This window comes from Aliagarivorans marinus DSM 23064 (assembly GCF_000429485.1).
Taxonomy (GTDB): domain Bacteria; phylum Pseudomonadota; class Gammaproteobacteria; order Enterobacterales; family Celerinatantimonadaceae; genus Aliagarivorans; species Aliagarivorans marinus.
This window is the reverse complement of the sequence record NZ_AUBY01000010.1, coordinates 1-56,074: the sequence shown is the minus strand read 5'-3', so window position 1 is coordinate 56,074 and position 56,074 is coordinate 1. Positions and strand designations below refer to the sequence as shown.

The 56,074-nt window shown below is 53.1% G+C and carries 55 protein-coding genes (1 of these 55 cut by a window edge); 23 read left to right on the top strand and 32 right to left on the bottom strand.

Annotation, left to right across the window (positions count from 1 at the left end; genetic code table 11):
• A protein-coding gene (locus tag G461_RS23155; protein ID WP_051333330.1) for a hypothetical protein crosses the window boundary here: on the bottom strand, positions 1-826 show its 5' portion. It extends 257 nt beyond the left edge of the window; only the first 826 of its 1,083 coding nucleotides appear in the window; its start codon is at positions 824-826; the stop codon falls past the left edge of the window.
• A gap of 384 nt (positions 827-1,210) precedes the next feature.
• Between G461_RS23155 and yghU the strand changes: the two genes are divergently transcribed.
• On the top strand, positions 1,211-2,059 hold the full coding sequence (yghU, locus tag G461_RS0103425) for a glutathione-dependent disulfide-bond oxidoreductase (protein WP_026970790.1): 849 nt from the start codon (positions 1,211-1,213) through the stop codon (positions 2,057-2,059).
• Positions 2,060-2,175: 116 nt separating this feature from the next.
• On the top strand, positions 2,176-2,334 hold the full coding sequence (locus G461_RS25780; RefSeq protein WP_026970789.1) for a YqaE/Pmp3 family membrane protein: 159 nt from the start codon (positions 2,176-2,178) through the stop codon (positions 2,332-2,334).
• 93 nt (positions 2,335-2,427) lie between these two features.
• On the opposite strand, the gene G461_RS0103415 is transcribed toward G461_RS25780, so the two are convergent.
• Entirely contained in the window at positions 2,428-2,886 is a 459-nt protein-coding gene (locus tag G461_RS0103415; protein WP_157360234.1) for a fasciclin domain-containing protein, read from the bottom strand.
• Between the two features lie 396 nt (positions 2,887-3,282).
• Between G461_RS0103415 and G461_RS0103410 the strand changes: the two genes are divergently transcribed.
• Positions 3,283-3,573, top strand: a complete 291-nt coding sequence (locus G461_RS0103410) for a putative quinol monooxygenase (RefSeq protein ID WP_026970787.1) — start codon at positions 3,283-3,285, stop codon at positions 3,571-3,573.
• A 223-nt stretch (positions 3,574-3,796) separates the two neighbouring features.
• A complete protein-coding gene (locus G461_RS0103405; RefSeq protein ID WP_245587142.1) occupies positions 3,797-6,514 on the top strand; it encodes a DEAD/DEAH box helicase family protein in 2,718 nt (905 codons plus the stop codon).
• Between the two features lie 51 nt (positions 6,515-6,565).
• Here the strand turns inward: G461_RS0103405 and G461_RS0103400 are convergent, their stop codons facing one another.
• The 5 genes from G461_RS0103400 to G461_RS0103380 form a co-directional block, all read right to left on the bottom strand.
• On the bottom strand, positions 6,566-7,624 hold the full coding sequence (locus G461_RS0103400; protein WP_026970785.1) for an alcohol dehydrogenase family protein: 1,059 nt from the start codon (positions 7,622-7,624) through the stop codon (positions 6,566-6,568).
• 8 nt (positions 7,625-7,632) lie between these two features.
• Positions 7,633-8,211, bottom strand: a complete 579-nt coding sequence (locus G461_RS0103395) for a TetR/AcrR family transcriptional regulator (RefSeq protein WP_051333328.1) — start codon at positions 8,209-8,211, stop codon at positions 7,633-7,635.
• Between the two features lie 157 nt (positions 8,212-8,368).
• Positions 8,369-9,250 carry an aromatic amino acid exporter YddG gene (gene yddG, locus G461_RS0103390; protein ID WP_026970783.1) on the bottom strand — a complete coding sequence of 294 codons (882 nt, stop codon included), beginning with the start codon at positions 9,248-9,250 and terminating at the stop codon, positions 8,369-8,371.
• 297 nt (positions 9,251-9,547) lie between these two features.
• Positions 9,548-10,570, bottom strand: a complete 1,023-nt coding sequence (gene arsB / locus G461_RS0103385; protein ID WP_026970782.1) for an ACR3 family arsenite efflux transporter — start codon at positions 10,568-10,570, stop codon at positions 9,548-9,550.
• Positions 10,571-10,680: 110 nt separating this feature from the next.
• Positions 10,681-10,992, bottom strand: coding sequence for an ArsR/SmtB family transcription factor (locus tag G461_RS0103380; RefSeq protein ID WP_026970781.1), 312 nt, complete (start codon positions 10,990-10,992; stop codon positions 10,681-10,683).
• Between the two features lie 207 nt (positions 10,993-11,199).
• Between G461_RS0103380 and G461_RS0103375 the strand changes: the two genes are divergently transcribed.
• From G461_RS0103375 to G461_RS0103355, 5 genes are all read left to right on the top strand, one after another.
• Positions 11,200-11,667, top strand: a complete 468-nt coding sequence (locus tag G461_RS0103375) for a DUF4234 domain-containing protein (RefSeq protein ID WP_026970780.1) — start codon at positions 11,200-11,202, stop codon at positions 11,665-11,667.
• Positions 11,639-12,121, top strand: coding sequence for a GNAT family N-acetyltransferase (locus G461_RS0103370; protein WP_169727223.1), 483 nt, complete (start codon positions 11,639-11,641; stop codon positions 12,119-12,121). The genes G461_RS0103375 and G461_RS0103370 overlap by 29 nt, the downstream gene beginning before the upstream one ends.
• 77 nt (positions 12,122-12,198) lie before the next feature.
• Positions 12,199-13,086 (top strand): AraC family transcriptional regulator, encoded by an 888-nt coding sequence (locus G461_RS0103365; protein WP_245587141.1) that lies wholly within the window; start codon positions 12,199-12,201, stop codon positions 13,084-13,086.
• Positions 13,087-13,196: 110 nt separating this feature from the next.
• A complete protein-coding gene (locus G461_RS0103360; protein ID WP_026970777.1) occupies positions 13,197-14,060 on the top strand; it encodes a nuclear transport factor 2 family protein in 864 nt (287 codons plus the stop codon).
• Positions 14,061-14,087: 27 nt separating this feature from the next.
• Positions 14,088-14,447, top strand: a complete 360-nt coding sequence (locus G461_RS0103355; protein WP_026970776.1) for an antibiotic biosynthesis monooxygenase family protein — start codon at positions 14,088-14,090, stop codon at positions 14,445-14,447.
• A 74-nt stretch (positions 14,448-14,521) separates the two neighbouring features.
• Here G461_RS0103355 and G461_RS0103350 read toward each other — a convergent pair whose 3' ends face one another.
• The 4 genes from G461_RS0103350 to G461_RS23150 all read right to left on the bottom strand — a co-directional run bounded on the left by G461_RS0103350 (position 14,522) and on the right by G461_RS23150 (position 18,873).
• Complete coding sequence (locus tag G461_RS0103350) at positions 14,522-16,126, bottom strand: M48 family metalloprotease (RefSeq protein WP_026970775.1); 1,605 nt, start codon at positions 16,124-16,126, stop codon at positions 14,522-14,524.
• A 2-nt stretch (positions 16,127-16,128) separates the two neighbouring features.
• Positions 16,129-16,461: a hypothetical protein gene (locus G461_RS0103345; RefSeq protein WP_026970774.1), complete on the bottom strand. Its 333-nt coding sequence runs from the start codon at positions 16,459-16,461 to the stop codon at positions 16,129-16,131.
• Positions 16,458-17,963: a CHASE2 domain-containing protein gene (locus G461_RS0103340; RefSeq protein WP_026970773.1), complete on the bottom strand. Its 1,506-nt coding sequence runs from the start codon at positions 17,961-17,963 to the stop codon at positions 16,458-16,460. Before G461_RS0103340 ends, G461_RS0103345 begins: the two co-directional genes overlap by 4 nt.
• Positions 17,964-18,126: 163 nt before the next feature.
• The gene (locus tag G461_RS23150) at positions 18,127-18,873 is read right to left on the bottom strand and encodes a sugar nucleotide-binding protein (RefSeq protein WP_035479193.1); all 747 of its coding nucleotides are present in this window, start codon (positions 18,871-18,873) and stop codon (positions 18,127-18,129) included.
• A 224-nt stretch (positions 18,874-19,097) separates the two neighbouring features.
• Here G461_RS23150 and G461_RS0103330 point away from each other — a divergent pair, with 224 nt between their 5' ends.
• The gene (locus G461_RS0103330) at positions 19,098-19,451 is read left to right on the top strand and encodes a MaoP family protein (protein ID WP_026970772.1); all 354 of its coding nucleotides are present in this window, start codon (positions 19,098-19,100) and stop codon (positions 19,449-19,451) included.
• Positions 19,452-19,612: 161 nt separating this feature from the next.
• Here G461_RS0103330 and G461_RS0103325 read toward each other — a convergent pair whose 3' ends face one another.
• Complete coding sequence (locus G461_RS0103325; RefSeq protein WP_026970771.1) at positions 19,613-20,488, bottom strand: LysR family transcriptional regulator; 876 nt, start codon at positions 20,486-20,488, stop codon at positions 19,613-19,615.
• Positions 20,489-20,758: 270 nt separating this feature from the next.
• On the opposite strand from G461_RS0103325, the gene rimK reads away from it, so the two are divergent.
• The 4 genes from rimK to G461_RS0103305 all read left to right on the top strand — a co-directional run bounded on the left by rimK (position 20,759) and on the right by G461_RS0103305 (position 24,007).
• A complete protein-coding gene (rimK, locus tag G461_RS0103320) occupies positions 20,759-21,664 on the top strand; it encodes a 30S ribosomal protein S6--L-glutamate ligase (protein ID WP_026970770.1) in 906 nt (301 codons plus the stop codon).
• A complete protein-coding gene (locus G461_RS0103315) occupies positions 21,661-22,671 on the top strand; it encodes a succinylglutamate desuccinylase/aspartoacylase family protein (RefSeq protein ID WP_026970769.1) in 1,011 nt (336 codons plus the stop codon). Before rimK ends, G461_RS0103315 begins: the two co-directional genes overlap by 4 nt.
• Positions 22,671-23,135, top strand: a complete 465-nt coding sequence (locus G461_RS0103310) for an ATP-dependent zinc protease family protein (protein ID WP_051333327.1) — start codon at positions 22,671-22,673, stop codon at positions 23,133-23,135. Before G461_RS0103315 ends, G461_RS0103310 begins: the two co-directional genes overlap by 1 nt.
• Positions 23,136-23,308: 173 nt before the next feature.
• On the top strand, positions 23,309-24,007 hold the full coding sequence (locus tag G461_RS0103305) for a class I SAM-dependent methyltransferase (RefSeq protein WP_026970767.1): 699 nt from the start codon (positions 23,309-23,311) through the stop codon (positions 24,005-24,007).
• A gap of 159 nt (positions 24,008-24,166) precedes the next feature.
• Here the strand turns inward: G461_RS0103305 and G461_RS25355 are convergent, their stop codons facing one another.
• The 11 genes from G461_RS25355 to G461_RS0103250 form a co-directional block, all read right to left on the bottom strand.
• Entirely contained in the window at positions 24,167-24,676 is a 510-nt protein-coding gene (locus G461_RS25355; RefSeq protein ID WP_051333326.1) for an SMI1/KNR4 family protein, read from the bottom strand.
• Between the two features lie 267 nt (positions 24,677-24,943).
• Entirely contained in the window at positions 24,944-26,152 is a 1,209-nt protein-coding gene (locus tag G461_RS0103295; RefSeq protein WP_026970766.1) for a deoxyguanosinetriphosphate triphosphohydrolase family protein, read from the bottom strand.
• Positions 26,153-26,269: 117 nt separating this feature from the next.
• Positions 26,270-27,100 carry a hypothetical protein gene (locus tag G461_RS0103290; protein WP_026970765.1) on the bottom strand — a complete coding sequence of 277 codons (831 nt, stop codon included), beginning with the start codon at positions 27,098-27,100 and terminating at the stop codon, positions 26,270-26,272.
• 298 nt (positions 27,101-27,398) lie between these two features.
• A complete protein-coding gene (locus tag G461_RS0103285) occupies positions 27,399-28,853 on the bottom strand; it encodes a hypothetical protein (RefSeq protein WP_026970764.1) in 1,455 nt (484 codons plus the stop codon).
• A gap of 55 nt (positions 28,854-28,908) precedes the next feature.
• Complete coding sequence (locus G461_RS0103280; RefSeq protein ID WP_026970763.1) at positions 28,909-29,286, bottom strand: hypothetical protein; 378 nt, start codon at positions 29,284-29,286, stop codon at positions 28,909-28,911.
• A gap of 325 nt (positions 29,287-29,611) precedes the next feature.
• Positions 29,612-30,109, bottom strand: a complete 498-nt coding sequence (locus G461_RS0103275; protein ID WP_026970762.1) for an ureidoglycolate lyase — start codon at positions 30,107-30,109, stop codon at positions 29,612-29,614.
• 265 nt (positions 30,110-30,374) lie between these two features.
• Complete coding sequence (locus G461_RS0103270; protein ID WP_026970761.1) at positions 30,375-31,388, bottom strand: M48 family metallopeptidase; 1,014 nt, start codon at positions 31,386-31,388, stop codon at positions 30,375-30,377.
• A complete protein-coding gene (locus G461_RS0103265; protein WP_026970760.1) occupies positions 31,388-32,563 on the bottom strand; it encodes a YjgN family protein in 1,176 nt (391 codons plus the stop codon). Before G461_RS0103265 ends, G461_RS0103270 begins: the two co-directional genes overlap by 1 nt.
• Positions 32,564-32,593: 30 nt before the next feature.
• Positions 32,594-33,949 carry a hypothetical protein gene (locus tag G461_RS0103260; RefSeq protein WP_026970759.1) on the bottom strand — a complete coding sequence of 452 codons (1,356 nt, stop codon included), beginning with the start codon at positions 33,947-33,949 and terminating at the stop codon, positions 32,594-32,596.
• Positions 33,950-33,957: 8 nt separating this feature from the next.
• The gene (locus G461_RS0103255) at positions 33,958-34,416 is read right to left on the bottom strand and encodes an SET domain-containing protein (RefSeq protein WP_026970758.1); all 459 of its coding nucleotides are present in this window, start codon (positions 34,414-34,416) and stop codon (positions 33,958-33,960) included.
• Positions 34,417-34,535: 119 nt separating this feature from the next.
• Positions 34,536-35,420 (bottom strand): LysR family transcriptional regulator, encoded by an 885-nt coding sequence (locus tag G461_RS0103250; RefSeq protein WP_026970757.1) that lies wholly within the window; start codon positions 35,418-35,420, stop codon positions 34,536-34,538.
• A 127-nt stretch (positions 35,421-35,547) separates the two neighbouring features.
• Between G461_RS0103250 and G461_RS0103245 the strand changes: the two genes are divergently transcribed.
• Positions 35,548-36,528, top strand: coding sequence for an aldo/keto reductase (locus tag G461_RS0103245; protein ID WP_026970756.1), 981 nt, complete (start codon positions 35,548-35,550; stop codon positions 36,526-36,528).
• Between the two features lie 97 nt (positions 36,529-36,625).
• The gene (locus G461_RS0103240; RefSeq protein ID WP_026970755.1) at positions 36,626-37,471 is read left to right on the top strand and encodes a histidinol-phosphatase; all 846 of its coding nucleotides are present in this window, start codon (positions 36,626-36,628) and stop codon (positions 37,469-37,471) included.
• 3 nt (positions 37,472-37,474) lie between these two features.
• On the opposite strand, the gene G461_RS0103235 is transcribed toward G461_RS0103240, so the two are convergent.
• Positions 37,475-38,353: an AraC family transcriptional regulator gene (locus G461_RS0103235; protein WP_026970754.1), complete on the bottom strand. Its 879-nt coding sequence runs from the start codon at positions 38,351-38,353 to the stop codon at positions 37,475-37,477.
• Positions 38,354-38,535: 182 nt separating this feature from the next.
• On the opposite strand from G461_RS0103235, the gene G461_RS0103230 reads away from it, so the two are divergent.
• Positions 38,536-39,552 carry an aldo/keto reductase gene (locus tag G461_RS0103230; RefSeq protein WP_026970753.1) on the top strand — a complete coding sequence of 339 codons (1,017 nt, stop codon included), beginning with the start codon at positions 38,536-38,538 and terminating at the stop codon, positions 39,550-39,552.
• A 69-nt stretch (positions 39,553-39,621) separates the two neighbouring features.
• Here the strand turns inward: G461_RS0103230 and G461_RS0103225 are convergent, their stop codons facing one another.
• Entirely contained in the window at positions 39,622-40,818 is a 1,197-nt protein-coding gene (locus G461_RS0103225; protein WP_026970752.1) for an MFS transporter, read from the bottom strand.
• 257 nt (positions 40,819-41,075) lie between these two features.
• On the opposite strand from G461_RS0103225, the gene G461_RS0103220 reads away from it, so the two are divergent.
• A complete protein-coding gene (locus tag G461_RS0103220; protein WP_035479188.1) occupies positions 41,076-41,594 on the top strand; it encodes an O-acetyl-ADP-ribose deacetylase in 519 nt (172 codons plus the stop codon).
• Positions 41,595-41,866: 272 nt separating this feature from the next.
• Complete coding sequence (locus G461_RS0103215; RefSeq protein WP_026970750.1) at positions 41,867-42,847, top strand: choice-of-anchor A family protein; 981 nt, start codon at positions 41,867-41,869, stop codon at positions 42,845-42,847.
• Between the two features lie 7 nt (positions 42,848-42,854).
• On the opposite strand, the gene G461_RS23140 is transcribed toward G461_RS0103215, so the two are convergent.
• The 5 genes from G461_RS23140 to G461_RS0103190 all read right to left on the bottom strand — a co-directional run bounded on the left by G461_RS23140 (position 42,855) and on the right by G461_RS0103190 (position 49,690).
• Positions 42,855-45,455 (bottom strand): LuxQ periplasmic sensor domain-containing protein, encoded by a 2,601-nt coding sequence (locus tag G461_RS23140; protein WP_051333325.1) that lies wholly within the window; start codon positions 45,453-45,455, stop codon positions 42,855-42,857.
• Positions 45,448-46,548, bottom strand: a complete 1,101-nt coding sequence (locus G461_RS0103205) for an autoinducer 2-binding periplasmic protein LuxP (RefSeq protein WP_026970749.1) — start codon at positions 46,546-46,548, stop codon at positions 45,448-45,450. The genes G461_RS23140 and G461_RS0103205 overlap by 8 nt, the downstream gene beginning before the upstream one ends.
• 278 nt (positions 46,549-46,826) lie before the next feature.
• Positions 46,827-47,609, bottom strand: coding sequence for a class I SAM-dependent methyltransferase (locus tag G461_RS0103200; RefSeq protein ID WP_026970748.1), 783 nt, complete (start codon positions 47,607-47,609; stop codon positions 46,827-46,829).
• 276 nt (positions 47,610-47,885) lie between these two features.
• Positions 47,886-48,884, bottom strand: coding sequence for a helix-turn-helix transcriptional regulator (locus G461_RS0103195; RefSeq protein ID WP_026970747.1), 999 nt, complete (start codon positions 48,882-48,884; stop codon positions 47,886-47,888).
• Between the two features lie 23 nt (positions 48,885-48,907).
• The gene (locus G461_RS0103190) at positions 48,908-49,690 is read right to left on the bottom strand and encodes an SDR family NAD(P)-dependent oxidoreductase (protein ID WP_026970746.1); all 783 of its coding nucleotides are present in this window, start codon (positions 49,688-49,690) and stop codon (positions 48,908-48,910) included.
• Positions 49,691-49,912: 222 nt separating this feature from the next.
• Here G461_RS0103190 and G461_RS25350 point away from each other — a divergent pair, with 222 nt between their 5' ends.
• Entirely contained in the window at positions 49,913-50,605 is a 693-nt protein-coding gene (locus tag G461_RS25350) for a substrate-binding periplasmic protein (protein WP_051333324.1), read from the top strand.
• A gap of 317 nt (positions 50,606-50,922) precedes the next feature.
• Here G461_RS25350 and G461_RS0103175 read toward each other — a convergent pair whose 3' ends face one another.
• Positions 50,923-51,504 (bottom strand): NAD(P)H-dependent oxidoreductase, encoded by a 582-nt coding sequence (locus tag G461_RS0103175; protein WP_026970745.1) that lies wholly within the window; start codon positions 51,502-51,504, stop codon positions 50,923-50,925.
• A 202-nt stretch (positions 51,505-51,706) separates the two neighbouring features.
• On the opposite strand from G461_RS0103175, the gene G461_RS23130 reads away from it, so the two are divergent.
• Positions 51,707-52,354, top strand: coding sequence for a TetR/AcrR family transcriptional regulator (locus G461_RS23130; protein ID WP_051333322.1), 648 nt, complete (start codon positions 51,707-51,709; stop codon positions 52,352-52,354).
• Positions 52,355-52,431: 77 nt separating this feature from the next.
• Here the strand turns inward: G461_RS23130 and G461_RS0103165 are convergent, their stop codons facing one another.
• Entirely contained in the window at positions 52,432-54,033 is a 1,602-nt protein-coding gene (locus tag G461_RS0103165) for an MFS transporter (RefSeq protein WP_026970744.1), read from the bottom strand.
• Between the two features lie 462 nt (positions 54,034-54,495).
• Here G461_RS0103165 and G461_RS0103160 point away from each other — a divergent pair, with 462 nt between their 5' ends.
• Complete coding sequence (locus tag G461_RS0103160; RefSeq protein WP_026970743.1) at positions 54,496-55,680, top strand: acetate/propionate family kinase; 1,185 nt, start codon at positions 54,496-54,498, stop codon at positions 55,678-55,680.
• Between the two features lie 188 nt (positions 55,681-55,868).
• The coding region (gene tnpA, locus G461_RS25775; protein WP_157360220.1) for an IS200/IS605 family transposase at positions 55,869-56,074 on the top strand (206 nt) is incomplete at its 3' end.

Here is a 56,074-nt window from a genome sequence, read left to right as displayed (position 1 = left end):
GGGTAAAGGCATTGATGCGTACACCGCCACCAAAGTATGCACCTTCAACGTCGGAGAATTCATCATCAATCTCGCGGGCGCCATATTCGCCCAGTACAAACCAGCTACCCGGGTCGTAGCGCAGGCCAACACCGGCAAACGAGCCTTTTTTGTCGTCAAATAACGAACCAAGTCCGCCACCTGCGGTTGGATCGGCTTCCAGATCCCCTTGGGCATAAACGACTCGGGCAAGCACATCTCCCCACTCCCAGCTAAGGTTGGCACCCACCAGGTTCTTCATATCAAAATCGATGGTTGCGGTACCTAAGTCTGCTTCTTCCGAGGTGTTACCTGCAAAGGCTTGTAGGGTAATAGTGGAGTCGCCAGCCTCAAAGGGTAGAACCATATCTACACCTGTGTAGGAGCTCAGCGCTACGATATCGTAAACCTCTGCTGGTGGGCGCAAGAACGGCTGGGCGTAGCGCACGTCAAGGTAGTCGCTGTACATATACAGCGGCATACGCAGCTTACCGCCACGCACTAATGTTCCATTGTCGAACTCATAACTGAGGTAGGCCCATTCCATCTCCGGGTCCCAGTCGTCGACACCGCGGGCGAGTAGCTGCACGGTGGCGCTCATTCGGTCGTTGATCTCATAGCCAATCTGCACCGCGACTAAAGAGTCGGGGTCGAAGCTATAGTCTTTGTCATAGCCCAAGGCACCGCCGTCTTCGTCGGAAAAACCAACGCCGACCGAGGCAAACCCGTTCAGGTTTACATTTGCGAATGCTAAGGGAGAGACACACAGCGAAGCCAGCAAGGCTGGTGTAAGTAGTCGTCCTTTCATTGTTATTACCTTTTATTCCATAGACTTGTTGAGGGGTTAGCAAGCAGCCATTGCTCGCACCACTGCAAGAGGCTGTAAGGCAACTAATCCACAGAACAAGATGAATCAGTTTTTACTAATTAACAAATCGATAACATCAGGCTTTGCCAGTAGTCACAGTACCGTTTGACCGGAAAATAGTTTGTGGACAAAAATTAATTGCATGGGCTAGGTTTAAAGTTCGTCCTGCATTTAACTAATTGATTTTATTATTGGTAAATATGGGCTGGGCGTTGACCGAGTAAGGCCAACCACAAGCCTTGTTGGCAAATAGCATTTCTCTCGCCAGCATCTTGAGGTAGCTTGGATAACGCCCAACCGACAAAACACATTCGAGGAGCGGATATGAGTGATTACACCCCACCTAAGGTTTGGAAAGACGAGTCAGAAAGCGGTGGCCAGTGGGCCAGTATCAATCGCCCGATCTCCGGGGCCACCCATGACAAAGACCTGCCGGTGGGTAAGCATCCCTTGCAACTGTATTCCCTGGCTACCCCCAATGGCCAGAAGGTGACCATTATGCTCGAAGAGCTGCTGGCACTGGGTGTTAGCGAAGCCGAGTACGATGCCCACTTAATCCAGATTATGGAAGGCGATCAGTTCTCTTCTGGCTTTGTCGAGGTGAATCCCAACTCTAAGATCCCGGCGCTGATGGACCGCTCAGGCAGTGAGCCGGTGCGGGTGTTCGAATCGGGTGCCATCTTGGTCTACTTGGCCGATAAGTTCGGTAAGTTACTGCCCGCATCAGGTGCTGCGCGCACCGAGGTGATGAACTGGCTGTTCTGGCTGCAGGGCTCCGCGCCCTATTTGGGTGGTGGCTTTGGGCACTTCTACGCCTACGCGCCCGAGAAGTTTGAGTACCCGATCAATCGTTTTTCCATGGAGGCGAAGCGCCAGCTCGATCTGCTGGACAAGCAGCTAGCAGAGAACGAGTTTATCGCCGGTCCCGAGTACAGCATTGCCGATATCGCCATCTGGCCATGGTATGGCAATCTGGTGTTAGGAAACTTGTATGAGGCTGCGGAGTTTCTTGATGTGGCAAGCTATACCCACCTACAACGCTGGGCCAAGCAGTTGGAGCAGCGAGTTGGCGTGCAGCGTGGTCGCATCGTTAATCGCACCTGGGGAGAAGACGGGCAGTTGGCTGAGCGCCATAGCGCCGCAGATATCGACGCCGCCCTTGGCAAGGCCTAAGTGCAGTAGCCTTGCTACCGTGACCGTTAGAGCTCGTTAGCCCGCTTGGGTGATGGGATGCAGCTATAGTGTAGTGGGGACCACAAAACTAAGCGCTTAACATCTAAGGGGAAACTATGAACAAGTTGATCTTGATTATTTTGGCTATCTTTCTACCTCCGGTTGCGGTGTTCTTGCAAAAAGGCGTCGGTAAAGACTTAGCCATCAACGTGTTGCTGTGTATCTTGATGTTCTTACCCGGGGTGATCCATGCTCTGTGGTTGATCTTGAAATAGACTGCTCTTGAAGTAGATTGCTCTTAAGATAGTTTGTTCTAGCAAAAAGGCGGCTTAACTCAAGCCGCCTTAGTTTATCGAAGCCCCACCGAGCTATTTAGGCAGTATCACACTGTCAATCACATGGATGACCCCATTCTTAGCCTTCACGTCGGTGGCAATAACCTGCGCGTTATCCACCATCACCTTGTCACCATCCACCATAATGCTAACGTCTTGTCCCTGCACCGTGGTGGCACTATCCAGCGTGACCACGTCTGCGGCCATGACTTTACCGGCCACCACATGGTAGGTGAGCACTGCGACCAACTTGTCTTTGTTCTCTGGCTCTAGCAGCATCTCAACGGTGCCTTCTGGCAATTTGGCAAAGGCTTCATCGGTGGGCGCAAATACCGTGAATGGACCGTCGCCTTTGAGTGTGTCCACCAATCCGGCAGCCTGCACGGCTGCTACCAAGGTGGTGAATGAGCCGTTTTCTGCCGCGACATCGACGATGTCTTTCTTCATGCCGTGGTGGGCGGCGTGAGCGTTGGTGAGCGCAAAGCCAAGCATAACAATCAGTGAGCCGAACAGTGTTTTCGCATACTTAGGCGCCAGCAGGGTTGATATCTTCATTGTCCTTTCCTCTTCAGGGGGAGATGTTGGGGTTCTAAGCTGACAACGTGCTTGGCTGAGGCTCCGATCACCCCTGTTGGGCGATAAAAAACCAAGTAAAAAAGTAACTTAGCGCAGTGATCGAATAGCCAACAGATGCAGTTACGCAGCGAGTCTAGAAGAGGGTGACAAGCGCTGTTAGCTCCATCGAACAGCACTTAGTCTTGTTGGTATATTCAATTTGAGTTTGAGAATGTTTAGGTCAATAACGACTGTCTAACCCTGCAGTTCCGATATAGGATGAGACCATCACTTAGGAACTTCCCTTTTCATATCAAGCATAGAGGATCCACCATGGCTAAACTGACCATCGTTGCAAACATCATCGCCAAGCAAGATAAGATCGAACTGGTAAAATCAGAGCTTTTGAAGCTGATTGATGTCACCCGCGCTGAAGAGGGCTGCATCAACTACGACCTGCATCAAGACAATGAAAACCCTGCCCACTTCCTGTTCTTCGAAAACTGGGAATCTCGCGAGCTGTGGCAGGCGCATATGGGTAACCAACATCTAGCTGACTACATGGCAGCGACCGAAGGTGCGGTTGAGACCTTCACCTTGAACGAAATGAGCCAAGTTGGCTAGGCTGGCATCGGCAGCAAAGTATCCTGAACAGTCTTTGCAACTAGAGTCTTGCTCTAAAGCGGAGCTGCTTTTTTTGGCTTGCACTTAGCATGACTGTTCAGGAATCTTTATTAAGAATAAACAAGTAGTTAAAATCACTTCGAGCGCTGAAGTGGCTGCTTGAATGCCTATTTCGCCAGCTTATTAGTGCTCTCTATCCTGAGGTATCTTTAGAGAGGCGAATGTGGCTCCTTCACCGCAATCAATGCAATTCCGTTATTCTTGGCGCCCCTATCAACAACGTGTGTTAGATGCCATCGATGAGCACCTTGATGACAATCGTTTGCACGTTGTCGCAGCGCCAGGCGCTGGCAAAACAACCTTGGGCTTGGAAGTCTTTCGTCGCTTGGGTAAGCCGGCGTTGGTGTTGTCTCCTACTCGGATAATCCGCGATCAATGGTTGGAGCGGCTGAGTGATTTTGTTGACGTTGATGATTTCCGCGAGCTGCCCTGGGTGAGCAATGCAGTCGATAAGCCCGGCTATCTGACCTCGGTGACTTATCAAGCACTGCATTCAAAGTTTAAGGAACAACTCAGCAAAGAGCCCTCGCTCGCCGAGCAAGACGATGTAGATAGCGAGCCGCTTGAAGCTGAACACGAGCTAGACATCAGCGACAGCAAGGGGCTGAAGGTTGACGAACTCAACAGCTTTATTCGCCTGCTCGAAACGCATCAGATTGAGGTGCTGATCCTTGATGAAGCCCATCACCTACGCGCTGAGTGGTGGCGGGCGCTGCAAAAGGTGTGTGACCATTTCCCTAAGCTGACTCTGGTCTCGCTGACCGCAACTCCGCCTTATGATGCCGAAGGTAATGAGTGGCTGCGCTATGAGGCGCTATGTGGCCCCATCGACGAAGAGATCTCGGTACCTGAACTGGTAAAAAGTGGCACCTTGTGTGCGCATCAGGATTACATTTGGGCGTGCAATGCCAGCGCTGATGAAAGCCAACAGATCGATGAATATGATGAGCGGGTTAGGTCACTCTGCAATAGCCTGTTTAACGACGGCAAATTTGCCGATTTGGTGCTCTCCCATCCTTGGTTGAGTGATGAGAACCTATCCCCCAATGTGGTTAACGATCCTCAAGTGGCAGCGGCGTTGTTGGTGTTCTGCAAAGCCAAGCAACTGCCACAGAGTGAGCGTGTAATGGGGTGGTTGGACTTTACCCCAGAGGATATCCCCGAGCTCGATCGCAAGTGGTGGCAGACTCTTCTGGAAGCAATGCTGTTTGCCGAAGCCACTACCTATAGTGAAGCTCAGCAAGATTACATAGAGCAGCTCAAAAAGCAGCTGCGGGCAGTTGAGCTGTTAAAGGGCCGCGAGCTTTCTTTACAGCGCTCTCGCCGCACTGAACGCTCGTTGTCGCTGAGTAGCGCGAAGATCGATGCCTGCGCCAGCATTCACGAACTCGAATACCAGCAACGTGGCGACACCCTGCGCCAAGTGGTACTGGTGGATTACATCCGGGATGAGGCGCTGCAGTCGAACATGGATACCGGTAAGCTCAACCTCGGTGCATGGCCGGTGTTTGAAGCGCTTACCAAGCGCTCTAAGGTGGGCGATCGCATCGCGCTGTTAAGCGGGCGTTTATCGCTTATCCCGAATGAACGGGTTGAGGTATTACTCAGCCAGCTAGATGCCTCCAAGGTCAGCGTGGTGCCGGTCGGTGAGGGTTATCAGCGGGTAACCGGGCCTTTAAACCAACTGACTAAGGCTTTTACTGCATTATTGATGAGTGGCGAGCTCTATGTACTAGTTGGCACTCGTTCATTGTTGGGCGAGGGCTGGGATGCACCAGTGGTTAACTCCCTGATTCTTGCAAGCTCAGTGGGCTCATTTATGCTCACCAACCAAATGCGTGGTCGCGCGATACGAATCAACCGCGATACCAAAGGTAAGGTCAGTGCGATTTGGCACTTGGTGGCAATCAACCCCAAGTCATATTTAGGCTGGAGTGATGTTGAGAACCTGAAAAGTCGCTTTAAGACCTTTGTCGGGCTTGCTGAAACGGGAATGTCTATCGAGAGTGGCTTTGAACGCATGGATGCTAAGTATCTGCGGCCCCCCCGCGAATACGAGCCTGCTAGCGCTTTGATCGCCAGTTCCAACAAGCAGATGATTGCACGTTATAAGAAGAGTGGCGAGCTGGCAGAGCGCTGGCAACGTGCCCTTACCCTGTATGATAAGGCGCGGGTTTACCCAAGCGTTAAGACCGATAAAGTTCCAGCGCTTCGCGGTATGCTGCTAAACGACTGCTTTAAGTATTTGAAAACGCAGTTGGCTGTTGCGCTCTTCAGTGTTGTTTTATTTACTCTGCATTTTGTTGGTGCGCTCGGCGCGCTGATGGGTGTGGTTCTGCCGCTAGTGTTATTAGGGGTACTGCTTTGGAAAGGCTCGCAAACTTGCAAAATGGTAAAGACCTTGATGATCCACCTGCCGGTTGATGGCGCGCTAAAGCAGATCGGAGTGGCGCTTGCTACAGCCCTGTGCAAGGCCGGGTTTGTTGAAACGCCTTATCGGCAGCTGCGGGTGAACGTTGTGCAACTTGACGACGGCTCCTTTTTTCTGGTGCTATCGGGCTGTAGCTTCTACGAGTCTTCACTGTTTGCTGACTGTATGGCCGAGATCCTAGCGCCTATCGACAGCCCTCGATACCTGATCCTACGTGAAGGCAAGTTTATGGGGCAAACGCGTGAGGACTATCATGCTGTCCCCATGAAGTTTGCCGCAAAAAAGCGCACTGCCCAGATCTTCTACAAAGCATGGAACGAGCATGTTTGCCTGTCTGAGCTTATCTATACTCGCAACCAAGAGGGGCGAGCGCGGTTGGCGAAAGCCAAGCTAAAGGCATTCTCCTCAGTATTTAGCGCAGACGTGAAGCGTTTGGAGCGTTGGCAATAATTGTTGTCTCGCGTGGAGAGGTGCTGGATCACAGCACCTCCATATGCAGTGCTAACTCGCAACTTCCAATACAATCTTGCCGGTATGGCCCTTCTCCTGAAACACCTGTTGCGCTTCGGTGATCTGCTCTAGCGGGAAGGTGGCAGCAACCAACGGCTTGATCTTACCTTGCTCGATTAGCGCCACCAGATTGCCGAACACCTCTGGCTCGAGCTTGGTACAGCCAAAGAAGCTGAGATCTTTAAGGTACAGGGTGCGCACATCCAGATTGACGTGCGGGCCGCCAATCGCGCCTGCTACGGCGTAGCGGCCAAGTGGACGCATTAGCTCCAGCAGCTCTGGCCATTGTTCTCCGGCCACCAAGTCGATCACCACATCTACGCTATTGCTTCCCAAGGCCTTTAGCAAAGAGTCGCCACGCGCCACGCACTGGTCGGCGCCTAACTCAATCAGTTGCTGCTGCTTGGAGGCGCTGGTTACAGCAATCACTTCGGCGCCGCGGGCCTTGGCAAGTTGCACCGCTGCTGAGCCAACGCCGCCAGATGCGCCAGTCACTAGCACTCGCTCACCGGCTTTTAGGCGAGCGCGGGTCAGTAGGTTTTCGGCGGTAGAATAGGAGCAAGGGAACGAGGCCAGCTCGATATCACTTAGCTCGCTCTCCACTTTAAAAGCGTGCTTAGCGGCGACCACCGCGTATTCAGCAAAGCCGCCATCGCACTCCGAGCCAAAGTAGGCGAAGTGCTCGAGGGCTTGCCCGTTCACCTCGGTGAGACAGGGCTCAATCATCACTCGCTCACCGATGCGTTTCGCGTCCACCTCACTGCCCACCGCGACAATCTCGCCGCACACATCGGCGCCTTGGATGCGGGGTAGCTGCAGGGCTTCACCGGCCCAGCTGGCATCGGCGCTATCGCCATCGTTTTTAGAGTACCAACCGATGCGGGTGTTGACGTCGGTATTGTTAACACCGGCGGCGGCGACTTTTACCAGCACTTCACTGGGCTTGGGTGAGGGAACTGGCAAGTCGTGACGCACTTGCAGCATCTCCGGGCCGCCGTGGCCGATCAGTTGGACACCGCGCATGGTGTTATTGGCGTTAGATGTAGTCATGGTTTTTCTCAATGGGAGCTGTTTTCTATCAGTGTTTGGGCCAGTTGGCTGGCGTGTTCAATGGCTTGCGGGCCAAGGAGCGGCCATGCCGCCGAAGCGCCTTCGTGGATAATCAGTAATTGATAGCCAATATCGGGCTGAGAGCTCAGGCCCTGCAGCAGGTCAAGCAGTGCTTGCTTGTGTGCTGTAACCGCCTGCTGGATGGCCGAGTTGTCGGGAAAAGCGCTCAGTGCGTGCGAGGACATACAGCCATTCGGTGCGGCCTCACGCATCCACTGCGCCAAGCGCTCGAAGATATGGACGACCGCTTGATGAGTATCCTCTGGCAGGCCATCGCGTAGAAAGGCCAGATAGCGCTGTTGGCGATGCTCCAGCGCGCCGATCACCATCGCTTCTTTTGCCGGAAAGTAGCGATAGAGGGTGCGCATGGTCACCCCTGAGGCGGCTTTAAGCTCAGCCACACTGGGCTCGGCAAAGCCGCGTTGGCTGAACAGCTGCTCAAGATTCGCGGCGATGCGCTCTTCGATTGAGAGCTCATTAGATGTCTCAGGGCTGAGCGTGTTGCTAGATGGGTTGCTGGAGGCCATAGTTACTTAGGTAGAACAAATATTCTACTTAGGGTAGAGCATTCGTTCTACCTGTGCAAGTCGCACAGCATTGATCGCAACTTTCAGGCTGCTGAAGGGGGTAAAGGAGTTAGCCTACTTAACTTTTTCGCTTAATTTTGTCGCTTAACCTCGTCGCTTAACTTCGTCGCTTAGTTAGCCCTGCTAACAACGAGCCGCCAACAATGGCAGCACAAGCCAGCGCTAGGCTGATGCTGGCGGTTGCCTCGCCAATCGCCAGCAGTAGTAGCACCGATATCAGGGGCGCTGAGTATGCCAGTACCCCCAGTAGCTGAATGTTGCCGTGCTTCACTCCGTAGTCCCAGGTGAAGAAGGCGATCCCCACTGGCCCAAGCCCTAAGCCGATAACCCCGAGCCATTGGATTGCATTGGCGGGCCATACCGTCTCTTCCCAAAACAGGTGGCACAGCATGGCCAGCACGGCGGTAACCAAGCAAAACCAGCCCACCGCATCGGTGGGAACTTGCTTCACCAAGCGGCTTAGTACCGAATAACCGGACCAGAGTAGGGCGCAGGCCAGCGCTAACAGGTAACCGCCGAGATACTGCTGATTAAAGCCTTGTTGCTCGCCGCCGATGAGCAGCCAGCAACCGACCAGTGCCAGTAGCGCCCCGAGTAACATCGCCGGGCGAAACTGCTCGCCGGGCAGCAGGCTTGAGAACAGTACGATAAGCAGCGGCCACAGGTAGGCCAGTAGGCTCACCTCTACCGCAGGTGCCAGACTCATTGCCTTGAAATAACAGAAGTGATAACCGAAGTAACCACTCACTCCAAGCGCCCATGCCCAGCGAGATTGACGTAAGTGGTTTAAACCTAGTTGGCCTTGTTTCCACCAACGAACACTCATCAGTAGAAAGGCGATGAAGAAGGTCATCGCCATCAATTGAAACGGTGGGATCTGCCCGTCAGTTAGGCGGGTAAACAGGGCGAGTGTGCCCCAAAGTACAATGGAGATGCTGCCGATGGCTGTGGCAGAGTTGCGGCGATTTCGTTGACTCACGTAGGTTCCTTGCGTGGATAGTTCGTTCCTTGAGAAGGCTATCGGCAAGCAAAATGCTTGTTCAGCGAGATTTACCCGACCCTCAGGCAAGGCACTGCTCCGCCGATTTAGTGGTCTAAATCAAGGAGCGGTAACGCAGTATGAGGGTCGGGTAAACTCGCCCTTCGGGAGACGCTCATTGTCCATAGTTCTTCGTTGAAAACATTCGAAATGAGTCATCATTCCTTCGTATTTTCGCCTCGCCCTATGGACATTGTGCGCCTCTGAATCCTGCATCTTGAGGTTGTTCGGGTATACCTAGGCTGTTTGGAAGCGATAACGAGTGCGATTGGCATAACTGACCAAGGCCAGCATCAGCGGTACCTCAACCAATACGCCCACCACTGTTGCTAATGCTGCGCCTGAATGCAAGCCAAACAGGCTGATGGCTACAGCGACTGCCAGCTCGAAGAAGTTAGAGGCGCCAATCATACTGCCCGGGGCGGCCACATTGTGTGGCTCGCGCCAGCGCTGCATCCACACATAGCTGATGGCGAAGATCAGCACGGTTTGTATGGTCAGCGGGATCGCAATCAGGGCGATATCCAGCGGATTGGCTAATATGCGCTGGGCCTGAAAGCCGAATAGCAGCACTACGGTGCTGATAAGGCCCACCACCGACAGCGGTTTTATCTTGCTTCCCCACGCAGCCAGCTGTGCGCCGCTACGCAGTACTCGTCGGGTCAGCAATCCAGCCAACAGCGGCACCACAATGTACAACACCACTGCCAGCAGCAGGGTGTCCCACGGCACGCTAATGTCGGTCACGCCCAACAGCAAGGCGGCAATCGGTGCGAAGGCGAACACCATAATCAGGTCGTTGATGGCCACTTGCACCAAGGTGTAGTTGGGGTCGCCGTCGGTAAGCTGGCTCCAGACGAACACCATGGCGGTACAAGGGGCGACACCGAGCAAGATCATCCCGGCAATATACTCGTTCCCCAACTCCGGGCTAATAAGGCCGGTGAGGTCGCCAAACAGATAGCGGATAAAGGCAATCGCAATCAGCGCCATGGTGAAGGGTTTGATCAGCCAGTTTACCGTTAGCGTGACAATCAGCCCTTTGGGGCGGCGGTGGATGTTCTTCACCGCGCTGAAATCAATCTGCATCATCATCGGGTAGATCATCAGCCAGATCAGCACCGCAATCACGAAGTTGATGCTGGCGTACTCCAGCCCTCCCAGTAGGGTAAAGGCATCGGGAGCCAGGCTTCCAAGCAGCAAGCCCAGCAACATCGCCAGTGCAACCCACAGGCTTAGGTAACGCTCAAAAATGCCCATCTTAGTGGCTCCTTACAGTTTGATAGTTGCGTAAAGTTATTGGTAAGCGTTTATCGTCGAAAGACGATTCAAGGAGTGAGAACAAGCCCATGGATTGCTCTCAGCTTCCGCTAGTCGAAGTAGTGCATCAGGGTTTTAAAACGTGCCCACGCTTCGGCATTGAGGCTAAAGCAGGTGCGCGGGTGCTGGACTTCGGCATCGACCAAGCCTGAGTTTTTCAGTATCCGCAGGTGCTCAGATACCGTTGATTGTGCCAGCTCCAGCTGATCAACCAAGTCAGAGCCCAGGCAGCCACCTTCAGATAACACCTTCAGCAGGCGAACCCGCGCTGGGTGAGCGATGGCCTTGGCGAACTTGGCGATCTCTTCTTCCAGCGCCGGATCTGCGCTTTCGAGAGTGAGTGTATTCTGGCAGTTTGACATGGTTATTACCGTTAATCGTCGAATGACGATTAATGTAGATCTGCCTTGGTTAAGATGCAAGCAGTTTTGTTAGCACAGTGTGCTTCTCCCTGACGACTGTTTCTCTGAGCTGGTCTCATTTTCGCTTTCGGGCAATGCTTAACTACTTGACGAGAAAAGACTCTTCGCGCATAACGGGCGGCGAGATGATTTGAACCAGGAGCCTTGATGACCAAAGAGGATTTCAAGCCACTGTACTCCATGAGTACTTGGCAGCTGTTTTTCTATACCTTGTTCACCCTCGGGGTGTATGCCGGCTACTATGTGCGCCAACTGAGCAACAAGATAAATACCCTGGAGCACGACCTGCCGCCGATCGGCCAGCGTCTGGTGGATAGTATCTTTATCGTCGGCTGGCTAAGCCCTGTCACCTATTTTCTGGCCATCAACTTTTCTGATCAGCCAGCCTACCTGATGCTGGATGATGCGCATTCATTGATATTCGGAGTCCTGCTGCTAGTGTGGGCCTTTCAAGCGCGTAATCGGCTGAACCGGGCTTTTAACTTTTTGCCGAGCGATCGCCAGTTGTGGTTCCATGGCCTGTGGACCTTTGTTTTCACCGACTTGTACATCAACTACCGTATCAACCAGATTGTTGAGTCAATCAATGCCGAGAATCACCATGGCACCAGCTAACGGATACCTTCGACAGATGCAGATTATTCGCTATCAGCCCACCCATAAGCAGGCTTGCCTAAGGGTGTTTGTCAGTAATGTTGGGCGCTACTTTGCCGACTATGAACAGGCAGAGTTCGCCGAGTTTCTGGAAGGTGATGCACTCACCAGCGACTACTTTGTCGGCTTGCTCGACGAGCAAATCGTTGCCTGCGGCGGCTTTGCGCCGCGCGGTGAGCGAGTGGTGATGACCTGGGGAATGGTGCAGCGCGAGTGGCATAGCCAAGGGCTGGGCCGGCAACTGACCGAGCATCGTTTATCGCTGATATCCCAGCGCTTCCCCAAGCTGGCCGTCGAGCTCGAAACCTCGCAACATACCCAAGGCTTTTATGCCAAACAGGGCTTTCGCGTGCTCAAGGTCACCAAGGATGGCTTTGCGGCGGGCATCGATTTGGTCAGTATGCGCCGCGACTAGCCCTTAATTGTGGGGCTCGATGAGTCGGGCGATCTGCTAACATTGCACTGTGAGTTTGCCAAGGAGTGCGCGTTACATTGAATAGCCCGTCATCAATCCCTCAAGTTACCTTTCACAATCCAAAGCTGGATAGCGCCGAGCTGGAGGTGATCGACCTCAGCGCTCTGCGCGAGCGCAATATTGAAGATCACAACCCTAGCCAAGCGCACCGAGTCAGCTTCTTTGCGCTGCTCTATATCACCGGGGGGAGGGGCCACCATCAGGTGGATTTTGTCGATTATTCTTTGCATGTTGGCGATGCTCTGGTTATCCAACGCGAGCAGGTACACGCTTTTAGTTTCAGCTCTTCCCTAGAGGGCAAGCTGTTGGTGTTTACCCAAGCATTTTTGGATCAGGTGCACGCCAATATGCGCTTGCCCAACTACACACCCACTCACTTAAATCCCAGCTACAACCCGCTGATTCGCCTCGAACCCGGCACCCGCCAACGCTGCGATAACTTAGTAGCCGAGCTAACCACCGAAACGGCGCTGGCCCAGCCCGACCCACTGATTACCATGTACCTGTTCTCGGCGCTGTCGCTTATGCTGCGTCGCCAGCAGCCCTTGGTAAACGGCGAGCAGTTGGCCAACACCCGCAGCGAAGCCTTCTCTCGGTTTATGGGGCTGCTGCAAGAACGCTTTACCCAAACCCGCGATGCCAACTGGTACGCCCAACAGCTGCACACCACCTACAAAACCCTTAACCAAGTCTGCAAACAGGCCACCGGCCAAACCGCCAAACAGCTGATCGATGCCTTTACCGTGATTGAGATTAAGCGCCAGCTGGTGGTCAGCCAGAGCAACTCCCAGCAGCTGGCCTATCAGCTGGGGTTTGAAGATGCCAGCAACTTCGTGAAGTACTTTAAAAAGCACACCCAGCAAACCCCGGCGCAGTTTCAGCGTTGTTTTGGGGAAAGTGCCTAGGCTCGCCTGCTAAGCCGTTCGACTTTTACCATTTTTCGGCCTATTTCCACACGGTAGGCTGCTTCGATGCCCTCTAGTATTGGTTGCATTGCAAACAAGAGGACGCAGCAATGAAGCCAGTAGTAAGCACCTTGAAATACACCCTGCTAGCAGTAGGACTAGGCAGCCTTAGCATGGGCTCCGCCTTGGCAGAGCAAAGCTTAAGTAATCGCGACAAAGCCGTTGCGGTGATTGAGAGCATCGAAACCGGCGACCCAAGCGCCATCGCGTATATCAACCCGCAAAACTATACCCAGCACAACTTAGGCGTGGCCGATGGTCTGGCAGGTTTTGGCGAAGTGCTGCAGATGCTGCCGGAAGGTTCGGCGCGCGCCAAGGTCGTGCGCACCATTGAAGATGGCGACTACGTGGCGCTGCACACCGAGTACAACTTCTTCGGCCCTAAGGCTGGCTTCGACATCTTCCGCTTTGAAGATGGCCTGATTGTTGAGCATTGGGACAACCTGCAAGAAGTCGCCGAGCCCAATCCAAGCGGCCGCACCCAGTTTGATGGAGCCTCCGAGATTAGCGATATCGACAAGACCGACGCCAACAAAGCGCTGGTGGCTGACTTTGTGAAAACCATCCTGCTGGAAGGCAATATGGCGCGCATCGGCGAGTTTATCGGCCCCAATGACGAAGACTACCTGCAGCACAATACCGCCGTGGCCGATGGTTTGAGTGGGCTGGGAGCTGCCTTGGCCGCGTTGGCTGAACAAGGCATGCCGATGGTGTACACCACCAATCACTTGGTGATTGGCGAGGGCAACTTTGTGCTATCGGTGAGCGAAGGGCAGTTCCTTAACCAACATGTCTCGTTCTATGACCTGTTCCGCGTGGCCGACGGCAAGATTGTCGAGCACTGGGACACCATCGAGGTGATCCCACCCCAAGCGGAGTGGAAGAACGACAACGGCAAATTTGGCTTTCAATAAACTCGGCGCGAGCGTAAGGAGATAACCATGCAGATCATCAAACAAGTAAAAACCATCGCCTTAGGGCTGGCACTGAGCTTAGCGGGATGGAGCGTCAACGCTGAGGTAATTGAGATTGCCACCTTTAAACTGAAAGAGGGCGTTAGCGCAGAGCAGTTTGCCCCGCTTGATAAAGCGGTAGAGGTCGACCATGTATCAAAGCAGCCGGGCTTTCTTTCAAGGGAGACTGCTTATAGCGAAGATGGTGTGTGGCTGGTGGTGGTTCACTGGGCCAGCATCGAAGATGCTGACGCCTCAATGAATAGCTTTATGGGCGCACCGGCTGCCGCGAATTTTATGTCGCATCTGGATGCCGAGACCATGAGTATGAAGCGCTACCAAAAGTAGTCGCGATATCTGCAAAAAGGGCACTGGTGCGCCCTTTTTGCAGATAAGCATAGCGATAAATCAGCCCTGGCCGATCAGAAAGAAAACAGATCCTTTAACTTATTGCCCACCTCTTCCACGCTGTTCTCGAACGATTCCAAGCCACTAGCCAGTCCATCTTCGCTGCTCTCGTTAGCCACCGGCTGCGGTGTGGCGCCCCCTGCTGCGGTTGCCTGTAGGCCAGCCGCCAGAAAGCAGTCATTGGCCTTATCTTGTAGCTGCTGCTGGCAGTCGTCTAGGGCCTGCTGCATGGCAACATCATCGCCTCGCTCGCGGTGTATCACTATTAGCTCGGGATAGAACGGGGTGGCGTTGCCGATATCCGTTTGTGCCTGTTTTAACAGGGCGTAGGCTTGGTCAAACTGGTTTTGTTGGCGGAGTAGTTGGCTGGCCAATATATAGCTTTGAATAGAGCAGCCCTGCCAATGGGTGATCTTAGCCAGGCTGGCAGCAGCGCGCGCACTCTCTCCTTGCTGCTGATAAAACTGAGCGCTGACCAGATTAGGGTACCAGTTGTCGCTTTCGCCCTGAAATTGGGCTAACGCAAGCGTACTTGCTGCCAGCTCGCGCTGCTCTGCCAGCAAACTTTGCTGGGTCAGTTGATAGCGACCGACCGCCTCAAGGCTAAAGGGGGAGAGCGGGTTTTGCCAAACCACGTTGCGGCTGCCGATTGGCGCTGCTGCTGGGTAGGCTTTATCAATATAGCGCTGCAGTTTGGCACTGCGCTGCTCGGGTGGGTAGTGAGTGGCGGCGGAGCCGTTGAGTATCCGTGCGCCCACATCGATGGCCATCAGTTTGGCAATCTCGGTAAACTCATTGTCGTCTGCTGCATTGGCGCCCATTGCCTCAATAAAGCCCTGTTGCTGCTGTTGTCGGGCTTGGCGGCGCGCTTCGTTTTCTTTGTAGGCGAGCGAGAGCTTGTGCATCACCGGTTGGAAGGCCTTGGGCGAGTAACCCGCTGCACTCATCAGGTCGATGGCAATCAAATCGGCCTGATCTTCCTGCTGACGCGACAGCGAGCTACTGAACAGGTTTTGATTGGCGTGGGCCAAGGCCTGCTGACTGCGTAGGGTTCGTCGGGTCGACTTCTCGGCTGACTCGCTCAGGGCCTGCTCGTTATCTAGGCCAACATCCTCCAGCTGTAACGCAAACACTGCCAATTCAGATACAAAAGCCATCTGCTGATCCTGGTTTTTGAAGAACTGGCCGTTGTTGGCGTAATGCTGCATCAGAATATGGGCAGCCTCATGGCTGAGTACAAAGGCCAACTCGTCGTTAGAGCGAGCCTCTCTGATCAGCCCAAGGCTCAGCAAAATGGTGTCGTCGCCGGCTTTGCCCATATACAGGCTTTCGGCACTGACTTTGACATTGATGGGGAGAGCGATGGTGCCGGGCCAGTGACTCAGTAGCTCATCCAGCATCAGTTGTAGCTCTTGCTCGACCTGCTCCAGCGCCAGCAAATCGTGGGTGGGAAACTCACGTTGGGATGGATTGTCACTGGCCGGTAGCGCGTTGATGCTAAGGCTATCGAGGTAGCGGCCATCGAGATCGTCGGTATTGGTTGACGTACTGGCACAGCCGCTCACTGCGAGTAGCAGTGTGAGAACTATGGAGGCGCGCTTGAGTGTATCAGTGTGCATTGCTAATCCCCCAATCCGGGTAGGCCGTAGGTTTCCTCTTGCTGGGCCTCGGCAGGGCGGGTCACAATCAGATCGCTCACCCCCACCTGCACGTGAGCCTGATTGACCCACTGCTTAGCATTGCCGGTATCGATTTGAAAGAACGGTTGCTGGTGGGCAATCACCGGATAGTTCTCTTGGGTTAGTTCGGCTTGTGACACTGCGTTGCAGTTGGCGCTTTGCTCGGGCGTGGGGCACAGCTCAACCGGGTCAAAGAAAAAGCCGGTCACGATAAAACCATCGGCAGCCCATAGGGAGCCGGTGTACATCAACAGCAGCATAAACAGGGCTTTCATAACTCCTCCTTGAGTTTTTTACTGAGGTGTTTTTGGTGGTGTAAACGTTCGGTGGTTACCAGTAGCCGGGCAGTGCGCGCTTGCAGCATCATTCGCAGTACCTGAAGCAAGGTAGGCAGGCTGATGAAAAATATCATCATGTAGACATACCAGTTGACCAAGCCATAGCGAAAACCCCAGATACTTAGCGCTAAGCTCATCGCAACCAGCGCGAACACAATCAACAGTAACCAGACGGCATATCGGGATAGCTCGCTGGTCGACAATGCGGGCGACTGCTCTAAGTAGCGAAAGCGAAACAGCATCACCGCAAACAGCACCAGTGTTTGCAGGATCCCTTCTAGCAGATCAGCCAGGTTGAGATTACTGCCCATCACATCTTCAGGAACTCGCCAATAGTGCTGCTGATAGGTGAGTAGGTTCTCCAGTGCGGCGGCATGGTAGTAAACCCCGGGCAAGGTGCCGTGCAGCGGGGTTAAGACTAAATCGGCAGAACCGGTAAAGCCGTAGCCGATCAGCACAAAGCGATCGCGAATCGCGGCTTGTACCTCGGGATGGCCCAAAGCGCCGGGGGCGAGCAGGGTGGCCGCCGAGAGGCTTAGGTAAGGCGGACACTCTTGCTGGTTGCGCTGCTGGTAGCTGTCGGCATTGCTGACCCCATAACCGAAGCTATGCCAGATCCGTTTGATACTGCGTAGCAGCGGCGCAGAGGGGGCATTGCTGCATTTGCCTTGGCTAAAGAACACGTTCTGCTTATCCGGAGCGGTATCTGGCCAGCGCACCACCAATGCATTGCTAAACTCACCCTCGGCGCGCTGCTGCGCCAGCCAACCGGGGCGAGCCAGTTCGCTATCGATGCCATAGATCGCCATGGCAGCACTGGGATAGGTAAGCTCAGTTTGGCAGATGTCGTTGTCTATCTTGGCGGTGACAAAGCTGGGGTAATAATGCTCCTCGTCGCGCCAGGCCACTGCGCCATAGCGCACACCGACCTCGGCGAGCCGCTGCGGCAAGCCCTCACCTTGATTGGCGCAGTACCACGGCTGACGGCCCATCACCACATTGAGCCCGCCCTGCTCAAGGCGCTGCAGTGTGGCCAGCCACGACTCAAAGCCGTCGGAGTGAATATGGTGTTGGAAAAAGTCTAAAAACAGCATGCGCGGCTTGAGCAGCGCAATGTTCGACAGCAGTTGGGAAAGTTCGGGGTAGGCGACGGGGTAGCGCTTGGCGTAGTCGCGCAGGTACTGGTCGTCGAGCAGCAGTACCGTGATATCGTTCTGGTGCCTAGCGTGGTAGAACGACGCGCTAAAGTTGAGCACCAGATTATCGCTGTGCCGTTGCGATGCGTCTTTTAGGCCGAAGGGGTTGAGTAAAAACAGCAGCAGCACGGTCACTGTGACCAAACTGGCGCGAGTTACCGGATGTTCGAGTCTTAGCGAGCGCAACCACAACCCCAGTTGGACAAACAAACGTTCGCGCAGCGGCCTTGGCTTTGCTCCCATCAACCTTCCTTGGTTACTGAGTCAATCGACAAAAATAACACTGTAGTTGAACTGGAGTAGCGGCTCTTAGAATGTTGCTCTAGTCGTAAAAAGTTTTTATTTAGAACGTAAAGCAAAGGCTACAAACATAGCCTTTGCCGAGACCGGATAGCTGGGCAAGTTATCAGCCAAGCCACGCGCTAAGTGGCGCAATCGCAACCCGCTCCTCGAGCAAGCGCTGGTCATGCACATAGTCTTGGTTGGCCTTAATCACCCAATCGGTATCAAAGTGCGCCTTTAGGCTGCACACCAGTTGGTAGAAGCTCAGGCGCTGCTCGGCATTGGAGTCGAAGTGGAACAAGCCCGGCTGGGGATTGCTCAGTAGCTGATAGAGCCCAGCAGCGGTATCGCGCATATGTGAGGTGGCGGGGAACCACTCGCTGCTCGCCTCAATCACGCCGTTCTGTTCAAACTGCTGGCAGAGCTGATCAAACATGTTGTTGCCGCCGCGCTGGTCGTTTATCTGCCAGCCCAAGCGGGCGATCATGGCATCGGGGTTGGCCTGCCAGATGGCGTCTTCACAGCGGATCTTGTATTTGCCGTACTCATCGACAGCGTTGCGCTCGGCAAAGATCGAATACGGGCCGGGCTGGGCGGCATCAAACACCATCGCGGTGGAGGTAAACACATAGGGGATATTGGCCTGTGCGGCCTTGGCCGCTAGCCAAGCTGCCCAGTCTTCACTGCCCATGGCCAAATGGCAGATGGCATCGACCGGATTGGCCTGCCAAAACTGTTCGCTGGCCGCCGCATCTTGCGGGGAGACTTGATGGTGATTCCAGACAACCAGCTCTAGCCCTTGCTGGCGGAAGTATTCGGCCACGACCGGGCCTAAAGTGCCGGATAAACCGGTGATTAACACGCGTTGCATAAACCTTTCCCGAAGTTATTTTCTTGTTTGTTGTAGTGCTGTTCTTATACCGCTAAGTGCTTGGTATCGCCAGTTTGGGCGCTGAGGTTGTTCGGGTTTAAATAGTTTTTGCGAGTTCATCGGTGATTTAAAATTGCTTATCGAAAAGACAAAAAGCTTTCGTTGGTCAGAGGCTGGCTTGCTGGATATGTTGTGCTCTCCAACAACCTTATTGAGTAACTAACATGAGTGAGTTTCGCTACGGTAGAAAGCGCTTCTATGACGACATCAAGTTCCCCCGAGGCTTTTCAAAATCGGGCGATTTTACCCTGGCAGAATCGGAGCTGTTGAGCCTGTATGGCGACACCATGCTGGCCTTGGAGCTGGGCACCTTGCTGCCGGAGAGCTCGGCGGAGCGCCACTTTATCAAGGTGTTACGCAACCCGCTGAAAGCGAAAACTGCGCTGGAGCGCGTGTGGTTGAAGTACCTGCGCTTGGCGCGCGGACGGCGCAGCTTTCACACCTTGAATAGCAAGCGGATGGCCGCCAATGATGACTACGGCTATCAAATGGGCGATGAGCTGGGCGAGGTGTACTAAGCCACGCTAAAGGTGTTTTGCGGAACTGGGTTGAGCTGAACGGGACGTAGCCGACGGTCGTGCCTCCTGAGATAGACCGGGCTCGACCCAGTTATCCGCCTTCCGCCATCTGTACAGGTAATGCCAAAGGCACAAACGCAGGCAAGGACAAAGCCCCTTGTCTAATCACTCGCCTGCGAAATCAGATAACCCGTGGCGGGGCGGGTTTGACTGATGATCTCCTCCACCCGCTTAATCTCTTCCAGTTTGGCGGCGGCTCGGTGATAGTTGATATACACCGGGCGCTGCCACTGCGGCTGTTCCAGCACAAACAACTGCCCGGACTCCACAAAAGGCTGGGTTAGCGTGGTCGGTAAGTAGGCCGCGCCACCCTTTTGTAGTAAGTAATCCAGCGCGATACGCCCGTCAGAGGTGCGCAGCTTGGGCCCTGCTAGCTCGGGGTGGCGGGCTTGATGCTCAACACTAAAACGGGTTCCCCAGTTCACCAATACATAGCTCTCTGCTAGCGCTTGCTCGGTGCTTTGCTGTTCGGTAGAAACCAGCTGCAAACTCAGGTCGGCCAGCTGCTGCGAGTAGATCTCATCGGCTTTTAGTGGGTCGAGAGTGATGCCGATATCCAGCGTGCGCTCCATCAGGCTGCGCTGGATCTGCTCGCGGGTGGAGCTTTCGGCTAAAAACGCATAGTTTGGGAAGGCATCGATAAGGGTATTCAGCCACGACTGCAAGAAGGCATCCCAGATATTGGCGGTACCGGCCAGAGTTAGCTGCACGTGTTGGTTGTGGGCGATATCCAGCTCTGCTTTGGCCTGGCTTAGGGTGCGCACCAAGGTTTGGGCGTAGGGCACCAAGCGCTCTCCGGCAGAGGTGAGCTGAATACCATGGCGATTGCGAATAAACAGGCTGCCACCAAAATACTCTTCCAAATGTTTGATTCGGGCGCTGACGGCGGCCTGAGTAATGTACAGATTCTCTGCGGCCTTACCGAAGTGCTTCACCTCGGCCACCTCGAGGAAGGTTTTAAATACTTTGACGTCCATAGTCTGCGAACAGGCCTTAAATCCTTGTAGTTCATTTAGTTATAGCGCCATTCACCAAGCAGAGCTAGCGCTATTGATCGATGCGAACAGCGACTGCGTTGAAGCCAAATAGGGATAGCTGTTGCTTGTCATGACGACAAAAACTATTCGTTTTTCTTCGCCGCTAAGCAGGCGTATGTTCCGCTCTCAACGAAGGGCCTTACGGTCTAAACACCCAAGGGTTTCGCAACGCGGCGAGCCCAATAGCAACTCTGACTGAGGATATAAAGAATGCGCATTGCCATCTTGTCACGTAATCCTGATCTGTACTCTACCCGTCGCTTGGTTGAGGCGGGCGAGGCGCGTGGTCATCAGGTTGATGTCATCGATACCTTGCACTGCTATATGGATATCACCAGCAGCAAACCCACCGTTCGCTACAACGGTGAGGTGCTGCCGAAATACGACGCGGTGATCCCGCGGATTGGCTCATCCATCACTTTCTACGGCACCGCGGTGGTGCGCCAGTTTGAGATGATGGGCACCTTTTGTGTGAACGAGTCCATCGCGATCAGCCGCTCGCGCGACAAGCTGCGTTCCTTGCAACTGCTGTCGCGCAAGGGCGTAGGGCTGCCACGCACCGGCTTTGCCAGCAAGCCGGATAAGATCCAAGACGTGATCAAAAATGTCGGCGGCGCGCCAGTGGTGATCAAACTGCTGGAAGGCACCCAAGGCATTGGCGTGGTGTTGGCCGAAACCAACAAAGCCGCCGAGAGCGTTATCGAAGCCTTTATGGGGCTGCGCGCCAATATCTTGGTGCAGGAGTTTATCGAGGAAGCGGGCGGCGCCGATATCCGCTGTTTTGTGGTCGGTGGCAAAGTGGTGGCTGCAATGAAACGCCAAGCAGCAGACGGCGAGTTTCGCTCCAACCTGCATCGCGGCGGCAGCGCCCAGTTGGTGAAGCTAACTAAAGAAGAGCGCGCCACAGCCATTAACGCCGCCAAGGTGATGGGGCTGAATGTTTGCGGGGTGGATATTCTGCAGTCGAAAAACGGACCGGTGGTGATGGAGGTGAACTCCTCGCCCGGGCTGGAAGGCATCGAGAAAGCCACCAATAAAGACGTTGCAGGGCTGGTGTTCGAGTTTATCGAGAAAAACGCCAAGCCGGGCGCTACTCGCACCCGAGGTAAGGGATGAGCGCGCTAAGCATTGCCGGGGTGGAGATCCGCCCCGGCGAGCAGCGCAAGATTGAGCTGCCCATCGCCAAGCTGTATACCGATACTCAAATGTCGCTGCCGGTGTATGTGATGCGCGGGCGCAAAGCGGGTCCTACGGTGTTTGTTAGCGCGGCGCTGCATGGCGACGAGCTAAACGGGGTGGAGATCATCCGCCGACTCATGGTTAGCAAGCCAAAGCTGCGCGCTGGTACGCTGATCTTGGTGCCGATGGTGAATGTGTACGGGGTGCTTAACCAAAGCCGCTATATGCCGGATCGGCGCGACCTAAATCGCTGCTTTCCCGGTTCGGCCAGCGGCTCTTTGGCGGGGCGCTTAGCACACACCTTTATCAAGCAGATTGTGCGGCTGTGCGACTACGGTATCGACCTGCATACCGGAGCAATCCACCGCTCTAACCTGCCACAGATCCGTGCCGACCTTGACGACTCAGAAACGCTGGCTCTGGCCAAGGCTTTTGCGGTGCCGGTGCTGCTTAACGCCCAACTGCGCGATGGCTCATTGCGTGAAGCGGCGGTGCGCAAGGGAACCCGGGTATTGGTGTATGAGGCGGGCGAGGCGCTGCGTTTCGATGAGCTGTCGATCCGTATTGGAGTGCGCGGCGTGCTGAATGTGCTGTCTGATCTGGGCATGGTGCGTAAGCGCAGCCTTAAGCAGCGCGGCTCGCAGTTTGTGGCCAACCGCAGCGAGTGGATCCGCGCCAGTGCCAGCGGCTTTGTGCAAGAGTTTGCTAAGCTCGGTAAATTGGTGGACGAAGGAGAGCCGCTGGCGCAGATCAACAGCCCGCTGGGGGAGCTGATTGAGCAGTGCCGCTCTACCCGTTCCGGGATTGTGATTGGCAAGCAGAACATCCCCTTGGTGCAAGAAGGCGAGGCGATGTACCACATTGCCTATTTCGGCAGCGACGAGGACGAAGTCGCTGAGCAGATCGAGCAGATGCAGGAAGCGCTGGAGGAGAGCGTAAACTGATGAGTAATAGCAATAGCCACAGCGCTCAAGCGCCGCGTTTGGTGATTGGCAACCTTGAGCTGTGTAGCTTGCCGGAGTTGGGGATCAAAGATGTGGAAGTGCGCATCGATACCGGGGCGAAAACCTCCTCACTGCATGCCGACAACTTGCAGCGCTACCAGCATCAGGGCAAGCCATGGGTCAGCTTTGATCTGCATCCCGATGTGTACAACCTTAGCCAAACGGTAAGCTGCAGTGCGCCCTTATATGATTCGCGTAAGGTGAAATCCTCCAACGGCGAGACGGAGCGGCGCAGCGTGATCCGCACCCTGCTGAAGATGGGGCCGCTGGAGCGGATGATTGAGCTAACCCTCACCGACCGCCAAGATATGAGCTACCCCATGCTGCTGGGCCGCGAGGGCATGGCCGACAAGGTGCTGGTAGACCCGTCAGCCAGTTTTCTGGCCAGCGTAGAGAGTGGTTAAGGGTTCAAGCGGTTAAGCGCTTAAATGGTAGAAAGTAAAAGGCTTTGATCTGGCTCGCTCGCGAAACAGCGCAAGCATCGGTAAAATAGACAAAGGCTCTGTTGAGTACACACTCAGCAGAGCCTTTCTGTTTGAATGCCGTTTTACTTAGATTTCGTATTTGGGAGCCCACTATGTCAGCACCGATGTACCATCAGTTTGCCAGCCAGTACGCCGAGGCCGTGCAGGACAATATCTACAACGCCTTGCTTGAGCGCCCATCCATGCAGGCAATGCTGCCTGCACTGCAAGGCAAGCGCGTGCTGGACTTAGCCTGTGGCTCCGGTATCTACAGCGAGTACTTTCTCGCACAAGGCGCACAGGTGACCGCCGTCGATCTCTCCGAGCCTTTTGTGGCCATGGTCAAAGCCCGCTTTGCCGACCAACTACAGGCCTATGCCGCTGATATGGGGCAGGGCTTACCGCAAGAAGCCGACAACAGCTTTGATGTGGTGGTTTGCCCACTGGCCATTCACTACCTTGAAGACCTACAGCCGCTGTTTAACGATATCCGCCGTATCCTAAAGCCGGGCGGACAGTTCTTCTTCTCCACCCATCACCCGCTGGTGGACTTTGAGGTATCGCCGTCGGGCAACTACTTCCAGCGCGAGCTGATCGTTGAGGAGTGGGACACCATCGGCCAGCCGGTCGAGGTGCAGTTCTACCGCCGCTCGCTCACCGAGCTGTTCGCCGCGATTGCACAGGCCGGGATGGTGGTGGCGAACCTAAGCGAAGGGAAGCCAGCCGAGGCGATGAAGGAGCGTGATCCTGAGTGTTATCAACGCTTGTCTACGCATCCAAACTTTTTGTTTGTGGAGTGTGTTGTGGGGTAGGTAGATTGGCGTTTGTTGTTTCTAGCGCGTTTTGGGCGGAATGAGTTAGGACTAACGCCGCCAACAGCTGCCGAGCAAAGCGAAGTCCAGCTATAGGGGCGTGCCGTTTGGTTTTGCTATGCAAGGCCCTGACTCTAATAGATTTAGAGCCCCTTTAAACTACTCGACACTATCACTTAACCAATCTTGATATTGGACCAAAAAGCTTTCCCAGTATTCCTGTTCCCCCGTAATATCTACCAACCGTTTACCAATTCTACGCAACTCACTCAAGTCAGTGATTGTTTTGCTATCGGGGGATATTCTTGCGTGCTCTTGTTCACCCAGACTATAAAGGTACTCTAGTGCAGCTAAAAACGACTCAAGAGATTTTGCGACTCGCTCAGGAATCCATAAGCCCATACCGTGCATCGCGGTGTAGACTTCTAAGTCTTTGCTTGCAGTATCGATGAAAAATGGATCGCCTACTTCAGCGTCATTACCTATTACCAGCCACTTTTTTCTCCAGCCTCCCCTCTTCAATATACCGATCTTTTTCCCATCGGGCTTTAAGCTATAGCCAACTTGCAAGTCTTCAATATCTTCGCCATTAGAGATAGTAAAGCCCAAACAGCCAAAATATACTTCGTTATGTCCGTTCTCTTTAAGTAAGTCACTATAACTCTTCACTTATTTATCACCCTGGACTAATTTTCTATAAGCCAAACAGCGTTCTCTATGATGCCAGCTCTCGAACAAAGCTTACTACTGCCGAAAGCTCAGATATTGAGCAATCCCTCTCTAACGAGACACCTCTTATAATTATCATGGGTGTCTTGTTAAGCTCTAATCGTGTCTTAGTAATCGTGCCCCATTATTATGGGTGTCTTAGTAATCATCTAAGTAAAAGTGTTGCGTGTTACGAATCGCTCTTAAGTAGTTTTGACTAGATTGTTTCTACCTAAAATAAAATTTTTCTGCGCTACCCTTTCCAAAATATTTTTCATACTCTTGAGCTGCATATGAATCCATCATGCCTGATATGTAGTCAGTAACTAAGCGAGTTTTGCAGTCACTTATTGCTCGCAATTCTGGTGGTAGTAATATGTTATCTTTGTTGTATTTTTCATCAGAGTAGACCTCAAACAAGCCACGAATAATCTGCTCTCCTCTTCGCTCATAAAGCTGAATGTCTTTCTTGCGAAGAATTGCTTTAAACAACAGTTTTTTCAGTCCCTCAGCCAGTTTTGCATGTCGCTTGTAACCTAAGCAATTATCAACTAAATCAATGTCAGAACATAAGGTGTTCACTATTTTTGACGTCAACTCTTTCTTGAGAACAATTGCATATTCTTCTGATGTGCCACTACGACAAGCTTTCATTGCTACATTTTGTGCATCTTTCGCAATGTTAGCCATGGTTGGGTATGAATCTTTAAATTTATCGCTAATGCTAAACTCATGAACTATTTCACCTAAACTAATCATGCCGAAGCTTAGTGCATCCTCTAGGTCATGTGCTGCGTAAGCAATTTCGTCGGCCAAATCCATTATTTCAGCGTCGATACTCTTGGTAACAGAAACTTCTTTACTCTCTAGTTCGCCCTTTAAGAAATCGTAGTCGGCATCGTATAAGAACTTTTTACTGTTCTGCTGCTTGTTGAAGAAGTATTTGGTTATAGCCATAAGAGTACGCACATTTAGGTTTAGCCCAGGGTACGCGTAATGTTTCTTTTCTAAGGTTCGTAAGATTCGGAATGCTTGAGCATTCCCTTCGTAACCACCACACCCTGAACTTAAGTCGTTGAGTACAACTTCACCGTAATGTCCAAAAGGTGGGTTTCCAATATCATGTGCTAGTGATGCAGTTTCGGCTACAACCGTATGCTGCAACTTTAGGTCGTAAGCAATTGAGCGAGCAATTTGCGCCACTTCCAAACTATGTGTTAGTCGATTTCGATTGAACTTACTCGCGTCTACACCAAGTAATTGCATTTTACCTTGTAGACGTCTAAAGGATGAAGAGTATAGAACTCGTGCATAATCACGCATCAGAATTTGGCGATGCTCAGAACGCCCATCATCGTGCTCGTGTATACGGTACTCCAATTTAGTGATTACATTCTCTTGCTCTCTTGCATACTCAATGACTTCACTATTGTACATGTTAATCTCACTGTTGATTGCTTAGATATTTAATATTTATCATGACGCCACATTGAAGTGTGATTGAATAGGTGCCAAAATATAATCGGAAGCGGTTCTTATTTAAGGGATGCTCTTTTATGTTTTATTAGGTAAGTCTTTTCGAGCAACAAATCTTAGTTCAACATCAGCAGGGCATTGCTTGACTTTACGTTGCCATATGCTTTCTAAACTACCTATTTCACTAGAGTCAAAATAGTAAACCACTGTCAAAATTAACTTGGACTGTGAATTGAAAAACTTGTCAGCTACAACTGCATTATATAAAACACGGTCTAGTATAATTGTAGATGTTATTGCTGACTTAATTGCTTTAACTTCTACGAATATCGGTTTGTTAGGTAAGCCTGAAGTCATTGCTTTAAATGAGATGTCAGTTCCTCCTAACCCTATGTTTCTATGCATTTCAGAGTTTAATTCCGCACTAAGTGAATCAATTACAAGGTCTTCGACAACTTTAAAGTCCTGGCGAAATTGCTCATGTTCTTGCCTTCTCTTTGCTTTGTCATCTTCTTTCGTTGAGTTTCGCCTTTGTTTACGAGTTGGAGGAGGATTGCCTTTTTCATCATAAGCTCCCTTCAGATCACCTAAAGTTTCACTCACCTCAATCTCAAGCTTACTCTCTTGTTCCTCAGGAGATAGCGTGCGCAAGAAAGATTTGTCATCTTTAAAATCAGCTGGCGCATACAATTTACCGTGATGATTCGTAACTAATCGGTAAAACGCACCAAGCACTAAAACCGGAAATATAACGATGAAGACGACCAAAGGCCATCTTTCATTCTCTGTCAGTTTTTCAGCAGAAGAATTTAGTAAGACGCTAACGAAACCGTAGATTAGCGAAATAAACAGCGCAATAATCCCTAAAGGGTTCCTTGCAAATTCTTTCGCATTTTTTAAAAACTCCATCAATACTCCATATTTCCTAACGCATTATTAAATGGAATTCTTCCATTTTGAAATACGGGGGAGCTCCGTACGTCCCCTAGTGACTATAAAGTTAACATCTCCAATAGTGGTGTTCAATCAGATAGTTAACAGATCTAGCACCTCAAAAGCCTGCGCAAAAGATGGAACATTCATGCGGACACATGGAAACGGCAGGGTTGGGGTATAGCCAGTAGTTTTGTTTGCTCCTTAACAAGGAATGGGGCATAAACGTGCTACATAAAGCAAAATGATTCCTGTGTGCCCCGTGCTTCCTAGCCTACTTAAACCTGATCTCCTCAAAAGTCTTAAACGCAAACTTGTTCTTATCCAAGTTGTAAAAACTATGGTCAGGGTTGTTCTCCACAATCATTTCATCGTTTTCAAAGGAGAAGAAGCGGCTATGCACTTCGTGGTTGCGGCGTAGCCTTAGGGTGCCAAAGACCAAGTCGTACTTCGCGCACAGGGCGCGCATCTTGGGGTTCATCTCCCTTAAGATGACGTTTTCCGCTTCGCCGTGTTTGATCATGGTGATAAAGGTGGCGTTGGTGCCGGGTTTAATAATGCTCAGGTTCAGGAATTGGCGCAGCAGGCCCTCTAACTCGTTCTCTTTCCCACGAATGTAGGAGTCTTGAATGATGATTCGGTCGGCCTCTAAGCCGATTGCCGCGGGGAAGATATCGCGAATACCGCGTGCTTGGCCCACCTTGAACTCATGTTTCTTGATGCCCATCTTTTTGAGCTGGCTGTTCTGGATAACCAGCTTGTTGTAGCGAACGCGCAGTTCGTCCTTTTCCTTTAGGATCCGCTCTGATTCCAGGCTGTGTTTCTTGCTGGAAACCCGTAGCTCTCGTTCGCTCTCTTTCTTGAAGGCCTCTTTCTCTTTGGTTAGCTGTTTGTATTGGTCCTTGAGCGCTTGGTTCTCTTTGATGATCTTTTGGGTCGCTTGGTTGTTCAGGCTGTTGTATTTGTCGTCTTCCAGTTGCTTGAGCCGGTCTCTCTCTGCGACCTCTTGCGATATCAGCTTCATGCCGATAAACAGGCAAATCGGGATGGTCTTTCTGTAGGCGACGTTTTGCAGATCAAAGATAAGCCAGGCACCGGTTAACACCCACATAATGGGGCCAAGCATCTGCAAGCCGGGGTTTCGTCTGATGAACTGAGCTGCCAGTATTCTTAACGCCGCTTGGCCGGTGAATACCAATATGGTGCGCTGAATGATGGAAGAGATGAGCTGCATGGTGGTGCTGTGGCCGAGATTCTCAATCATCGTTTCAACGATATCGCCATCATCTTGCTCGATAAGGTAGATGACTTCAGCAATGTCGGTGTAGTCGATGCTGGTTTGCTTTAGGCTCTTCTTTAGGTCTTCCGGCTTGGCATCGGCGAACTCTTTGCGAACGATCTCTTTCACCACCCGCTTCAGCTTATCTTCCAACGATAAGTGGCGGTTAACGTTAAACTTCATCTTGCCGATGATGTCGTCGAGCATCTCTTCTGCTGAGACATAGGGCTCTCGCCCCATCGCCTTGCGGCAAGCGCTGGCGATATCCGATGAGGCAAAGTATCGGATATGATTATCAAACAGCGCGATGGTGTCTTGGTCGGGCTTGTCTTTGCACTCGTCTAGCTGTTTGTTTCTCTTCTTGTCCCTTCCGAGCGAGAAGTGACTATTCAAGCGCTTCGATATCTCGTAGAAATCGTCTTTTTCTAGTTTTTCTAGAATCTCTTTCATGCTTCTCTCGTTGAGCTGCGTTGGCTGAGCGAGTTGTCCTCGTTGTTCGAACCGGCTAAATGATGGAGGTGACGTATACCAGCACGATTAAGCGCTCAATTAGCCAAGAAACAAGAATGGCTAAAAGCATAAACACCACTGCCTTGGCTGTGATGGTCATTCCTCGTTTTACGCCAAATTTTGCCAGTGCATAGGCGGGGACGCCAACCACAGCAAAGAACGCACACCCTAGGGGGTAACCTGAAGCGATATCAATACCGTTCTCTCGCGCATGGCTCTTGCACCACGCAAAGCAGAAACAAGCTGCCAAGATGGTATGCGGAAGAAAGGTTACGCTTTCCACCCCAACATATAGTTCTGTTGTTACATCGATGATCGTGGCTATCAAAAAGGACAGGAAAAAAAAAGAAAGTAGTTTTCTGGATCTAGTCATGGCTTGTAGAAGCACCTTGGATTGTGGCGGCAGGCGTAGCGTCGCTCATCTTTGGGCGCTGTTTGTGTTGTTATTTATCATCAAGTCTATCACTTGAAATTAACTATATCTATCAGCGGTTTATGTGCTATCAGCGAGGCAGCGCTAGAGGTTGGTAGGGTAGGTGTAAGGTGTAGATTGCTCCTCGCGATGACAGGGGGGAAAGCGTCGAGGCGTTGGCATGAGGAGGCGGGAGTGAGGTCGGGTCCGAAGAACAAGGCTTTGCCAGATTAAGCCTTTGCCCCCCAAACCCTAAGAGTGCTGAGCAAGCTCAACGCTCGTTAACTTATGCGTCGATCAGCAGCTGTTGCTGTTCGCTGTGCTCAACCACAATGCAGTCGTTGGCGTAGGTGCGCTGTGGCAGTACGATCAGGGTGTTGGCTACCAAGTCGTCGCAGGTCCACGGGGCGTGGTGCCATACGCCGGGCTTAACGGTTACCATGGTGCCTTGTGGCACACGGAACACGCGGGTTTTCTCGAACGGCAGTTCGCCGTTTGGTGAGGCGGGCATCACGTGGATAAGGATGTCGTTATCCAGTGGCAGAATGCCTTCACCGGCATGTGAGTGGTATTCGCTGACGGTGATCTTGTATTCACGCGGTAGCACGCGACATACCGAGTAAGAAATCACGGTTTTGTTGCCCAGATCCTGCTGTACCATATCGCGGTAGAACTCTACCGGCTCGGCGCCAAAGGCTTCGGTGTTAGGATCGATCAGGTTCTTGAAGCTGCCGAATTCATCAAACGCTTCTAAAGACAGCTCTTCTACTTGCAAAGTTTTCATGGTGATACTGCAACCTACATCTTCTAAATTGAACTTGCCGGATGCTAGCAAAGCCGCCTAGTAGATACATTTATGATTTAGCGTATCGCCATTAGCGAATAACGGTTATTGCTGATTTTGTGATTAAAGGCAGATGAATAATCTAAATGAATTGTAAGTTGCAATCATAAGGTGAAGTGGGCTGGGCATCGCTATGGTGCCGATACCCAGTCGCTGGTAGTTGCTGGTCGTCGCTGGTCGTCGCTGAAAGTAGCGAGGTAAACGCCTAAGGCTGCCTCAGGCAGTCTTTAAAACGGGCTAAACGCTTATCGGTATCAGGGTGGGTGCTAAACCACTCTGGCGCTTCATGGCCGTGGCCCATGTTAAGGACCGACTCCATCATTTGATAGTTGGCGTCGAGGTCTGCCCCGGTGGCTTTCAGCCAGTGGCAGGCGAAGTCGTCGGCGGCTTGCTCGGCGCCCCGCGAGTAGGACATCTCCACACCAAAGCTGGCGGTATTCACCAGCAGGTCCATGGAGCCTGTCACGTCGCCAAATATCACGTTAAGCAGCAGGGTAAACAGGGTGGAGCGCACCAAGGTGTGCATAACATCGTTATGGGCCAAATGGCCCAGCTCGTGAAGCAGCACCCCTTGCAGCGCGTCGGCAGAGCCGGCCATGGCAAACAGTTGATCGGTAACCACTACACTGCCATCGGCCAGTGCAAAGGCGTTGGCCATCTCATCGGCGGAGTAGAGATAAAGGCGCGGCGAGTGGGGCAGCTCTGGCAGTTTGCTGAGTAGCTGCTGGAACTGCAACTGCATGGCTTGCTGCTGCTCATCACTTAGCTGCGACTCGTCGAACATCCACTTTTCCATGTTGTTGCGAGTCTGCTCACCGAGGGTGCTGGCCACCACTGGGGGAAGTTGATCGGCAATCCAACCGGCAGTCGCTGGTAGTACGTAGCGATACGCCAGCAGCGCCGTGACGATACATAACATTACGCCCAACGCGATTAACTTCAGGCTGCGCTCCCAGCCTGCGATTCGATCACCCTGTTTGTTGCTGCGCAGCCAGGCCAGCAGCCCGTCACTTTGTTCGAGCAGCAGCTGCGCTTGGTCGGGCAGGGTGATGCGCAGGGGTTGTTTACCTAGCTGGGGGCTCAGCGTGAGCTGGCTGAGCTGCAGTGGCTCGGGGTAGGCGGCATCGATGATATGCAGCCGCCCTTCGGCGCCGAGTTGCAGGTGAACTTCCCGGTTCTGCGAGCTGTTGGGCGAGTAGAGGCGGCCAGTTAACTGCATCAGATTACGCCTATCTCGATATCAAAGCCGTCGGCCAGCTCATCGGCGATGGCTGAGCCTTGCTGGCTTTGCAGGTTTTGACTGTGCAGGGTATCCAGCTCGCCTTGCAAACTGGTGGCGTCGGCTAGCATCTTACTCATGCGCACCTTGGCCCACGGCATTGCAAAACCAAAGGTACACACCACCATCAACAGGTTGGTAAGGGTTACTCCAATGTAGGTGAGCACGGTAAGCTCTGATTTTAGCTGGATGTTGCCTGCCAGGGTGGTTTGATTAAAGTGATAGTTGCGCAGCTTTACTCGAATAAAGGCCTGAAAAATCATACCCATGGCAAACAAGCCCAGATAAAACAGGATGATGAAGCCGAAGATGCCAATGCCAGCACCGATAACATCGCCTTCCATCAGCTCGTCGAAGCGATAGGCGAAGTCGCTGGAAGCAATCACCCCGGCAAGCACCGCGATGATGATGCCGATGACCACGATCGCCAGCACAAAGAACAGTGCCGCCATCGCCATTACCTTCACGTAATAGCGGGTGTTTACGCTGGCCGCGAAGCTGTGTTCGCCCCAGCGATAGTGATTGATGATGAACTCGGCGGCGTTTTTAAACAGCCAGGCGTAGCCTAGCGGCGCAATAACCAAGAACGCCAGCAGTGAGCCGATGCCTTCGGCTAGAGCAGAGCCTTCACCGGCAATCATGCTTATCCCCATCGTTGCAACAATTGCGAGAAATACTGCCAAAGGCTTGGCGAAGAGGTTGAGGTAAGCCGCGCGGTACCGACCAGTAAAGTCGAAGCGCACATTGCGATAGCGGCTGACCCGGGCGTTAAAGCGCAGATTGCGCACCACGATAACCGGCAAGATGATGAAAAAAGCCAGCATTAGCACCAGCGAAAACTCCGGGCTAAAGGCCTGCGACCACAGCCAAATGCCGAAAGCGATAAAGGTGATGATGCGGCCAATCAGGATCTGTTTAGGGGTGGCCAGGTACTCAAAACGCTCACCCGCGAGCTCGGTGTTACCGTAAAAGTACTGCTTGTTGCGCACCTTGGCCCAGGCCGAGTAGATGCCGAGGGTGATGATGCTAAGCACTAGGTTGACGATCCAGATGCCAAAATACTCGCCACCGCTGCCGTGAAACCGCATACGATGTTGGGGGCTAGGCTGTTCCATTCGGTTTCCTTTAAAACTAAAACGATTCGGTTATTCGCGCTTCATATAGGCGAAGGCCATCAGGCCTATCAAACTGACAAACAAGGCGACCGGCATCCAGGTGTTGATGACCTCGATGACCGCCAGCATCGCGGCTGGGGCGACGCCATTAGTCACTCGCCCGGGCAGATCGGTAAGGCCCAGGTAGTCACTCCAGATGCTGATTAAGCCGAGGATCTGAATGCAGGAGATTACGAACAGGATATGGTTCTGACGCTTGTTGGCGCGCTCTGCTTTTCGCAGGTAGGCACGCTCTAAGTAATCTTTGAAAAACGACACGTAGGACTGGGCGTTGTTCAGGCTGCTTTCGATGTTCCACTTCGCTTCAATCTTGGCGTAGATGTCGATGTTGTCCGACTCAATCGCCAGTTTGATGTTTTCATTATGCATCTTAAGTAATTCAATTTTATTGATGTACTCATCGATGATGTGGCGTTTGGAGTCGATCCGCGCTTGGCTGTTGAGTGCCACCACATGGTTGTTCAGCACCTCCATCACCTCGCTGTAATAGCGCACATAGTACCAGATGAACTGGATATGGTACTGGATCGGCGCAAAGCGCAGATAGTAGCGTGGGTCGAGGGCGATGATGGTGTGAAAACGGCCGTGGAAGGCGTAGGTCACGTCGCGATTGTCGACCACCAAGGTGCGGTTGTTCTTCACCCGCTCGGCGCTGGCGTTGCAGTCGAGGAACCACTGGCGGCATTGGCGATCCTGCGGGTCGGCCTCGACAAACACGGTGATATTACCGGTGTTGGTGCTAATCGAGGCGACCTTACGCTGGCTGTCTTTACGCGCCGCACCTGCTAACTCCTCGACAATGTGTAGCGCATGGTTGCGGGTTTTCTCACCCCAGCGGCTGAGGATGCTGTCTTCCTCTTCCTGAACCAGTAGTCGGCGCACGGTGTTGTAGAAGTCGTCGTGTTTGAGGGTTTCATCGTCGCTGCTCAGGATTTGGTAGAGGCGGTTCTCGGGGATGTTAAAGCGCAGCTCGTAGAGCAGCACAAAGTTAAAGAAGCGCGGGTCGAACACTAAATCGTAGTGGCAGTGCTCGGCTTGCAGATATTCGGCAAGGTTGAGCTGTTGGGCGACCTTAAAGCGTGGCTCGAGCAGGTCTTGCACCAGCAGCTTGGCATCGACTTTGTTTTCCTGCTCGCTGAACAAGGAGCGGAAGTTAATAAACTTCTTATGGTGTTGGCGAAAGGCTTGCAGCCATTCACTGGCGAAGGGGTTGTCTTGGAAGCGGCTTTGCGAGCGGTATTGCTGTTTGCTGCGACTGAGCAGGTTTTCGTAGTGCTCAACGTTAATCTCGATCGGCTGCACGCACATAAAGCGGATGATGGGCACAATAACTCCTACAGAAACTGTTTGGCGGGGTTGCTCAGGTAGTCGTCTGAGAGCTGCTCTTTGCGGTAGTCCACGGTGAGCTCTTCGCCGGGTTGAATGGTTCTGAGCGCCACTAAGCGCAGCGGCTGCTGGCGGATCTCGGTGTTCGGGGTGCGCGAGTGATTGATGTAGCTGTACTTGGTGCGAAAGGGGCGCGCCAGTAAGGTCTGCTTATCGAGATAGTTGCACTCCATAAACATGTAGTTGCGGTACTCGGCGAGCTTGGGCGCCAGCAGGGCTTCGAGCTCATGGTAGTGGGCGATGCTGATCACCTGACCTTCGAACTGACAGAGCTGGCTATCGGCGGGGATCGCCTGGCTGGCAAACAGGCCAAAGCCATGCAAGCGGCTGGGGCCGATTTCGGTGTTGGCGATGGTATCGAGGGTTGCCCGGCGCACGAAGTCCAGATCCTGAGTTTTATCTTCCACGTTTAAATCCATTTTAAACAGTCGCTTGTCTTGTTTACCACAGAGCGATTAATAGCTGCAATCAAGTTCGGTGGAACAACCATCAGGCTGGGCGGCAGCTCTCAGCTTTGCTTGCTGCCCTAGTTTGTGTAGGAGCTGAAGTGCTGCTGAAGGTGCTCCACCAATAGCTGTACCCGCTTAAGCTTGTAGCGCGAGCGTGGGTAGAGCAGCGACACTGGCGAGGGGGCGAACTGCCAGTCATCGAACACTGACACCAAATCGCCAGATGCAACATAGCGGTCGGTATAGAGGCTATTGAGGCGGGCAATCCCTAAGCCCGCCAATGCGGCCTGACAGAGCATATGGCCATTGGCGGCACTCAGGCTGCCAGTGACATTCACCTCTTCTTGCCTGCCTGTGTGGTGTTGCAGCTGCCAGCGTTTTACTGAGCCAGACAGGCAGCGATGGCGGGCCAGGTCACTCGGTTGGCTGGGCTTCCCATAGCGTTCCAGGTAGGCCGGGCTAGCCACCGCATAGCTGGCTAGGGTGCACAGCGGGCGGGCAATTAGGCCGGAGTCGGCCAGCGGCCCCATACGCAGTACCAAGTCGAAGCGCTCGTTTAATATGTCGACTTGGTTGCTGGAGAGATCCAGCTCAATCTCAATCTCAGGATAGCGCTGCATAAACGCGAACAGCGCAGGCCCCAAGCACTGCTCTGCCAGTAGCCCGCCCACCGAGTTGATGCGGATCAGACCGCTTAAGCGCTCACTCTCTTCCTGCAGCAGCTGTTCGGCGTTCCCCAGCAGGGTTTGCGCCCGGGCGCATTCGCGGTAGTAGTGCTCGCCGGGTTCAGTGAGGGTGACTCGGCGGGTTGAGCGGCGCAGCAGGCTGCAGCCCAGACGCTGCTCCAGTGCGCTGACTTGCTGCGATACCCGCGCCTTGGTGGTGCCAATGCGCTGGCTGGCGGCGGTGAAGCTGCCGGTTTCGACCACCGCGATAAAGGCCTGAACCTGTGGACTTAGCATGAATTGTAAAGAATTACTTAACGATTGGTTTACTGTTTAGTAGATGATAGGGAATCAGGCTGGGAATACAATAACGCGATGAGATAAACGCCAGGCTTGATGCACTGGTAATCAAAGAGGACATCCTATGAAATTGCGTACCCTTGGCCGTAGCGGCCTAAACGTTTCGGAAATGGGCCTTGGCTGCTGGCAGCTCGGCGATGATTTTGGTCCGGTCGATGACCAGCGAGCCCAAGCGGTGCTAGCCACTGCCGACCAAGTAGGCATCAACTTTTGGGACACCGCCGATGTATATGGCGCGGGCTTGAGTGAGCAGCGCCTTGGCCAGCATATTGCGTCCAATCCGGGCGATCGGATTATCGCCTCGAAAGTTGGTCGCGACGGTGCGCTCTACCCGGACGGTTACACCAAAGAGAAGGTGCAGCGTAATATTGAGGGCACGGTTAAGCGCCTTGGCGTAGAGGCGTTGGACCTGATCCAGCTACACTGCGTGCCCACCGAGGTACTGAAAGATGGCGACATGCTGGCGTGGATGGAAGACTTCCAACAGGCGGGGCTAATTAAGCACTTTGGTGTCAGTGTTGAAACCATGGATGAAGCCCTGTTTGCGGTGAAGCACCCCAAGCTGACCTCGATCCAAACCATCTTCAATGTCTTCCGCCAAGACCACATCAATCAGCTGTTCCCTCAGGCTGAAGCCAATCAGGTGGGAATTATCGTGCGTCTGCCGCTGGCCAGTGGCGTGTTGTCGGGTAAGTTCACCAGCAATCAGCAGTTTGCGACAAGTGATCACCGCAACTACAACAAAGACGGTGCTGCTTTCAGTGTCGGCGAAACCTTCTCCGGTGTGCCGTTTGAGCAAGCGGTGGCCTTGGCGGACGAGCTAAAAGCGCTGTGTCCAGAGGGCTACTCGCTGGCGCAGATGTCGCTGCGCTGGCTGCTCGACCAGCCCGCGGTGAGCTCGGTGATCTGTGGTGCCAGCCGCGCCGAGCAGGTGCGCGAGAATGCCTCGGTGTCTGATTTAGCGCCGCTTAGTCGCGAGTTGCATGATCAGCTGTCGAGCTTCTACTTCGATAAGGTGAAATCGCTGATCCGCGGCGTGATGTAATCGCCTCTACCACTTGCCTTTGACACTTACCTTTGACACTTGCCTTTAAGTTCAGCTGCCAGCAAGATCAGTGGCAGCTGAATTTAAAGGATATTTCATGATTCTGACCAACTACCACGGCCACTGCCATTTCTGCGATGGCAAGGGCAGCCCAGATGAGATGCTCGAGCGCGCTCGCGAACTGGGCTTCAAAGCCATTGGCTTTAGCTCTCACGCTCCCGTTCCCTTCACCAACGACTTTTGCATGCAACCGGAAGATGCCGCCGACTATCGTGCTGCGATCCGTGCGCTCAAGGCGCAGAGTCAGGACGTGGAAGTGTACTTGGGGCTGGAGATCGATTTTATCGAAGGGGCGATGGAGCCGCGCGACAGCCAGTGGGATGCCTGGCAGTTGGACTACAAAATCGGCTCGGTGCACGCCATGAGTCTGCCCGATGCCCAAGGCCGCTGGCTGGCGGTGGACGGCCCACAGCAGGAGATGACCCTACTGCTCGATGGGGTGTATGGCGGTGATATTCGCGCCTTGGTGGCCGATTACTACCGCTGTGTCGGCGAGCTATGCCGCCAGGGCGGCTTCGATATCCTTGGTCATTTCGATCTGGTGAAAAAGCATAACCGCCAGATGCAGCTATTCGACGAAACCGCCGATTGGTACCGCGAACTCGCCTACGCCGCGCTAGATGAGGTGGCCGCGGCGGGAGTGATTATGGAGCTTAACTACGGCGGCATGCTGCGCGGCGCCACCGATGAGATCTATCCGCCACCATGGATCCTTGAGCGAGCCAATAGCTTAGGCGTGCCGATTCAGATTAACGCCGATGCCCATGCGCCCAAGCATTTAGCGGTGCATCATCAGTATTGCTTTGATTTGGCCAAGCGCGCTGGCTACACCCATCAGCGAGTGCTACTGCAGGGGCGGTGGCAGGATATCCCACTCGCTTAAGCGTTATACACCCAGCTTGTCTTGGCTGGGTGACTCGCCAAACAGCCTTTTATATTCCCGACTGAACTGCGACAGGCTTTGGTAGCCCACCTGATAGGCCGCCTCGCTAACACTGCGCTGCTGATTGGTGACAAGCTCGCGGGCGTGGTGCAGGCGCAGGCTTTTGATGTACTGCAGCGGCGATGCGTTGGTGACCGATTTAAAGTGCTGATGCAAGGAACTGGGGCTCATATTGGCTTGCTCGGCCAAGCGCTCCACATCGAGTGATTGCTGATAATTCTCCTGAATAAACTGAATCACTCGGGCAATACGCTGGTGGTGCCGCCCGGAGGTGACAAAGGCCGCCAACTGGGCGCCTTGCGGCCCGAGTAGGGCATGGTAGAGCAGCTCTTTGATGATCAGTGGGGCCAAGGTTTGTGCCGCCAGCGGATCGCTCAGGGCATTGACCAAGCGGGCTAAGCCCGATTGCATCTCTGCGTTTAACGGGCTAACGCATACACCTCGCTCCACCGACGCACTATGCTCGCGCTTGGGGGGCTCGACCATCATCTCACCGACCCACTCGGGGCGCAGTTTGACCTTTAGCGCTAGATACGGGCTTTGCGGACTTGCTTCAACCACATGCCCTTCCATTGGCAGCGGGACGGATAGCGCCAGAAAGTTTAAGGGGTCGTAGCGATAGCGTTCATCGCCCAGATAGCTGTGCTTGGTGCCCTGGATAACGATATAGAGAACTGGCTGATACACCAGTGCCACTCGCTCGGTAGGAAAGTCACTTCTGACCAGATCCACATCACGGCAATGACTGGCTACGACTCCTTGCTCGGGGAGCAGCTGGAGCATTTGGTTAATCAGTTGATTATGGGAGGTGATGCTTTCCATGCAAATACCTTAAATAGAACCGCTATTTACGCATAGTGCCAGCATAAGCTTTCTCGACCATGAGTAAAGCCTTGCTCGGTGGGTTTGGAGTTTTAGGCAACTATCCCGTAGCTTCGTGTTACCGCTGGCTGGGGCATTTGGCAAACACTAAATGCGACGGTAACCAGTGAAAGGAGCAAATCATGTTACAGCGTCAACTCGGACAAGGATTCAAGGTTTCAGCCATCGGCCTCGGCTGCATGGGCATGTCAGATTTCTATGGCGATAGCGATAAGGCAAACAACCTACGGGTGCTGGATGAAGCACGCGATATTGGGGTGAGCTTTTGGGATACCTCCGATATCTACGGCCCACACACCAATGAGCAGTTGCTCGGCGAGTATTTCGCCAGTCGCAGCGGTGCCCGCGAGCAGCTTCAACTTGCCACTAAGTTCGGTATTTTGAACACCAAGGTTGGCGAGGGCTGGAAGGTGAATGGACGACCGGAGTATGTGCGCCAAGCCTGTGAAGATAGCCTCAAACGCCTTAAGGTTGAGCATATCGACCTCTATTATCAGCACCGGATCGACCCGGATGTCCCGATTGAGGAGACCGTTGGCGCGATGGCTGAATTGGTGAAAGAAGGCAAGGTGCGTTATTTGGGCCTATCGGAAGCCAGCCATCGCACTATTGAGCGAGCCCACCGAGTTCATCCGATTAGTGCTGTACAGATGGAATATTCGTTGTGGAGCCGTGAGGTAGAGGCGGAGGTGCTGCCAACCTGTCAGCGCCTGGGGATTGGTCTAGTGCCCTACAGCCCGCTGGGGAGAGGCTTTTTAACCGGTGCCATCCGCCAGCGCGCCGATCTGCAAAGTTCTGACTGGCGTTTGCAGATGCCGCGCTTCCAACAGCAAGCATTCGACCACAATATGCAGCTAGTGGATGCCTTGATGGCGATGGCTGAGCGCAAAGGGGTGAGTGCGGCGCAACTGGCGCTGGCATGGCTGTTGGCGCAAGACCCGCTGATTGTGCCAATCCCGGGTACCCGCAGCACCAAACGCTTGGCGGAAAATGCTGCGGCAAGCGAGTGTTTGCTAAGCGATGCCGAGCTGACTGAGATCAGCCAAGTGTTGCAGGCCCATGGGGTGGAGGGGGATCGCTATTACTCCAACCCCCAGCTTGAGACCTTACTGTTTGCTGATACGCCAGAGCTGGCCTGATAAAAAAAGCCACTCCGCCTCTAAACCTCAGAGGCGGAGTGGCCTTTAAAGCTGCTCAGACGGCGCGCTTTACATAAAGTGCCCACAAGGTTTGTTGACCAAGGCAAGCGAGCGGCGGTCCAACCGGCCGCTCAGGCGGGTCAGCATCAATGCTACCAACACTACTACTGCGCCAATCCACGGAGTATGCAGCAGCCCCATATCAGCAACCACCAGACCACCGCCCCAAGAGCCCAAGGCAATCCCCACATTAAAGGCAGCAATATTCAAACCCGAGGCTACATCCACCGCTTTGGGCGCATAACGTACGGCCAGTTTTACCACATAGACCTGCAGACCGGGAACGTTGCCAAAGGCGAAGGCGCCCCACACCAAGATGGTGGCGACTGCTGCAACGGGGTGCGGCGCACTCACGCTGAACAGCAGTAGGATTGCAGCCAGGCCTGCAAAGATAACCGTCAGCGCAGTCACCGGGCCATGCCGGTCAGCCAGCTTGCCACCCCAGATATTTCCCACTGCCACCGATGCGCCGTAGACCAGCATGATTAAGCCGGTGACCGAGGCCTGAAAGCCGGTGATTTGTTCAAGGATTGGCGCCAAAAAGGTAAAGGCTGTAAAGGTGCCGCCGTAGCCTAGTGCGGTAATGGCAAACACCAGCAATAGCCGGGGTTGCGCCAGCACGCTTAGCTGCTCAGACAACTTACTCGGCGCAGGTTGCTGCAGTTTGGCTGGGATCAGCAGTGCGCTACCAAGTAGTGCCAGCAGGCCGAGGATGGCCACAATCAAAAACGTCGACTGCCAGCCCAATAGTTGACCGATATAGGTACCCAAAGGCACGCCGGTCACCAATGACACGGTCAGGCCGGTAAACATCAGAGCAATGGCGCTGGCGGCTTTATCTTTGGCGACCAAGCCAGTGGCGATGGTCGAACCGATGGAGAAGAACACCCCATGGGCCAAACCGGTTAGCACGCGGGCGCTAATCAAGGTGGCGTAGTTGGGCGCTTGCCAGGCCATCAGGTTGCCTAAGACAAACAGCGACATCACGGCCAAGAGTAGGTGCTTGCGTGGCCAGCGGCCAGTGAGTGCGGTCAGTACCGGCGCACCGATGGCCACGCCTAAGGCGTAAAGGCTGACCAGCAGACCGGCCGAGGGCAGGGAGACCGCTAGATCCGCGGCCATGGTGGGCAGCAGACCTACAATCACAAATTCTGTAGTACCAATAGCAAAGGCACTTAAGGTTAGAGCTAGTAGTGCAATGGGCATAATCTTATCTCGCTAATTAAGTGCGTCAGCAATCGGCTGGCGCGTTCAGTGGCGAGGATTATTGCGGTATCGGTTGTTGCGAAAAACACAGCTTTTAGCAAATGACTTTTGCAGATAAGACAAAAGCCCGGCATGTCTTCATCAGAGAGAGTCTTTATCAGAGAGTGTCTTCGCCAGTGAGTGAGGCCCGTCGCAACGTGTCGCTAACCGCCGCGCTAGAGTGGAGAGATTGTTCGATAGGTTTAGGGAAGCTGACTATGCCAGTTACGTTGCTATGTGGAGATATCACGCAGGCCAAGGTCGATGCCATCGTCAACGCGGCAAACACCCGTATGTTGGGTGGCGGCGGGGTTGATGGCGCGATCCATCGCGCGGCGGGGCCAGACTTGCTGGCGGCATGTTACGCCGTGCCCGAGGTGGAGGGCGTGCGCTGTCCGGTCGGGCAGGCGCGGATCACCGCGGCAGGTAACCTACCTGCCCGCTATGTCATCCACACCGTTGGACCGCGCTATGAGTTTGATGACGACCCGCCAGCCCTGCTTGCCAGTGCTTATCGCACCAGTTTTGAGCTTGCCTTAACCAATGACTGCCGGTCGATTGCGTTTCCGGCTATCTCATGTGGGGTCTATGGCTATCCTATGGCGCAGGCCGCCAAGATTGCGCTCTCGGTCGCGTTAGCAGCTCCCCATCAGCCTTTGGATGTGTATTTTTACCTGTTTCAGCCAGACGTTCTGGCTGTATGGCAGCAGTGCCTACGCGAGTTACAGGGGGAGTAGCGAGTGATTTTGAGTTCTTGCTAATAACATGGCGAGAAAAAAGCTTAGTAAAAACTATTTTGTTAATAATGGATTGTTTTTCTTTCTAATTCATGACCATATAACTGGCTGTATTGTTTAGTTTGCTTTTTTGGTTTTGTGATGGAGATTTGATTTTCTTGTGCTGCACAAAAAAGCATCTAATATGGGCAAACGTTTACTAGATTATTAGCTCTAAACGGCGTGTTTACTGCGCTGGAGCGCAGTTTTTAAAACCAAGGATGGAAGATTCAATGCGTTTGTCTGTATTTACCTTGGGGGTGCTGTTAGCCCTCACTGCCACTGCTGCGTTAGCCTCGCCAGTGACACTGATGTCGGAATACAACCTCATCGTCTTTAACGACCTCAACAGCAACAGCGAAGTTGAAGGCAAGACTCTAGTGATGGGCGACCTCAACGGGCCGGCGTCCAACTACGCAACACAGTTAGACCCTGCCAGCAGCGGCGAGCTTGGCTTAATCGTTGGTGGCGATATCAATGCCCAGAACATCAACGTAAACCAAGGCTACAGCGTGGCCTTGGGCGGCGTGGCGAATGGCAATGTCAACCTGAACGGCGGCGGCAGCTTACAGCGTGATCTGACTGACTTCGATTTCGACGATATTCAGCAGCAACTCAGTGACTTCTCGGTTTCGCTTAGCGAGCTGGAAAGTAACTCCAATCTTATCGCTCCCACAGTTTGCTGTGGCCCTGCGAGCCTGCAAATCGGCGCCGACGACATCGCGGTGTTTAACATCGATGGTGAGTCGCTGTTTTCTAACAACTTTATTCAGCAGTTTGATGTGGACTTTGGCGGCTTCGACCCGGCGGCCATTGTGATTAATGTCGCCGGTACTGACATCAGCGATGCTGCATTGGCGGGGAATGCTGTTGGACAAATACTTAATGACAATGTGCGAGAGCGTATTGTTTGGAACTTCTTTGAGGCTGAGACTATCTCGCTGAACAAGCAGCTTAACGGCAGCCTGCTTGCCCCCAATGCCCATCTGACAAACCGTACACCGATTGAAGGCACTGTGGTGGTATCGAGCTTTGATCAAAACGGTGAAGTGCACTTGCCAAGCTTTGACGGCGAGGTGCCATTTACCCCTCTCAGTGAACCGGGAACGGGCAGCGTATTGTTGTTCGCAGGGCTTATCCTACTGGCTCGCCGCGTGTGGCGTAGCCCGTGGATAACGCCGCTGGGCAGCCGCTCTCAGCCGAGCTTTGCCTAGTCGCTGCTTAGGATTTTGCCTGAAAACTCTCAGTTGATTCAGAGGCAAAGTGGGTCTGATAGAATTCGAGGGCTTTTGAGAAGGTGGTATCCCGGAGCGGTTTTACCAGAACGTAGTCGGCGCCAGCGCGCAGGAAGGCTTGCTGGGTCTCCTCAAAGGCGTCGGCGGTGCAGGCGAAGATCGGCGTAGTGAGCTTGAGCTCTTGACGGATCTTTGAGGTGGTATCGATACCGCTCAGCCCAGGCATTTGATTGTCCATTAAGATTAGGTCGTAGTGCTTGCTTTGTAGGCGCTCCAGCGCTTGTAGGCCATCTTCCACCCAATCAACCCGGCAGCCACGCTTTTTGCACAGCGCCTTGATGACCATGGCGTTGGTGCGATTGTCCTCTACCAACAGTACGTCGAGAATCATCTCCACCGAGGCGCTCGCCTTCGCCTCTTGCTCAACCACATCCAATGCGGGCAACACGGTAACCGGGATCGCCACGCTAAACTTGCTGCCTCGGCCCTCGCGGCTATCCGCCTGGATTTCACCGCCCATCGCTTTGGTGATGTTGCTAACAATCGACAGCCCCAAGCCGCTGCCGCCGTAGCGGCGGGTAGTGTCATCCTCCGCTTGCACAAAGGGCTCGAAAATCCGCTTCAGCGCTTCTTCGGAGATGCCGATGCCGCTATCGGCCACCTCGATGTGCAGGGTGTTTTCTCCCTCACCGCTGGATGCCAGCGATAACGATAATCGAACGAAGCCTTGATGGGTGAACTTGACCGCATTGCCAATCAAGTTGAACAAGATTTGGTTGAGTTTGGCGCGGTCGGCCAGTATGCGGGGGTAACGAGTGAAGCTCTGTGTCAGTTGAAACTCAACATGGTTTTGCTGGCACAGTGGGCGATACATCCCGCTCAGGTGACTGACCAGCTCTTCCAACTCAAAAGGTTCTGGGTCTAGCTTGATCTTGCCCTGCTCGATGGCAGAGAAATCCAGTACATCGTTGAGTACCGCCAGCAGGTGCTCGCCGCTTTGGTAGATAACGTCGACCTTCTGTTTATTATCGTCTTGTTCGGTTTGGTCTTTAAGCAGCTGCGCCATGCCGAGAATACCGTTCAGTGGGGTGCGGATCTCGTGGCTGATCTTCGCCAAAAAGTTGCTTTTCGCTTGGGCAGAAGCTTCTGCTTGCTCGCGGGCTTGGCGGCTGTAGTGCTCAGCCTCAATCATTGAGGTGACATCCTGACATTGGCCGAAGATCTGAATCACTTTGCCTTCGATGACCAGCGGTGACAGATTCCAACGGAAGGTGCGGCCACCAAAAGGACGATTCAGGTCGTTCAGGGCTTTGCCCTCAAGCGCTTTTAGCAGGTCTTTCTCAAGGTGGGCATTGAAGGCGCGGTAGTTGCTGTCGGCCTGTTGATTATTCAGGAAGAAGCGCTGACCGGCCGGGTTGATTCGTTCGATATTTAGCAGCTGATTCCATACCACGATGGGAGATTGTGACGAGTAGAACAGTGCCAGCAGCGATTGCTCCTTCTCAAAAGCTTCGCCAAGGGTGCGCTGCAGGGTTTTTCCAAACAGATCGAACTCTTTGATGGACGAGCCCGCAAAGTCTACCGGTTCGCCGGTGGCGGCGGCCTGGCTGAACTCTACCAGTTGATTGAGTGAGCGAGATACCTGGCGTTGGATCAGCAAGTGACTGACCACTACCAGTACCAACAGCATCACCAAGGAGAACAGGCCACTGGCTAATAAGCTCTGTTTTAACTCCTGAATGGCACTGTCTTGAGTTAAGGCGATGACACTTAAATTGTAATCTTGGGCGCTGCCGTTGCGGTTCACTTGCAAACGCGACTCACTGATCAGGTAGCCATCGAGCTGCAGCTTGTCGCCACGACTTACCTGTTCCAGCAATGCCGTCAGGCGAGGGTCACTGTCTGAAAGGTTGCTGATGATCAGTGATTCATCGTCCATCAACAGCAGGGCTGAGCTGCCACTGCGCTGGAGTAGAATGTCTAAGAGCGCATTGTCGTAATGCAGCAGAACCCCAATAAACAGCTCACCCAGTGCCTTGCCGTCGCTGGCACTGATCACCGGGTTTTTACGCAGCAATACCCGCTGCGGTTGGCTGTCACTGCCAATGTTGCTGCCATACCAAAAACCGCTGCGACCAAGGCGCTGGATTTGCTGCTCTAGCGCGTCCATGGAGATCCCAAAGAAGGGGCTATTGCCATCTTCCCACAGCAATTCGCCGTCTTTGGCGATAAAGGCGAAATCACTCCCCACGCCTTGATGCTTGCGCTCAAGCTCCAGCACCCAATCGTCGAGGGCTTGCTGGGTTGGATTGTTCTGCAGAATCGATTGCAGTTCAGCCGAGCTGGAGTAGGTATCTTGGCGGTATTGAATCGATTGCAGGTAGGTATCGAGTACGTTTTGCAGCAGGTTGGTGGTTTGGGTGATATTGCGCTCACGTTCGCGCTCGACATAGTCGACACTTAGCCGGTAGCTTTGGCCGATAACGGCAACCGTGAGCAGGATAAATCCAAGGATGACCGTCCGGCTAATTAAGCTAGCCAGACTCTGTCGTTTGTTGATTGAGGCAGGGGAAGACCGCTCAGTCATGCTGCTTGTTGGAGTACCTGAATGCGTAGCGTTTGAGTTGCTCAATCTTCTCTGGATCGTCGTGTTTGCTAACAATCTCAAATTCTCCGGAATAGACGGTAGGTGATGACAGTCCCAGCACATCTCGCTTGATCGCTTCTGCCATGGCGATGCCGGTGTCATCATTCATACGCATGACCGTGACGTCTAGCTCGCCGTTTGCCAGCGCTTCCAGCTCTGCACTGCCGCCGCCCCAGCCATTTAACATGATATCTTGCTTGCCGTGGGCTTTAAGGGCATCGGCTGCGCCGAGGGCAATATCGGTGGCGCAGGCATAGATAAAGTCGATGGGCTTGTCTTCGTTGAGCATTGCCTCGACGGCTTTGCGGCCACTTTCACGATCGGCGGTGGTGTAGTAAGAGCTTTGCAGTTGATACTGCTCGGGCATGGCGGCGATAAAGGTGTCGCCACGTGCCTGACTGATGTAACCCGGCGAGAAGTAGAGCATGGCGTAGTTAGCGCTCTCGGGGAACTGCTGTTGGTAATACCAAGCCAAGGTGCGGCTGCCAGTGGGGTGGTCAAAGCCCACATAGAGGAAGGGCTGGTTATCGTCCCACGCTTTTACTGGGGTGGTGATGTTCTGCAGGATCAGCTTGATGTCAGATTGATTGAGAACATGGCTGATGAACTTGCTGTGGCGATTGGTATCGAGGGTGAAGATCAGATAATCGGGCTGGCTACTCAGCGCATCGTGCAGCGACTTGCTTTGTTCCCGGTGGTCTTGATTGGGGCGGGTAAACACGCTGGTGAGCTGGTAGGCGATGCCCAGCTCTTGCATACGCAGCTCGAAGGCGGTGATATTGCGCCGCCAATAATCGGATACCTGCTCGCCCGGGTAGATGACTGAGATTTTAACGGGCTCTGGGTTGGGGGCGTCGATGGGAACCGGTTCGCCCCTTACCGCCATGGTTAGGCGTTGCACCAAACTACGCTGCTCTGGATAGAGCTCAAGATACTGCTGGTACTCCCAAAATTGCTGCAAGCTGTCTGCTTTTGCTGGGAGGGTGAACAGGGATACCGCTAGCCCCAAGATTAGCCAAAGACTCTTTTGCATTATTATCATCCGTAAAGTAACAAATATCTCAACAAGCGCTCAGGCTGAGTATAGTGGCGCTGAATTAAAAGGGTTAACTAGTTCATTGATTACTTGGAGTGTAGTAATAAATGCCAAGATCTAAAGCTTAACGATAAAAAGTAATTATATTCAGTATCTTATAGTTTTTCATCAGCGCTATCTAAGAGTGTGTAATGGGAATGAAGATGGCTAACACTTTGGTCGAGTGATGGCCTTCTTAAACATATCAACGTTCTCTTTATTTAATTACAAAGAGATCAGTTAATCTGGTGGTGTCCCAATATTACCGTCACATGATTGATAAACAGTTCGCGTAGTAGCGGGATCTTGCCGAGGGCGTTGACGCCTTTGATGCAATCGTAGCGCTTAAAATGGATATGCATCTGGTTTTCGCGAATGATCGACTCGAACTTGCGAATGCTCATCTTGTTTAAACCTGATTCCACCTCCTCATAGTGCTTGGCGCCGTCATCACGAAAGTGGCTCCGCACGTTCATCACGGCTTTTTCTGAGAACAGCAGATTGAGCCATGGCAGCTTGCAGAAAAAATGCATATGACTGCCATAGGGGGAATACCAAGGCGGACCGAAGGTCAGCAGCACCAAACCCTTGGGCTTGCTTAGCTCGCGCATCTGCTCCAACACGTGGCAGGGTTCGTGGAAGTGCTCAAAGCTGTTTTGTGAGATCACCACATCGAACCGGCCATCCATCTGCGGGGTGAGTTGGTCGGTGAATGACAACTGATCGGCGCTTACCCGATACTCGCGCGCATTCCCTCGCGCTCTTATTAGAGTTTTGGGATTGATGTCTACACCGAGCACTTGACAGTTAAGCAGCTTTGCCAGTGCGATACTTTGCAAACCCTGGCCACAACCAAAATCGAGGATCCGCTTGTTTGACACGATACGCTCAAAGTTGGGGTAGACCCTTTGTAAGGTCGACAATGCCTCGCTGATGGAATGTGGGGAGTCGGCGCTAACCAAGTCTGGCGCATCCGGTGAGCGTGATAACGATAACAGTAGTTTTTCTTCCAGAAACATCGTAGGCCTCCAGCAAGCTAAGTGATCTGGCACGTTGCTGCTGGTGCCTGTTGTGTGCTGTAAAACATCAATTTGTTTACTTGCTAGATGCTCAAAGCGAAGTGCGTGTCGCGGCTCGCCTAACGTTATAAGCAAGTAGTGAGTCTATTCTCAGTAACGCAATGGCTATGCCAGATTTAGTAACTGACCACTTAACAAGGAGCTAGCGGAGGTGGGATTTTACAATTCTGTAACATTGTAAATATTACTGACACGTTAGTTGTTATAGCTGAGGTACTAATGGAGTTGCTCCCGATATTGACCGGGTGATATCCCTTTCCAGCCGCTGTAGGCGCGAATAAAGGAATTGGACTCTTTAAAGCCCAGCAGGAAGGAAATCTCGCCCAGCGACATATCTGACTTCTCTAAGTAGTGATTAGCCAGCTCCAGCCGCAGGCTTTGCAGCAGCTCTTGGTAGTTGAGCTGTTCATCGGCCAGCTTGCGTTGCAGGGTGCGTTTGCTCATCGCCAGCTTCTCTGCCACCGCCTCTATGTTACTTTCGCCGCTGGGAAGTAACTCCAGCAATACCGCTTTGACCCGAGCGCTGATGGGGGCACTGCCATCGATGTCCTGCAGGCGTTGTTGCAGCTTGGCTTCGAAAAACTCCCACATGTCGTTGTTGGAGGTGAGAAAAGGGCGATAGGCATCTTCCAAACTAAACGCCATGCGGATGTCATCGCCCTGATTCAGGCGACAGCCAAAGTAGGCTTCATAGTGCTCGCGGTTGTCCGGTAATACCGGGAGCTCCAGTAGTAGCGGTTTGATCTGCTCGCGGGTGGCCAGTCGGGCCAGCTGGGTTAAGAACACCTGCTCGCCCACAGCCAGGGCCTCTGGCAGCGGGGCGGTGTTGCCATAGCAGCGTAACACGAGTTCCAGGCGATGCTTGCGCTCTTGGATATGTAGCTCTAAGGGGCCAATCAGCGGCTTGTAGTGCGCTAGCCGCTGCAGGGCCTGCTTGAGGTTATCGCTGCAAAGACTGGCGAAGATCGGCGGGTCGAAGGCCTCCACCGACATGTACTTAGTAAATTCCAGTGCCAGCTGGCGGTCTTCTCCCAGTGCTTGATCCAAGGCGATCCACAGCCGAAAGTATTCATCCGGACTTAGGGTGGCTTTCTCCCGGCGAAACAAGTCCGCTGGGAGGTTGGCAAGCCGCAGCACGGTGTGGGTTTCGACTCCTAGGTCTTTGAAGTGCACCGCCCAGTTGGGGGAGACGGCAAAGCGGCTGGCTCGTTTCATTGGTTCTGTCCTCGATGGCCTGTTTAGGCTTTTTCCATAAACTGACGTGACATCTTAAGTACGGTCTTGCGCGGTAGAAATGGGATCACCCAGTTCAACATGAACTTCAGGCCACCCTCATTAAAGGCAACCAGCTGGCCTTTTTCCATGGCTTGATAGCCGCACTTGGCTACCGACTCGGCTGATTTCGCCTTATCCCATACTGCCACACCATCGAGGTTGCCGGCTTCAACAAAGCCGGTTTTGACCGCACCCGGGCACAGTGCCGTGACGGTGACACCAAACTCTGCCACTTCTTCTGCCAGTGCTTGAGAGAACGAGGTGACAAAGGCTTTGGTGGCATAGTAAGTCGCTTGCAGCGGGCCGGGCATAAAAGATGCAGTTGACGACACATTGAGGATGCGCCCGGAGCGGCGGGCAATCATGCCGGGAAGCAACAAATGCGTCAGCTCACTGAGTGCCACCATGTTCACCTGCATCATGTTGCGGTCCTCTTTCCAGTTGCGCTGATGAAACAGGCCATGTCCGCCGAAGCCAGCGTTGTTGATAAGTGTGCCTACCTCCAGGTTAAGCTGCTTAAGTTGATTGGCGATGCTCTCAGCAGCATTCGGCTGAGTGAGGTCTTGGGCAAGCACAGTGACCTTGACCTTGTGTTGTGCTTCCAACTCCTGTTGCAGTTGCTCCAGTTTCGCTTCGTTACGCGCCACCAGTACCAGATCGCCACCGCGTTGCGCATGCTGCCGTGCCAGTTCCAGACCGATACCGCCAGATGCGCCAGTGACCAATGCCAAGTTTGAGTTTGCCATGTGTTTGCCCTTTCCTATTTTGTGTTCAGTGTTGTGTTAAGCGTTGTATGCAGTATTGCTTTACGTGTTGAGCAAATAGTAGCCCGGTAAATCACGCCACACACTAGCGGATGGTGACAGCTAACTAGCAAATGGTGACAGCTTCTCCCTTTGCTAAAGTTAAGTTTATGCTGGGGTGTGGCATGCGCTGTCGGAACAGACAAAGGAGTGTTGAAGGTGCGAATGGGGTGGCTTAAAAGGCTAAGCTGGAGTCTGGCGCTGATGATGGGTTACTTACCCGCAATGGCGGAGCCTTTGGTTATGCTGACCCATTACCTTAAACCCTTTAGCTATCAGGAACATGGTCGGCGCCAAGGGCTGGCGGTCGAGCAGGTAGAAGCCTTGGTAGAACGTATGGGCGTAGCGGTGGAGTACCGAGTGGTGCCGTTCGCCCGGGGATTGCGAATGGTGCAGACCCAGTCAAACACCGCCCTGTTTATTGTGGCCCGGCGACCGGAACGTGAGGACACCGTGAAGTGGGTGGGGCCGCTGATCTCCAGCGGCGTCTATTTCTATCAAAGACGCGGGCGCGACCTTAAGCTAGCCAGTCTTGAGCAGCTGCGCGAGCAATCACTCAGTATCGGTGTGCAAATCGGCAACGCCGATCATCACTTTCTGCTTGAGCAGGGCTTTAGCGATCTGCATTTATCCAATAATCAGCGCCAATGCATGGAGATGCTCTATCGTGGTCGTATCGATTTGGCACCGATCAGTGAACATGTGATTGGCGCGATGGCTGAGGATGCCGGTATCTCTGAGACGGAATTTGAGAACACCGGCTTAAAGCTCTACCAACTGGATGTGTATACCCGAACTACCTCAAGATGCAGGATTCAGAGGAACTCAATGCCCATAGAACGAGGCGAAAGCACGTAGGAATGGTATCCCCTTTCAAGTGCTTTCAACGATGAGCTATGGGCATTGAGATCCTCCCAAAGGGCGAGTTTTCCAAGACCTCATACTGCGTTACTGTTCCTTGATTTAGACCGTTAAACCTGCGGCACAGTGCCTTGCCTGAGGGCTTGGAAAATCTCGCTGAACAAGCATCTTGAGGTAGTTCGGGTATACTTCGCCTTCTCAAAAGATGTGCCTGATCAGCAGATCGCTGCTTGGCAGGCTGCACTCGATCAGCTCAACGCGAGCCAGCAGCGCTACCAAGATTTAATGAATTAGAGACTGCCTGTGCCGAAGCTTCAAACGCTGGCACCGAGTTGCTGGGTCTTAAGCAGCCAGCGCTCAATGGTTTGTGGCTTGGCAGTTTTGACTGAGCCAAACTGCCAGACTTTACGGGTTTTTACCCCACAAAAGCCCAGCACCTGATTGGTGAGTACGCGCCGTCCGGGGCGACGATACAGCAGTCGATCCAACAGCGGTGGGGTGTCTGAGGTGATAATCACATCGGCCTTGCGACCGCTCAGTAGCTTGTCCCAGCCCAAACCTTTGCCATGGTATTTAAAGCCGACGCCCGGCAGTAAGGCTCTATCTAACACTGCCTTCGCCTGCGCCGGCATCGACCCCCACCAGTAAGGGTGGATCACCATAATGTGCTCGGCCCACTGCAGGTTCTCTTGCCACTGGCGAAGATCGGCCTCCAGCTCTGTAGGTGTATCGGCGTAGTCGCCGCTTTGATTGGCGTCGAACTGCATTTCGCATAGGTCCATGCGCCGGATCTCTTCTCCTTTTTGTTCTGCGCCTTGTTGATAGGCATCGGCCATGGCTTCACATAAAGATCCCTTCCTTGGGTGGGCGACCCAGATAAAGATGCGTTTGCTCATTGTGCTGCTCCTGTTACTTGGTTCTGGTTGCGAATCAGTTCGCGCTTGTGTGAGTGCTTTAGTCGGTGCGACTTCGCGGCTGTTGCTCGGTTTGTGCCAGCAACTGTTGTTACAAATGTGAGTGATGCTCACATATTGAAAGTGAGTATTGCTCACATTTTTGGTCTGTGCAACAATTAAACAAAAATAAATAAGGATTCCCGTGCAATTCGATTTCACTCCGGTTGAACCCCGCAAGCAGCCTGTGCAGGCAAGGAGCCGTCAACGCTTTGAGCGAATACTGTTGGAGTCACAGCAGCTTATCGTGAGCAAAGGCAGCGACGCGGTCACCATGAAAGACATTGCCCAGGCGTCGGAGATATCCATCGCCTCGCTGTATCAGTACTTCCCTGACAAGGCGTCGGTGATTGCCACCTTGGCCGGGCGTCACTTTGAAGGTGGGCAGCAGTGTGTGCAGGGCGCCTTTGCCGATGTCACTCAGCCCAAACAGCTGCAAGATGCCCTGGAATACATGCTCGAGAGCTACTACCAAGCCTTTCGTGAAGAGCCCGCGACCTATGCGGTGTGGCAAGCCACCCAATCGGATGTGCGTTTACAAGCCTTAGATAGAGAGGATATGCAGCGCCACTGCCAAACCATCGAACAGTGCTTGCTGCGGGTGCTGCCGACACTGGCGCCAAGCTTGGGGGCGCAGTTAGCGATGCTGTATGCCAGCAGCGTTGCTACCGCCGTGCGACAAGCGGTGATGATGGAGCCTGAAGCGGCGCGCTGCCTATTGGATGCGTGCAAGTTGCATTTATTGCAACCCAGCTTAGCCAGTGTCTTGCAATCGTTGGATCAGAGCGAATAGATGCGATCTTGAGAACGGAAAGCGAGCGAGGAGCGGAGCCAATCGGCTCCGCACTAACTACTACCAGCCTATCGAGACTAGCCTATCGGGGCTGAATGGCTATCCAACTTTGAGCGGCGGCTAACTGCTTCTGAGCTGAGCAAGTGTTCTAACTGCTCGATGCTCTTGCCCTTGGTTTCTGGCAACAGTCGATGGGTAAACAACAAGCCAATCAAGCCGATACCGGCGTACATCATAAAGGTGTCCGCTGCGCCAAAGCGCGCTAGCTGCCAGGGGAAGAACTGTTGTACCAGGTAGCTGGAGATACTGGTGATCAAGGCAAAGAAGGGCACCGCTGCACTGCGTAGGCTGTTGGGGAAGATCTCGGAGAACAGCACCCACATAATCGGTCCCAAGGAGATATGGAACGCGGCAATAAACCCGAGGATCCCAATCAATACCATCACCGGGTTGATGGATATGGCCGATTCAATAATGTGACCAACGTTGAGGCGCAGCTCGTCGGCCGGGTAGTGCTGTGCCAAGAAGTCCTTAAACTCGGTATCTGAGCTAAAACGACGCCCCATGTTGTCTTCCAGCGGGCTAACGTCAATCTGTTGCTCCAGCTCAACGATAGTTGCCGGGCTGATTTCATAGTGTGCCTTGTTAAAGGCAAACCAGCACAAGCCATGGCTGAAGATGGCGGCGATAAGCCCGGCAATCATCAGGGGGCGACGACCTACTCGGTCGATCAGCAGCAATGCGAAAATGGTGAACACCAAGCCGGTTAAGCCAATGTACAGCGCTTGCTGGAAGGATGCATTTACCCCAAATCCAATCTGTTCAAACACCGTGGGGGCATAGAACAAGATGGCGTTCATCCCGGTGGCGCCCTGAACGACCGCCACGGTTAGCCCCAGTGCCATCACACGGCGCATTTTCGGGGTAAACAACTGGATAACCTGCTGCTTGAACGGCAGATCGCTATCTCCGCTCAGGTTGCTGCGAATTTCGTTAAAGACCGACAGGGCCTGAGCCTTGTCTTTGTAAAGCAGATTCAGCACGCGCTGAGCACGCTGATGTTTCCCCTTCATCACCAGCCAGCGAGGGGATTCTGGTACGCCTAAGAGCATCACCGCCCATGCGACTGCAGGAATCAGCTCAGAGCCCAACATGATCCGCCAGATAGTGCTGCTGTTTAGCCAAGGCGACGCCTCGCTTGCGTTGAGCACCAGATAGTAGTTAATGAAGTAAGCAGCAGACAGGCCGATCACAATGTTTAGTTGGTTGCATGACACCAGCTTGCCACGAAGATGGGCAGGTGCCACTTCACCAATGTACATCGAGGCTAGCGACAGCGAGCAAAACGCCAGCCCACCAAGCATACGCGCTAAGGTTAGGCTCCAGAATCCGGTCGCCAGCGCAGAGCCAGTGGCCGATATCACATACAACACCGCGATGGCCAGCAAGGTGTTTTTACGCCCCCAGCTATCGGCAACCTTACCGGCAAAGAACAGTGCCAGAATCGCCCCCAGGCTAGGAGCGCCGACTACGGTACCTATCTCGATATCGCTCAGTGAAAACTCAGAGGCAATGTAGCGCACCGTTCCAGAGATAATCGCAGCATCTAGTCCAAAAACGAAGCCGCCCAGCGCAACGATGAGTGCGTAACGATAGGCACTACTATAGCTTTGCGTCATCTTTAATCCTTAGTTCGTCAGTAATTGCTGCCGATACTATACGGAAATCCAAAGATTGGTAAACCAATGTAGATTAAAGGTTTGCCAATGTGATCTATGCCGCAGAAAATGCGCTGTTTTGAGCTGATTTGCAGGTAATTCTGCGTGCGATTTTTGTAACAATCGTGACTAAGTCATTGCAGTATTATTTATGAAAGTTACTTACTTATTACTTTGATAATTAATATTGATGTCAGTAATGGCGGGGCTTGGTTAAAAAGCGACTGGTTTAACCAGTTGAATAATTGTGTAAATTTTCTTCATTATTTGACTGAAAAAGCAGCAAAAATAACTGTTTAGATCAAAGAAGCAGAAATAGTCGGCAATAGCTGAAAACTAAGACTTGAATCACGTAATTTTCTTGTCACTATATGCGCATTGGTGCGTGATGCGATGTGTGTTTGGCTAAGAGGACGAGTTGTTATGTCTAATTCTTGTGTGTTGGTGGTTAACTCAGGAAGTTCATCCCTGAAGTTTGCCGTGATTGATTCAGTTTCTGGTGAGGCCCTGTTCAGTGGTTTGGGTGAGCGTTTTGGTTCGCCACAAGCGTGTATTTCTTGGAAAGTGAACGGTAACAAAACTGAAGAATCGTTGGCAGAAGGTAACCACCATCAACTGGCAATTCAGCGAATTGTTGGATTGGTTGATGAGTTAGGCTTCAACGAGAGTATCGTCGCAGTCGGTCACCGTGTGGTTCACGGTGGTGAGCGCTTCACCTCGAGCACCCGCATCGACGACGATGTGCTGGCCGAGATTGAAAAGCTGGCGGATCTGGCACCGCTGCACAACCCAGCAGGCGCTAAAGGTATTCGCGCGGCAATCGAGGCCTTCCCAAGCCTGCCTCAGTTTGCCGTATTCGACACCGCGTTCCACCAAACCATGCCAAAGAAAGCCTTCACCGGCGGCATTGATAACAGCCTGTACAAAGAGTACGGCATTCGCCGCTACGGCTTCCACGGTACCAGCCACTTCTATGTGAGCCGCGCCGCCGCGCAAATGATCGATAAGCCAATCGACCAAGCCAGCTTTATCTCTGTTCACCTTGGCAACGGCGCATCAGTATGTGCGGTTAAAGATGGCCAGAGCGTAGACACCTCAATGGGCTTCACTCCGCTGGCGGGCCTTATGATGGGCACCCGCAGTGGCGACTTGGACCCTGGTGTTATCGAGTTCCTGCTGAAGAAAGGCTGGAGCCAAGACAAGATCTTCGACACCCTGAACAAGAAGTCTGGCTTCTTGGGTGTATCCGGCGTAACCAGCGATGCTCGCGGCATTCTGGAAGCGATGGAGCAGGGCCACGAAGGTGCAACCTTGGCCTTCCAGGTATTCACCTACCGCGTAGCGAAATACATCGCCTCTTACATGGTGTCGCTGGACCAGCTTGATGGCATCATCTTCACCGGTGGTATCGGTGAGAACTCGCTGCCGATCCGCCGTGAAATCATCAACTACCTGAAGATCTTCGGTTACAAAGAAGACGCTGCAGCCAACGAGAAAGCGCGTTTGGGCGAAGAAGGTGTGATTACCACTGAAGACTCTCCAGTAATTATGGTTATCCCAACCAACGAAGAGCTGGTGATTGCTCAGGACTGCGTACGCTTGCTGTAAGCTCGCCGCCTTTCTGTCGTTCTTAAGTAAAAAACTTAGCAAAAGGCCTCCATTGTGGAGGCCTTTTTTATTTTCGGCCCTAAACCACCTACTTCAGTAGGTGGTTATCATCCGGTGAGGCTTTGCCTGAAGACCCGCTCATGCTAAATGCGCCTTTGATTTTTAGCGAAGTCAAAAGGACAAATAACATGAGCAGATACAAGCAAGCATCACACGTATTTTGGCGGTGTCAATATCACATAGTTTGGACGCCCAAGTACCGATTTAGGATATTGAGAAATAATGTAGGGAAAGAAGTCTATCGGTGTATTCAAGTTTACTGTGCTCAGTTGGGATGTGAGGTCGTCGAGCTCAGCGTCCAAAGTGACCACGTACACTTGATTGTAAAGGTTCC

Excerpts from the sequence above, each read along its gene's own strand:
- G461_RS0103350 (WP_026970775.1), bottom strand. The coding sequence starts at position 16,126 with ATGCACACTGATACACTCAAGCGCGCCTCCATAGTTCTCACACTGCTA.
- G461_RS0103215 (WP_026970750.1), top strand. The coding sequence starts at position 41,867 with ATGCGTTTGTCTGTATTTACCTTGGGGGTGCTGTTAGCCCTCACTGCC.
- rimK (WP_026970770.1), top strand. The coding sequence starts at position 20,759 with ATGCGCATTGCCATCTTGTCACGTAATCCTGATCTGTACTCTACCCGT.
- G461_RS0103160 (WP_026970743.1), top strand. The coding sequence starts at position 54,496 with ATGTCTAATTCTTGTGTGTTGGTGGTTAACTCAGGAAGTTCATCCCTG.
- G461_RS25350 (WP_051333324.1), top strand. The coding sequence starts at position 49,913 with ATGGGGTGGCTTAAAAGGCTAAGCTGGAGTCTGGCGCTGATGATGGGT.
- G461_RS0103380 (WP_026970781.1), bottom strand. The coding sequence starts at position 10,992 with ATGTCAAACTGCCAGAATACACTCACTCTCGAAAGCGCAGATCCGGCG.
- yghU (WP_026970790.1), top strand. The coding sequence starts at position 1,211 with ATGAGTGATTACACCCCACCTAAGGTTTGGAAAGACGAGTCAGAAAGC.
- G461_RS0103290 (WP_026970765.1), bottom strand. The coding sequence starts at position 27,100 with ATGGAGTTTTTAAAAAATGCGAAAGAATTTGCAAGGAACCCTTTAGGG.
- G461_RS0103195 (WP_026970747.1), bottom strand. The coding sequence starts at position 48,884 with ATGAAACGAGCCAGCCGCTTTGCCGTCTCCCCCAACTGGGCGGTGCAC.
- G461_RS0103265 (WP_026970760.1), bottom strand. The coding sequence starts at position 32,563 with ATGGAACAGCCTAGCCCCCAACATCGTATGCGGTTTCACGGCAGCGGT.
- G461_RS0103175 (WP_026970745.1), bottom strand. The coding sequence starts at position 51,504 with ATGAGCAAACGCATCTTTATCTGGGTCGCCCACCCAAGGAAGGGATCT.
- G461_RS0103245 (WP_026970756.1), top strand. The coding sequence starts at position 35,548 with ATGAAATTGCGTACCCTTGGCCGTAGCGGCCTAAACGTTTCGGAAATG.
- G461_RS0103395 (WP_051333328.1), bottom strand. The coding sequence starts at position 8,211 with ATGGCCTCCAGCAACCCATCTAGCAACACGCTCAGCCCTGAGACATCT.
- G461_RS0103315 (WP_026970769.1), top strand. The coding sequence starts at position 21,661 with ATGAGCGCGCTAAGCATTGCCGGGGTGGAGATCCGCCCCGGCGAGCAG.
- G461_RS0103360 (WP_026970777.1), top strand. The coding sequence starts at position 13,197 with ATGAAGCCAGTAGTAAGCACCTTGAAATACACCCTGCTAGCAGTAGGA.
- G461_RS0103240 (WP_026970755.1), top strand. The coding sequence starts at position 36,626 with ATGATTCTGACCAACTACCACGGCCACTGCCATTTCTGCGATGGCAAG.
- G461_RS0103400 (WP_026970785.1), bottom strand. The coding sequence starts at position 7,624 with ATGACTACATCTAACGCCAATAACACCATGCGCGGTGTCCAACTGATC.
- G461_RS0103165 (WP_026970744.1), bottom strand. The coding sequence starts at position 54,033 with ATGACGCAAAGCTATAGTAGTGCCTATCGTTACGCACTCATCGTTGCG.
- G461_RS0103325 (WP_026970771.1), bottom strand. The coding sequence starts at position 20,488 with ATGGACGTCAAAGTATTTAAAACCTTCCTCGAGGTGGCCGAGGTGAAG.
- G461_RS0103200 (WP_026970748.1), bottom strand. The coding sequence starts at position 47,609 with ATGTTTCTGGAAGAAAAACTACTGTTATCGTTATCACGCTCACCGGAT.
- G461_RS0103355 (WP_026970776.1), top strand. The coding sequence starts at position 14,088 with ATGCAGATCATCAAACAAGTAAAAACCATCGCCTTAGGGCTGGCACTG.
- G461_RS0103415 (WP_157360234.1), bottom strand. The coding sequence starts at position 2,886 with ATGCTTGGCTTTGCGCTCACCAACGCTCACGCCGCCCACCACGGCATG.
- G461_RS0103280 (WP_026970763.1), bottom strand. The coding sequence starts at position 29,286 with ATGACTAGATCCAGAAAACTACTTTCTTTTTTTTTCCTGTCCTTTTTG.
- G461_RS0103235 (WP_026970754.1), bottom strand. The coding sequence starts at position 38,353 with ATGGAAAGCATCACCTCCCATAATCAACTGATTAACCAAATGCTCCAG.
- G461_RS0103410 (WP_026970787.1), top strand. The coding sequence starts at position 3,283 with ATGGCTAAACTGACCATCGTTGCAAACATCATCGCCAAGCAAGATAAG.
- arsB (WP_026970782.1), bottom strand. The coding sequence starts at position 10,570 with ATGGGCATTTTTGAGCGTTACCTAAGCCTGTGGGTTGCACTGGCGATG.
- G461_RS0103190 (WP_026970746.1), bottom strand. The coding sequence starts at position 49,690 with ATGGCAAACTCAAACTTGGCATTGGTCACTGGCGCATCTGGCGGTATC.
- G461_RS0103275 (WP_026970762.1), bottom strand. The coding sequence starts at position 30,109 with ATGAAAACTTTGCAAGTAGAAGAGCTGTCTTTAGAAGCGTTTGATGAA.
- G461_RS0103205 (WP_026970749.1), bottom strand. The coding sequence starts at position 46,548 with ATGCAAAAGAGTCTTTGGCTAATCTTGGGGCTAGCGGTATCCCTGTTC.
- G461_RS0103285 (WP_026970764.1), bottom strand. The coding sequence starts at position 28,853 with ATGAAAGAGATTCTAGAAAAACTAGAAAAAGACGATTTCTACGAGATA.
- G461_RS0103220 (WP_035479188.1), top strand. The coding sequence starts at position 41,076 with ATGCCAGTTACGTTGCTATGTGGAGATATCACGCAGGCCAAGGTCGAT.
- G461_RS0103230 (WP_026970753.1), top strand. The coding sequence starts at position 38,536 with ATGTTACAGCGTCAACTCGGACAAGGATTCAAGGTTTCAGCCATCGGC.
- G461_RS23150 (WP_035479193.1), bottom strand. The coding sequence starts at position 18,873 with ATGCAACGCGTGTTAATCACCGGTTTATCCGGCACTTTAGGCCCGGTC.
- G461_RS0103305 (WP_026970767.1), top strand. The coding sequence starts at position 23,309 with ATGTCAGCACCGATGTACCATCAGTTTGCCAGCCAGTACGCCGAGGCC.
- G461_RS0103330 (WP_026970772.1), top strand. The coding sequence starts at position 19,098 with ATGAGTGAGTTTCGCTACGGTAGAAAGCGCTTCTATGACGACATCAAG.
- G461_RS23140 (WP_051333325.1), bottom strand. The coding sequence starts at position 45,455 with ATGACTGAGCGGTCTTCCCCTGCCTCAATCAACAAACGACAGAGTCTG.
- G461_RS0103225 (WP_026970752.1), bottom strand. The coding sequence starts at position 40,818 with ATGCCCATTGCACTACTAGCTCTAACCTTAAGTGCCTTTGCTATTGGT.
- G461_RS0103345 (WP_026970774.1), bottom strand. The coding sequence starts at position 16,461 with ATGAAAGCCCTGTTTATGCTGCTGTTGATGTACACCGGCTCCCTATGG.
- G461_RS0103295 (WP_026970766.1), bottom strand. The coding sequence starts at position 26,152 with ATGTACAATAGTGAAGTCATTGAGTATGCAAGAGAGCAAGAGAATGTA.
- G461_RS0103270 (WP_026970761.1), bottom strand. The coding sequence starts at position 31,388 with ATGCAGTTAACTGGCCGCCTCTACTCGCCCAACAGCTCGCAGAACCGG.
- G461_RS0103340 (WP_026970773.1), bottom strand. The coding sequence starts at position 17,963 with ATGGGAGCAAAGCCAAGGCCGCTGCGCGAACGTTTGTTTGTCCAACTG.
- G461_RS25780 (WP_026970789.1), top strand. The coding sequence starts at position 2,176 with ATGAACAAGTTGATCTTGATTATTTTGGCTATCTTTCTACCTCCGGTT.
- G461_RS0103310 (WP_051333327.1), top strand. The coding sequence starts at position 22,671 with ATGAGTAATAGCAATAGCCACAGCGCTCAAGCGCCGCGTTTGGTGATT.
- G461_RS0103375 (WP_026970780.1), top strand. The coding sequence starts at position 11,200 with ATGACCAAAGAGGATTTCAAGCCACTGTACTCCATGAGTACTTGGCAG.
- G461_RS0103370 (WP_169727223.1), top strand. The coding sequence starts at position 11,639 with ATGCCGAGAATCACCATGGCACCAGCTAACGGATACCTTCGACAGATG.
- G461_RS0103250 (WP_026970757.1), bottom strand. The coding sequence starts at position 35,420 with ATGCTAAGTCCACAGGTTCAGGCCTTTATCGCGGTGGTCGAAACCGGC.